General features: G+C 46.7%; 53 protein-coding genes (1 of these 53 running past the window's edge). 42 read left to right on the forward strand and 11 right to left on the reverse strand.

Translation table 11 applies throughout. The features are described 5' to 3' along the window. Position 1 precedes the first annotated feature (1 nt). Positions 2–316 carry a hypothetical protein gene (locus tag D9Y29_RS13260; protein ID WP_127128880.1) on the reverse strand — a complete coding sequence of 105 codons (315 nt, stop codon included), beginning with the start codon at positions 314–316 and terminating at the stop codon, positions 2–4. Positions 317–552: 236 nt separating this feature from the next. Between D9Y29_RS13260 and D9Y29_RS13265 the strand changes: the two genes are divergently transcribed. The 9 genes from D9Y29_RS13265 (at position 553) to D9Y29_RS13305 (ending at position 15,721) form a co-directional block, all read left to right on the forward strand. Continuing rightward, positions 553–1,113, forward strand: a complete 561-nt coding sequence (locus tag D9Y29_RS13265; RefSeq protein WP_127128882.1) for an RNA polymerase sigma factor — start codon at positions 553–555, stop codon at positions 1,111–1,113. Positions 1,114–1,220: 107 nt separating this feature from the next. Then, positions 1,221–2,438, forward strand: a complete 1,218-nt coding sequence (locus D9Y29_RS13270) for a FecR family protein (RefSeq protein ID WP_127128884.1) — start codon at positions 1,221–1,223, stop codon at positions 2,436–2,438. A gap of 155 nt (positions 2,439–2,593) precedes the next feature. Then, the gene (locus D9Y29_RS13275; RefSeq protein WP_241237922.1) at positions 2,594–6,088 is read left to right on the forward strand and encodes a TonB-dependent receptor; all 3,495 of its coding nucleotides are present in this window, start codon (positions 2,594–2,596) and stop codon (positions 6,086–6,088) included. A gap of 23 nt (positions 6,089–6,111) precedes the next feature. Beyond that, complete coding sequence (locus D9Y29_RS13280) at positions 6,112–7,854, forward strand: RagB/SusD family nutrient uptake outer membrane protein (RefSeq protein ID WP_127128888.1); 1,743 nt, start codon at positions 6,112–6,114, stop codon at positions 7,852–7,854. A 32-nt stretch (positions 7,855–7,886) separates the two neighbouring features. Further along, on the forward strand, positions 7,887–9,908 hold the full coding sequence (locus D9Y29_RS13285) for a phosphodiester glycosidase family protein (RefSeq protein ID WP_127128890.1): 2,022 nt from the start codon (positions 7,887–7,889) through the stop codon (positions 9,906–9,908). A 17-nt stretch (positions 9,909–9,925) separates the two neighbouring features. Further along, positions 9,926–10,786, forward strand: coding sequence for an exodeoxyribonuclease III (locus tag D9Y29_RS13290; protein ID WP_241237923.1), 861 nt, complete (start codon positions 9,926–9,928; stop codon positions 10,784–10,786). 2 nt (positions 10,787–10,788) lie between these two features. Continuing rightward, positions 10,789–12,006: a YdcF family protein gene (locus D9Y29_RS13295; RefSeq protein WP_127128894.1), complete on the forward strand. Its 1,218-nt coding sequence runs from the start codon at positions 10,789–10,791 to the stop codon at positions 12,004–12,006. Positions 12,007–12,009: 3 nt separating this feature from the next. Then, entirely contained in the window at positions 12,010–13,089 is a 1,080-nt protein-coding gene (locus D9Y29_RS13300) for an SGNH/GDSL hydrolase family protein (RefSeq protein ID WP_127128897.1), read from the forward strand. A gap of 262 nt (positions 13,090–13,351) precedes the next feature. Beyond that, positions 13,352–15,721: a family 10 glycosylhydrolase gene (locus D9Y29_RS13305; protein ID WP_127128899.1), complete on the forward strand. Its 2,370-nt coding sequence runs from the start codon at positions 13,352–13,354 to the stop codon at positions 15,719–15,721. A 395-nt stretch (positions 15,722–16,116) separates the two neighbouring features. Here the strand turns inward: D9Y29_RS13305 and D9Y29_RS13310 are convergent, their stop codons facing one another. The 4 genes from D9Y29_RS13310 to D9Y29_RS13325 are packed head-to-tail and all read right to left on the reverse strand — an operon-like array spanning position 16,117 to position 19,759. Beyond that, a complete protein-coding gene (locus tag D9Y29_RS13310) occupies positions 16,117–16,869 on the reverse strand; it encodes a LytR/AlgR family response regulator transcription factor (protein WP_127128901.1) in 753 nt (250 codons plus the stop codon). Next, positions 16,850–17,971, reverse strand: a complete 1,122-nt coding sequence (locus D9Y29_RS13315) for a sensor histidine kinase (RefSeq protein WP_127128903.1) — start codon at positions 17,969–17,971, stop codon at positions 16,850–16,852. The genes D9Y29_RS13310 and D9Y29_RS13315 overlap by 20 nt, the downstream gene beginning before the upstream one ends. Continuing rightward, complete coding sequence (locus D9Y29_RS13320) at positions 17,971–18,963, reverse strand: NAD-dependent epimerase/dehydratase family protein (RefSeq protein WP_127128905.1); 993 nt, start codon at positions 18,961–18,963, stop codon at positions 17,971–17,973. The genes D9Y29_RS13315 and D9Y29_RS13320 overlap by 1 nt, the downstream gene beginning before the upstream one ends. 4 nt (positions 18,964–18,967) lie before the next feature. Beyond that, positions 18,968–19,759, reverse strand: coding sequence for an SDR family NAD(P)-dependent oxidoreductase (locus tag D9Y29_RS13325; protein WP_127128907.1), 792 nt, complete (start codon positions 19,757–19,759; stop codon positions 18,968–18,970). A 198-nt stretch (positions 19,760–19,957) separates the two neighbouring features. On the opposite strand from D9Y29_RS13325, the gene lpdA reads away from it, so the two are divergent. Beyond that, entirely contained in the window at positions 19,958–21,361 is a 1,404-nt protein-coding gene (gene lpdA / locus D9Y29_RS13330) for a dihydrolipoyl dehydrogenase (RefSeq protein ID WP_127128909.1), read from the forward strand. Positions 21,362–21,427: 66 nt separating this feature from the next. Here lpdA and D9Y29_RS13335 read toward each other — a convergent pair whose 3' ends face one another. Both D9Y29_RS13335 and D9Y29_RS13340 read right to left on the reverse strand, forming a co-directional pair. Beyond that, the gene (locus tag D9Y29_RS13335) at positions 21,428–22,003 is read right to left on the reverse strand and encodes a hypothetical protein (RefSeq protein WP_127128911.1); all 576 of its coding nucleotides are present in this window, start codon (positions 22,001–22,003) and stop codon (positions 21,428–21,430) included. Between the two features lie 77 nt (positions 22,004–22,080). Beyond that, complete coding sequence (locus tag D9Y29_RS13340; RefSeq protein ID WP_127128913.1) at positions 22,081–23,673, reverse strand: class I SAM-dependent methyltransferase; 1,593 nt, start codon at positions 23,671–23,673, stop codon at positions 22,081–22,083. Between the two features lie 48 nt (positions 23,674–23,721). On the opposite strand from D9Y29_RS13340, the gene D9Y29_RS13345 reads away from it, so the two are divergent. The 13 genes from D9Y29_RS13345 to D9Y29_RS13400 all read left to right on the forward strand — a co-directional run bounded on the left by D9Y29_RS13345 (position 23,722) and on the right by D9Y29_RS13400 (position 36,439). Then, positions 23,722–24,414, forward strand: a complete 693-nt coding sequence (locus tag D9Y29_RS13345) for an NUDIX hydrolase (protein WP_127128915.1) — start codon at positions 23,722–23,724, stop codon at positions 24,412–24,414. Positions 24,415–24,627: 213 nt separating this feature from the next. Next, entirely contained in the window at positions 24,628–25,515 is an 888-nt protein-coding gene (locus tag D9Y29_RS13350; protein WP_127128917.1) for an NUDIX domain-containing protein, read from the forward strand. 17 nt (positions 25,516–25,532) lie between these two features. Next, complete coding sequence (locus D9Y29_RS13355) at positions 25,533–26,954, forward strand: nicotinate phosphoribosyltransferase (protein ID WP_127128919.1); 1,422 nt, start codon at positions 25,533–25,535, stop codon at positions 26,952–26,954. 27 nt (positions 26,955–26,981) lie between these two features. Further along, positions 26,982–27,530 (forward strand): RNA 2'-phosphotransferase, encoded by a 549-nt coding sequence (locus D9Y29_RS13360; protein WP_127128921.1) that lies wholly within the window; start codon positions 26,982–26,984, stop codon positions 27,528–27,530. 119 nt (positions 27,531–27,649) lie between these two features. Then, positions 27,650–28,747, forward strand: coding sequence for a serine hydrolase domain-containing protein (locus tag D9Y29_RS13365; protein WP_127128923.1), 1,098 nt, complete (start codon positions 27,650–27,652; stop codon positions 28,745–28,747). 54 nt (positions 28,748–28,801) lie between these two features. Continuing rightward, complete coding sequence (locus D9Y29_RS13370) at positions 28,802–29,155, forward strand: S-adenosylmethionine decarboxylase family protein (protein ID WP_127128925.1); 354 nt, start codon at positions 28,802–28,804, stop codon at positions 29,153–29,155. Next, positions 29,155–31,050, forward strand: a complete 1,896-nt coding sequence (locus D9Y29_RS13375; protein WP_127128927.1) for a DUF4178 domain-containing protein — start codon at positions 29,155–29,157, stop codon at positions 31,048–31,050. Before D9Y29_RS13370 ends, D9Y29_RS13375 begins: the two co-directional genes overlap by 1 nt. Beyond that, a complete protein-coding gene (locus D9Y29_RS26545; protein WP_164735400.1) occupies positions 31,047–31,223 on the forward strand; it encodes a hypothetical protein in 177 nt (58 codons plus the stop codon). Before D9Y29_RS13375 ends, D9Y29_RS26545 begins: the two co-directional genes overlap by 4 nt. An 18-nt stretch (positions 31,224–31,241) precedes the next feature. Beyond that, positions 31,242–31,445, forward strand: a complete 204-nt coding sequence (locus D9Y29_RS13380) for a DUF350 domain-containing protein (RefSeq protein ID WP_127128929.1) — start codon at positions 31,242–31,244, stop codon at positions 31,443–31,445. Positions 31,446–31,453: 8 nt separating this feature from the next. Further along, the gene (locus D9Y29_RS13385) at positions 31,454–32,977 is read left to right on the forward strand and encodes a polyamine aminopropyltransferase (RefSeq protein WP_127128931.1); all 1,524 of its coding nucleotides are present in this window, start codon (positions 31,454–31,456) and stop codon (positions 32,975–32,977) included. After that, positions 32,977–34,578 carry an FAD-dependent oxidoreductase gene (locus D9Y29_RS13390; RefSeq protein ID WP_127128933.1) on the forward strand — a complete coding sequence of 534 codons (1,602 nt, stop codon included), beginning with the start codon at positions 32,977–32,979 and terminating at the stop codon, positions 34,576–34,578. Before D9Y29_RS13385 ends, D9Y29_RS13390 begins: the two co-directional genes overlap by 1 nt. Positions 34,579–34,587: 9 nt before the next feature. Further along, on the forward strand, positions 34,588–35,670 hold the full coding sequence (locus tag D9Y29_RS13395; RefSeq protein ID WP_127128935.1) for a hypothetical protein: 1,083 nt from the start codon (positions 34,588–34,590) through the stop codon (positions 35,668–35,670). 334 nt (positions 35,671–36,004) lie between these two features. After that, a complete protein-coding gene (locus D9Y29_RS13400; RefSeq protein ID WP_127128937.1) occupies positions 36,005–36,439 on the forward strand; it encodes a VOC family protein in 435 nt (144 codons plus the stop codon). Positions 36,440–36,638: 199 nt separating this feature from the next. On the opposite strand, the gene D9Y29_RS13405 is transcribed toward D9Y29_RS13400, so the two are convergent. Next, entirely contained in the window at positions 36,639–37,625 is a 987-nt protein-coding gene (locus tag D9Y29_RS13405; protein WP_127128939.1) for a GlxA family transcriptional regulator, read from the reverse strand. A 178-nt stretch (positions 37,626–37,803) separates the two neighbouring features. On the opposite strand from D9Y29_RS13405, the gene D9Y29_RS13410 reads away from it, so the two are divergent. Then, positions 37,804–38,229: an SRPBCC family protein gene (locus D9Y29_RS13410; protein ID WP_127128941.1), complete on the forward strand. Its 426-nt coding sequence runs from the start codon at positions 37,804–37,806 to the stop codon at positions 38,227–38,229. Positions 38,230–38,311: 82 nt separating this feature from the next. Here the strand turns inward: D9Y29_RS13410 and D9Y29_RS13415 are convergent, their stop codons facing one another. Beyond that, positions 38,312–40,381 (reverse strand): family 10 glycosylhydrolase, encoded by a 2,070-nt coding sequence (locus D9Y29_RS13415; RefSeq protein WP_127128943.1) that lies wholly within the window; start codon positions 40,379–40,381, stop codon positions 38,312–38,314. Between the two features lie 329 nt (positions 40,382–40,710). On the opposite strand from D9Y29_RS13415, the gene D9Y29_RS13420 reads away from it, so the two are divergent. The 8 genes from D9Y29_RS13420 (at position 40,711) to D9Y29_RS13455 (ending at position 46,757) form a co-directional block, all read left to right on the forward strand. After that, on the forward strand, positions 40,711–41,379 hold the full coding sequence (locus D9Y29_RS13420; protein ID WP_241237924.1) for a FadR/GntR family transcriptional regulator: 669 nt from the start codon (positions 40,711–40,713) through the stop codon (positions 41,377–41,379). A 48-nt stretch (positions 41,380–41,427) separates the two neighbouring features. Further along, entirely contained in the window at positions 41,428–42,669 is a 1,242-nt protein-coding gene (locus D9Y29_RS13425; protein ID WP_127128945.1) for an MFS transporter, read from the forward strand. A gap of 29 nt (positions 42,670–42,698) precedes the next feature. Beyond that, entirely contained in the window at positions 42,699–43,310 is a 612-nt protein-coding gene (locus tag D9Y29_RS13430) for a Crp/Fnr family transcriptional regulator (protein WP_127128947.1), read from the forward strand. An 85-nt stretch (positions 43,311–43,395) separates the two neighbouring features. Further along, the gene (locus tag D9Y29_RS13435) at positions 43,396–44,268 is read left to right on the forward strand and encodes a pirin family protein (RefSeq protein ID WP_127128949.1); all 873 of its coding nucleotides are present in this window, start codon (positions 43,396–43,398) and stop codon (positions 44,266–44,268) included. A 26-nt stretch (positions 44,269–44,294) separates the two neighbouring features. Further along, on the forward strand, positions 44,295–45,155 hold the full coding sequence (locus D9Y29_RS13440) for a pirin family protein (protein ID WP_127128951.1): 861 nt from the start codon (positions 44,295–44,297) through the stop codon (positions 45,153–45,155). Positions 45,156–45,173: 18 nt separating this feature from the next. Beyond that, entirely contained in the window at positions 45,174–45,482 is a 309-nt protein-coding gene (locus D9Y29_RS13445) for a GNAT family N-acetyltransferase (RefSeq protein ID WP_127128953.1), read from the forward strand. Positions 45,483–45,521: 39 nt separating this feature from the next. Beyond that, positions 45,522–46,091, forward strand: coding sequence for a YceI family protein (locus tag D9Y29_RS13450; protein WP_127128955.1), 570 nt, complete (start codon positions 45,522–45,524; stop codon positions 46,089–46,091). A 9-nt stretch (positions 46,092–46,100) separates the two neighbouring features. Next, a complete protein-coding gene (locus D9Y29_RS13455) occupies positions 46,101–46,757 on the forward strand; it encodes a (4Fe-4S)-binding protein (RefSeq protein ID WP_127128957.1) in 657 nt (218 codons plus the stop codon). A gap of 322 nt (positions 46,758–47,079) precedes the next feature. Here the strand turns inward: D9Y29_RS13455 and D9Y29_RS26900 are convergent, their stop codons facing one another. Then, the gene (locus tag D9Y29_RS26900) at positions 47,080–47,211 is read right to left on the reverse strand and encodes a hypothetical protein (protein WP_277601124.1); all 132 of its coding nucleotides are present in this window, start codon (positions 47,209–47,211) and stop codon (positions 47,080–47,082) included. Between the two features lie 399 nt (positions 47,212–47,610). Here D9Y29_RS26900 and D9Y29_RS13460 point away from each other — a divergent pair, with 399 nt between their 5' ends. Continuing rightward, positions 47,611–48,513: a DNA-3-methyladenine glycosylase family protein gene (locus D9Y29_RS13460; RefSeq protein ID WP_206513777.1), complete on the forward strand. Its 903-nt coding sequence runs from the start codon at positions 47,611–47,613 to the stop codon at positions 48,511–48,513. Here the strand turns inward: D9Y29_RS13460 and D9Y29_RS13465 are convergent. Then, positions 48,468–48,746, reverse strand: a complete 279-nt coding sequence (locus tag D9Y29_RS13465; protein WP_127128961.1) for an Ada metal-binding domain-containing protein — start codon at positions 48,744–48,746, stop codon at positions 48,468–48,470. The genes D9Y29_RS13460 and D9Y29_RS13465 overlap by 46 nt on opposite strands. 318 nt (positions 48,747–49,064) lie before the next feature. Between D9Y29_RS13465 and D9Y29_RS13470 the strand changes: the two genes are divergently transcribed. The 9 genes from D9Y29_RS13470 to sufC all read left to right on the forward strand — a co-directional run. After that, complete coding sequence (locus D9Y29_RS13470) at positions 49,065–49,757, forward strand: coiled-coil domain-containing 22 family protein (RefSeq protein WP_127128963.1); 693 nt, start codon at positions 49,065–49,067, stop codon at positions 49,755–49,757. A 25-nt stretch (positions 49,758–49,782) separates the two neighbouring features. Further along, entirely contained in the window at positions 49,783–50,889 is a 1,107-nt protein-coding gene (locus D9Y29_RS13475; protein WP_127128965.1) for a hypothetical protein, read from the forward strand. Positions 50,890–50,913: 24 nt separating this feature from the next. Further along, the gene (locus tag D9Y29_RS13480) at positions 50,914–52,710 is read left to right on the forward strand and encodes an OmpA family protein (protein ID WP_127128967.1); all 1,797 of its coding nucleotides are present in this window, start codon (positions 50,914–50,916) and stop codon (positions 52,708–52,710) included. A gap of 78 nt (positions 52,711–52,788) precedes the next feature. Continuing rightward, complete coding sequence (locus D9Y29_RS13485) at positions 52,789–53,565, forward strand: ABC transporter permease (protein WP_127128969.1); 777 nt, start codon at positions 52,789–52,791, stop codon at positions 53,563–53,565. A 9-nt stretch (positions 53,566–53,574) separates the two neighbouring features. Continuing rightward, the gene (locus tag D9Y29_RS13490; protein ID WP_127128971.1) at positions 53,575–54,426 is read left to right on the forward strand and encodes an ATP-binding cassette domain-containing protein; all 852 of its coding nucleotides are present in this window, start codon (positions 53,575–53,577) and stop codon (positions 54,424–54,426) included. Between the two features lie 177 nt (positions 54,427–54,603). Then, on the forward strand, positions 54,604–55,035 hold the full coding sequence (locus D9Y29_RS13495; RefSeq protein ID WP_127128973.1) for a GNAT family N-acetyltransferase: 432 nt from the start codon (positions 54,604–54,606) through the stop codon (positions 55,033–55,035). Positions 55,036–55,426: 391 nt separating this feature from the next. Beyond that, entirely contained in the window at positions 55,427–55,753 is a 327-nt protein-coding gene (locus D9Y29_RS13500) for a HesB/IscA family protein (protein WP_127128975.1), read from the forward strand. Positions 55,754–55,790: 37 nt separating this feature from the next. Then, a complete protein-coding gene (gene sufB / locus D9Y29_RS13505) occupies positions 55,791–57,236 on the forward strand; it encodes a Fe-S cluster assembly protein SufB (protein ID WP_127128977.1) in 1,446 nt (481 codons plus the stop codon). Between the two features lie 52 nt (positions 57,237–57,288). Continuing rightward, positions 57,289–57,671, forward strand: the 5' portion of a protein-coding gene (sufC, locus tag D9Y29_RS13510; protein ID WP_127128979.1) for a Fe-S cluster assembly ATPase SufC. 385 nt of this gene lie beyond the right edge of the window; only the first 383 of its 768 coding nucleotides appear in the window; the start codon lies at positions 57,289–57,291; the stop codon falls past the right edge of the window.

The raw sequence follows: 57,671 nt of genomic DNA on the forward strand, positions 1-57,671 counted from the left end.
CTTAACTTAATGACATTGCTCGCCGGGAGGCGAGCAAGTGGGTTCCCCGAAATTCTAAGATGGTAGTTTTTGGGTCAGCCCCTTGTGCTTTTGGAGAGAAACACCCGACCACCCTCTGCGAGCGAAAACTCCCGACCGTTACCTTGACTTGATATCTCAAAGGAAAATGGAATCCTGTTAAGTTATTATCCCCTAAAAACGTGATTTCTTTACCAATTGATCTCCACTGACTGGTATCATTCACAAAATAATTGAGGCCATTACTCATATTATGCAGCCACTGTCCATCTTCCTCTTTAACGAATGCTTGGCTCATACATAATCATTTACTGGATTAGCATAAAATGATGCCTTAAGCGGAAAAGAGCCAATTCGTCATACTTTGTTGATTAATCCCATGCAGCATTTTATTTGAATTATTTATCTTTAATACCGCCGATGCAATGGTGCTGTTCCTTCCGTGGCTATATTAATTAATGATCAACATTGCTGCCGGCCTCCGCAATTCAATCATCAAATAACTAATTTCGGCACCTTCAATCAACTCTATCAGTGTTAAAGCCTCTGGAAAATACAGGCCTGCTCAAATCAATAGCGCAAAACGATGAACGCGCCTTCAGGGCTGTTTTTGATGATTACCATCAACAGCTGGCTGTCTTTGTGTTTTCCATTACACGATCCAGAGAGCTCACGGAAGAGATCATCCAGGATGTGTTCCTCAAGATCTGGGAAGAAAGAAATTCACTTCCTGAACTGAAAAGTTTCACCGCTTATCTTTTTATCGTTACCCGGAACCACACACTGAATGCTATCCGGAAGATCAGCCAGGTAAGAAAGAAACAGGAGGCAGTCAACCGCCATCTCATCCAGACTGAAGAAGAAGGGGGCTCCTCCGATAATTATTACGCTCTGCTAGACCATGCTGTTGATCAACTCCCCCTGCAACAAAAGAGAGTTTACCTGCTCAGGCAGCAAGGGCTTAAGAATACAGATATCGCCTGCCAGATGAATATCACAGTTCATTCCGTTAAAAAGTACCAGCAGTGGGCATTACAGGCTATTACCAGGCTGATCAAAACAGGCGCCTTCCTCCTTATTTCAATATTTTTTTGATTTTTCCTTTTTTCCATATCTCCCTTTTTACACTTTTTGTGTCTTTACTCATAGAAGACCGGGAGTGCTGTATGCTTCACAAGTAACAGTTAACCTGTATATCTAATATGGCCATAGCAAGAATAGACATACTCATAGAGCGTTTCAGTAACGGATCGATCGGCGAAGAAGAACATGCCGAGCTCCTGCATCTTCTTTCAATGGATGAACATGCCGCTATTGCCAGGAAATTCTTCAAAGAAGTAATGGACCAGCAGCCGGCTAACGCTGCTTTCTTCAACGAAAGTGAAAGCAACCTGCTCTTTGAATCTGTTCAACAAAAAATGCAGGAACAGGATCATAAACCGGTCCTGCGCAGGCTTCCCTGGTTGAAATGGACTGCCGCCGCTGCTGCTGCCTGCCTCCTGGCCATTGCAGGCTACCAGTATTTTAATAAAACAGGAAAAGCAGACACAGCAGATAAACTGGCTTCCCAGGAAACTGCCAAACCGGATTTCCTGCCCGGTAAAAAGAACAAGGCTGTTCTGATCCTTGCAGACAATTCACAGATCGTGCTGGACTCCACCAATGCCGGCATACTCGGAAAACAAGGCTCTTCCATGATCAGGAAAGCTGAGAACGGAGAGATCATCTACGAAACGGGAATGGACCCTAACCAATCATCCGGCCCCGTTTACAATATCCTCGAAATACCCGTTGGTGGTGAATACTCACTGGTGCTGTCTGACGGAAGCAAGGTTTGGTTAAATGCCGCATCCAGGCTGAAATTCCCTGTAAAGTTCACAGGCGATTCACGTGAAGTGGAAGTAAGTGGTGAAGCATATTTTGAGATCGCCAGGAACAAATCCAAACCTTTCCGCGTCCGCTTCAATAATTCTACTGTAGAAGTTCTAGGTACGCATTTCAATGTAAGCGCTTATGAAAACGATCATGTGCAGGCGGTAACATTGCTTGAAGGATCAGTGAAAGTACTCAACCCATTAAGTGAGGTATTGATCAAACCAGGTGAACAGGCAAGACTTTCAACCTCCAGTACCATCAGTGTAAAGCAAGTGGACGCTGAAGAAGCAGTAGCCTGGAAGAACGGTTATTTCTCTTTTGCTGATGAAGACATCAAAAGTATCATGAAAAAACTGGCCCGCTGGTATGGGTTCTCGGCAGAATATCACGGGAATGTGGACAGTGAACGATTCGGTGGTATGATCTCGAGGTTCAAAAATATTTCCGAAGTGCTCAGCATGTTCGAAAGAACAGGAACTATACAATTCAAACTTATACAAGGTGATGCTTCCGGAAAAGGAAGAAAGATCATCATAACAAAATAAGCCTTATTCAACTCCAGGTATCTTAATAAAGTTTACAGAACAGATATTAGCATTCCAATTTAAAACCCCAAAAACTAACGAGGTATATGAGGTTTTATACAGACTCTCTATGTATAAACAATTCCGCAGGTCAAAAGAAAAAGCACTGCAATACAGTGTTGAAAATTTCAGCTGTATTTGCTTTTCTATTTTTTAACCTCACCGGAAATGCCCAGCGTGTAACGCTCAACGAACGCAATAAGCCCATCACAGCAGTGTTCCGAGAAATCAGGAAACAAACAGGTCTCGATTTTATTTACAATGTGAAAGACCTGAGGAAAACAAGCAATGTCACCATCGTAGTGAACAATGAAGAGCTCAGCGTTGCATTGAAACAATTGTTTGCAGGTTCCGGTCTTGGTTTCGAGATCAGGGATAAGAGCATTGCCATTAAAGAAGCTGAAAAGAAACCCATTATACAGGAGAAAGTACAAGCGCCTGTGCAAACCGTCATACGAGGGCGCGTACTGGATAATAAAGCTGTGCCGCTTATCGGCGCAACAGTAAGGGCCAAAGCAGCCAATCGTTCTGTTGTGACGAATGATGAAGGCGAATTTGTACTGCCTAATATCGATCCAAAAGATGTGATCGTGATATCCTACACAGGCTATACTACCAGGGAATTTCCGGCAAGCTATAAATTTTCGGATCCTATCGTACTCATAGAGCGCATGCAGAACATGAGCGAAGTAGTAGTAGTGGGTTATGGTACACAGAAGAAAGTAAATCTTACAGGAGCAGTAAGCCAGGTTAGTGGCGATGATCTCAAACAACGCGCTACACCAAATATCATCACTTCATTGCAGGGCATGCTGCCCGGATTGAATATCCAGTCGAACAATGGAAACCCGGTAGATATTCCGGAGATCAACGTGCGAGGATTCAACTCCATCAACGGCGGATCACCATTGGTGCTGGTAGATGGGTTCCAGGGAAATATCAATCGTATCAATCCAGCTGATGTAGAAAGTATTACCGTATTGAAAGATGCAGCTTCTTCTGCCATCTATGGCGCACGCGGCGCTTTCGGTGTAATACTCATCACTACTAAAAAGGGGAAACAGGGAAAAATAGAAATCGATTATTCCAACAATTTTGGCTTTACCAGACCGGCAACCCGCACAGATTATATTTCTGATCCCTATACCTATGGTAAAACAGCAGATGCCGCTCTCTACGGATACAATGGCACCAGCTACACAGGTTATACCGATGAAGATTACGAAAGGATCAAACAGGTAATGAATGGCACCCTGGAACCATTCAAAGAAAAACAAGCCAACAACACCTACAAATTCTTCTACAATACCAACTGGTATGATTTCCTGTTCAGGAAAACTCAGTTCTCACAAAACCACAATATCTCTGTTTCAGGTGGCACGGAAAAACTACAAGGTTATGTTTCGGGCAGGATCTACAATACACAAAGCATACAGAACATAGATGATGCCGAACTGAAACTGGTGAATCTGAGAGGAAGTGTGAAAGCAAAACCGGCAGAGTGGTTAGAGCTGTCGTACAATTCCATGATCAGCACCAGTAAAGACCAGGAGTTTGGTGGCGGCAGGGCAGGTTTTGGCGGATTGTGGACCAATACAACCTGGTACTATCTCTTCCCCTTCCATCCCATTACAATCGATGGTATGCCATTCGATTTTTCGGGAAGCGGCGCTCAGGGGCCGCTGTTGGAGCGCTCCAATTTTTACAAACGTCATACTGAGCAATATGTGAATATGCTGAGTGCAAAGATCACTCCGCTGAAAGACCTACAGGTGAATATCGATTACAGCAGCACTGTCAATCATGCCGCCAGTTCCACCAGGTTAAACCAATACACCTACCTGACAGGCGACAGGATCATTCCAACTGTTGGCGGTGTGAACAGGCTCACCGAAGCAAGGAGCAGAAGTTATCTCAAAGCACTCAACGTTTACGGAACTTATAATTACAGCCTGGCAAGAAAACATAATTTCAAATTGATGCTTGGATATAACCAGGAGGAATTCAATGATGATGTGGTGAATGCTGCACAGAACGGACTCCTGGCCACCAATCTCTCCAACCTGAACCTCGGAACGGAAATGTTCCTCGCAGATGGTCAGGCAGAGGTATGGGCCATCCAGGGATATTTCGGCCGATTCAATTATGATTTCAAGAACAAATACCTGCTGGAAGTAAATGCGCGTTACGATGGTTCTTCCAAGTTCCCTGAAAATAGCCGCTGGGGCTTTTTCCCATCGGTGTCGGGCGGTTGGTATGTAAGCAAAGAGAAATTCTATCAGCCTTTGAAAGATGTGATGAGTTCACTCAAACTAAGAGTTTCTTACGGGCAACTGGGAAACCAAAGCATCGCCAACAATACTTTCTCTCAACTACTCGAGCCTAAACAGACAAGCTGGTTGATCAATGGCGCAAGAGCCAACTATGTTGGAGCGCCACTGCCATTGCCTAAGGTAGTGAGCTGGGAAAACTCACGCACCATCGATTTCGGTGCAGACCTCGGTTTCCTGAATGATCGGCTGACCGTTTCCTTCGACTGGTATGAAAAGATTGTTGAGAAGATGTACCTGCCCGGAGAGCCACTCCCTGCTGTATTTGGCGCTGCCGAGCCCAAAGAGAATATCGCCACTCTCCGCAACCGCGGCTTTGAACTGAGCCTCACTTACCACAATACTTTCAATGTAGCAGGCAGCGATCTGAGATTCCGCGCTACTGCCAGCGTTTACAATTTTGAAGGCGTGATCACGAAATATCCCAATCCCAACGGACTCATGAACACGTACTGGGAAGGACAAAAACTCGGCACCATCTACGGATACAGGATCGGCGGCCAGTTCCAGAGCGATGAAGAAGCTCAAAAATACCAGAGCAGCTTCACCAATCCTTCCACAAGTCTCGGACAGGTCTACAACTATGAATTGAACATCGTTCAGAATACGCAGTGGAAAGGGCTTCGCGCAGGCGATATCAAATACCTGGATCTGAATGGCGATGGCGCCATCAACAAAGGAAAGAATACGCTTGCTGATCACGGCGACCTCGATGCTATCGGTAATGCCATGCCACAATTCCCCTTCGGTTTCAATATCAGCGCCGAATGGAAAAACTTTGATCTGTTCATTGCAGGCGCCGGTATTGCCCGCCAGGATTGGTACGCAACAGGAAATATCTACTGGGGATCTTATGAAAGGCCCTATCTCTCTTTCATTCGGAAAGATTTGATCAGCAATGCCTGGAGCCCTGAAACTCCCGGCAATACCTACCCGCAGATCAACAGGGGATATGCTTCGCTCGGAAATTTACGTTCACTCGGTGAAGTGAATGATTACTATCTCATCAATGTTGGCTATCTGCGGATCAAGAACCTTTCTGTAGGTTATACGCTTCCGGAAAGACTGACCAGGAAAGCGCAGATCCAAAAACTGAGGGTTTATTTCAGCGGAGAGAACCTGTTCACCTGGCGTTTTGGTAACCTCACCAAATACATCGATCCTGAAATGGCCGGAGCGGGTATCAACTATTCTGCTCCCGGGACTGCTGTAGCGCGCTCCCGAGCTGAAGATTATCCAATCGGTAAGATCTTTTCCGCCGGCATCAATATCACTCTGTAACCATCGATTCAAACGCATCTGAAATGAAGAAGCTCAATTATATATTTATCATTTATCTGGCGATCCTGTCTGTATCCTGCAACAAGAATATGCTGGACACAAATTCAAAGGATCAGATAGATGCCAACAACTTTTTCAATAACGCTACTGACCTCCAGGTATACACCAATGGCTTTTATGAGATCTTTCCTAATTACCTGATCTGGACTGATGATGCCAGCTCGGATAATATGATCCCCCTTAACGTGGCCGATCGTGTGAAAGGAGCCAGGATCGTTCCGGCTTCCAATTCCGGTACCGGCTGGACCTGGGGGCCGCTTCGCTCCATCAATTACTTCCTGGAGAACTACCAGAAATGCCCGGATGAAGCAGCCAAACTCAAATACGGCGGCATCGCTAAATTCTTCAGAGCATATTTCTATTTTGATAAAGTGAAAATGTATGGCGATGTGCCCTGGTATGGAAAAGTACTCGAAGCCAATGACCCGGACCTGTACAAGGCCAGGGATTCACGCAAATTGGTGATGGACTCCGTACTGGATGATATCAACTTTGCAGTAGCGAATATTCCCAAAGAGATCCAGCTTACCAGCATTACAAAGTATACAGCGCTCATGCTGAAAGCACGTATCTGTCTCTTTGAAGGAACCTTCAGGAAATATCATGGCCTTGGTGATCATGAGAAATTCCTGAATGAAGCAGCTTCCGCTGCGGAAGAGATGATCACACTCGGCGCTTATAAACTCTATACTGCAGGGGGTGTGAACAGTTGCTATCGGGATCTCTTTGCACGCAATGATCAGGATGTTACAGAAACCATCCTGGTGAGGGATTATAATCCAACCTTTGGTCGCCATGGTCTCAGCTATCTCATGACGGCGCCCACTGCTGGCGTATACGGCATCTGCAAGGATGCGATCGATAGTTACCTGATGAAAGATGGTTCACGCTTCACTGATCAGCCAGGTTACAAGACCATGGGCTTCTACGAAGAAATGCAGGACCGCGATCCCCGTCTTACACAAACCACACCAGGCCCCAACTGGATGGCTTATAAAGAAACGACACCGGAACCGGTGAACATCAATATCTCTACCACGGGATACCGTCTGGTCAAGGCGCTGGCTACTAAAGATCAATGGGCCTCCAACAACTCTTTCAATGATATCATCTTCTTCAGGTATGCGGAAGCGTTACTGGTCTTCGCTGAAGCGAAGGCAGAATTGGGAACACTTACGCAGGCTGATCTGGACAAGTCTATCAATAAACTCCGCGAACGTGTAGGCATGCCTTTTCTCGATCTCGTTGCTGCCAACGGCGATCCCGATCCTTACCTCGAAGCCATGTATCCTAATGTAGATAAAGGTTCCAACAAAGGCGTGATCCTCGAGATCAGGAGGGAAAGAAGGATCGAATTGTTCAATGAAGGTTTCCGCTGGGATGATCTTATGCGCTGGAAAGAAGGAAAGAAACTGGAAAAGCCGATGATCGGCATGTACTTCCCAAGCCTTGGCCCATTCGATTTCAATAACGATGGAAAAACAGATGTATACCTGCACAACGGCAATGCAGGAGGCGCGCCTCCCGGCACCAGCAGCATCGTGAATGTAAATCAGAAGCGCCTGACGGACGGTACTTCTGGTAACTTCAATCCTATGTACAGCACACCCTGCAAATTCGACGAAGCAAAAGATTATTACTATCCGATACCCCTCCAGGAAATCACACTCAATCCGAAATTGGTTCAGAACCCGTATTGGAAATAACTCACCATATTCCTCATCCTCAATGAATCAAAATGAAAAAGATTGTTTCCCTGGGTATGCTTTTGATAATAGCATGCTCCACTGCATGGGCCCAGTACACGCTCGATTCTACCCGCCGGATGTCGCCGGGAGTTGTATACAGGCATTATAAAACCACCAGCCCTGCGCAGAAGCTCTATGTAATGGAGATCGATCTGGATGAACCTACTGTTAGATTGCAAGCCGTGAAAGCAAGCGATACCATCAACGGAGAACCGCAAACAGTGCCGGCCATGTATGCTGATCACGAAAGCATCAGGTATCATGAAGTAACAGCCGGCATCAACTCCGATTTTTTCACCAGCGGCGGACCTAAGTACAATCCGCGCCATATGATGATCGGCGATGGGGAGATACTCTGGGATACCATGCTGAACAGAACTGTCTTCGGCATCACGGAAGCCAATATTCCTTTCCTGGCAAAATTGAATGAGAGCTACACACTCACAGCAGGCGGCTCTAACATCACCATCAACAGTATCAACAGGCCCGCAACAGGAGATCAGCTGGTATTGTACAATCGTTTCAAGGGGCCTTCCACCAAAACATCAGCCACGGGCAGAACAGAGATCAGGATAGTTCCCGTGGGAGGCGTCAATGCCTGGAAAGCCAATGCCACTGTGCCTTGTACGGTGCTGGCCAAATCAAGTGCAGGCAATATGACCTATACTGCAGGACAGGCAGTACTTTCCGGAACCGGCGCTGCCAAAACTTTTCTCGATAATATCACGGTTGGTCAAACAGTAGACCTTAACCTGCAGGTGCTCACAGCCCCTTCCGGCATCACCAATATCAAACAACTCACCGGCGGCTGGACGCGGCTCGTTCTCGACGGCGCCAACTGTGTTACCACCAGCGTGGCTGACGAAGGTGGACCCGTGCCCGATGACCTGGCGCCAAGAACTGCTATCGGTTACAACCAGACGAAAGACAAGATTTATATGGTAGTGAACGATGGAAGGAATGCGGGAGTAAGCGAAGGCATGACACTTACACAATTTGCCGACTTCCTGCTCTACATTGGCTGCTACCAGGCCCTGAATCTCGATGGCGGCGGCTCATCCACCATCATGGGAAATGATATAGTACGAAATGATCCCTCCGATGCTACCGGCCCCAGGAAAACAGGCAGCGCATTACTGGCCTATCTCACCACCCTCACATTGGATATGTTTGATAATACCCTGGGCCATTTCAATCGTGAACCAACGTACAGTTCAACTACTGTAGGTGTATCCACCACTTCTGTTGTTACCAATGCACTCACCGCGCATAGCGGAACGCATTCCCTCATTGTAAAACTTTACGATAACACTTCTTCTTCCGCCGCCTGGAAAGTCAGGCTCTTGTCCGGTACAGGTTCTCCTTCCAATAACCGCAGCTTCCTGAATACCGGCACCATCAGCTTCTATCTTAAAACAACTACGGCCAATACAAATGCCAAAGTGCGGTTGTGGATAGATGATAGTGATGGAACGGAACTCAGCCCCACACTGGATATCATCAACGATAACCAATGGCATAAATACGTTTGGAGCCTGAGCAGTTACGGCGGTACCTCCACTGATGGCGGAAACGGCGTTATCAACAGCACAGCCGCCACCCTGGACGCTATTGAATTCTCACAACCCAATACCAGCACTACCTGGTTCATCTTTGTGGATGATCTCATGATGGACCCACTATCTACCGAAGGCACACAAGTGAATGGCATTGCAAAACCAATTGAACCATTGGTGACATTAACAGCCCAGGTGAATGAAGAGAAAAAAGAGAAATCAGGACTGTCTGTTTATCCCAATCCTGCCAAAGGCCGTTTCGAGATCAGGTTCAAAAAAAATGATGTACAAAATTTTGAATTGCTGGTGGTGGACAATACCGGAAGGACCGTTCACAGGAAAGCCTATACCGGGGGATCACAATCTATCAACCTGTCTGCATTATCTCCCGGTATCTATTATTGTTATGTAACATCTGATATTATCACTGAAACATTCAAGATCCTTATCAATTGACAATAACCATGATCTGTATGCGCTCAGTAATCCTTGCCCTGGTCCTGTTGATCCGTTTGCCTGCTCTTTTTGCCCAGCAGCCATCCCTTCGGGTGATCACTTATAATATTTTAGAAGGGATGAAGCTGGATACGGCTGCAGGCAAACCTGGGTTTGTTGCCTGGGTGAAGAAGATGGATCCCGATGTATTGGCGTTGCAGGAAGTAACTAATTTTACACAGGCATCACTGGAAAAACTGGCAGAGCAGTATGGCCATCGCTATGCTGCACTGTTGATCGAAGGTGAGAAGTATCCCGTTGCCATCACTTCCAAATATCCGATCCTGCATGTGCAGAAGGTCAGTGATAATATGGACCGGGGCTTTATCACGGCCAGCATACAGGGTTACAATATTATTTCTGTTCACCTCACGCCATTCGATTATCGCAAACGGGCTCAGGAGATTGATCTGTTGCTGGCGCATATCAAAGCACAGCATGAGCAACGCAAATGGATAGTAATGGGAGATTTCAATACTTTGTCGCCGGTTGATTCCGCACATTACAGTGATGGGAAGATGATCGCCAACTACCAGGCTTATGAAAAAAAGTATGCTCCCATCCTGAAACTGGTGGATGGAAAGATCGATTATTCCGTAATTGAAAAAGTGCACAATGCAGGATTTACGGATGTGCTGCACAAAATGCATCCCGGATTTGTGAAAACAGTGCATCCCAAAAGATTTGAACCCAAAACAGGAAGCGATGCGTCTTCGCGGATCGATTTTATATTTGTCAGTAAGGATCTGGTGAAGAAAATGGCTGCGGCCCGGGTGGTGGTAGATGATTTCACGGATAATTACTCAGATCATTATCCGGTTTTGTTTGAATTGAAATAGCAATGAAATACCAATTTATCAGGATTTGTTTTTGCTGGCTGCTGCTGGCAACGGTAAGTGTTCAGGTTTCTGCACAATCGAAAAAGGAAAGGCTTTTACAGAAGAAGAATTTTTATCTCCTTTACCTCTTGGAGCAGGAAGGCATGCGTCCGGTTGGTCAGGCCTTTGAGACTTTGCGTAGCAGATTGCAACAGGATGCGCAGCAGGCTCTGATCAATTGTACGGATGCCGCCTGTTTCGGCAGGTCACTTTCGATCACTGATCCCGAAATAGAATCTGTTGGAAATGAACTGGTGCAATTGACGCTCACTGATGCCGCCTGGAAAAAGCTGGCAGGACAGTTGCGCATTTCAGGAGCCTACAATCTTTTTGCAGCAGATGCAGATACGGGACTGGTGCGCAAAGCGTGGCGAACAGATGCGCAGGGTGTGAACTATGTGCTGGGCACGTATGTGGAAGGCAAAGCACCATTGTATCCAAAGATCGATAGTATCGGTTTCGATAAAAATGATCAGGAATTCAGGAATAAAATTGCAGCCAAACTGCAAAAGCAGTTATCTAAAAGGAGATCATCTTTCTATTCTCTTCCACTTCAACTGTCATTGGATGCACTGCAATTGAATGGCCGCGATGAAGCCATCCGCTACGAACCATTGACCGCAAAGGAAAATGCTGCGGCTTACAAGAAGGCTGCAAAGATCAACTGGCAATCCTATAAATACAGCGTGATCCTGGTGCCGGGCCTCGGTCCTGAACAACCCGGCGTAAAGCTGGACCCCAACGGCGCAAAGCGCTGCGACAGTGCCGCTGTCCGCTATCATGCAGGACTGGCGCCATTCCTGGTGGTTTCAGGAGGACATGTGCATCCCAACAAGACGCCCTATTGCGAAGCCATCGAAATGAAAAAATACATGGTGGAAGTGTTGGAGATCCCCGCTTCCGCTATCATCATCGAACCACATGCAAGGCATACCACTACCAATCTACGGAATGCGGGCAGACTGGTTTATCTGTTTAAAATGCCGTCGGACAAACCTGTGCTGATCGTTTCTGATGCCTCACAGACAAAATATATAAATGGAAACATGAAATTGAGGGTACAGAAAGAACTTGGCTATCTTCCTTTTCGATCCATAAAACAATTAAGTTCCACGGAAACAGAGTATCTTCCATCAGTCAACTCTTTACAGATTAATCCGCTCGATCCGCTCGACCCATAGTTTATGAAAAGATTACTTCTTGTCAGCCTGATTGTAGTAACTGCTTTCGCATCCTTTGCTCAGGACAGCATCCGCTTTACCAGCGCCGCATCTTTGATGATGATCGGCAAGGCTAAACCAACTGATTCCATCTACCAGAGAATCGATTCCGTTGAAACGAAGAATATGCCGAAAGCTGTACAGGCACTTGCAAAGAACAGCGCAGGTATTTCCATTCTTTTCGAGACCAATTCCACTATTATCCGTGTAAAATGGAAACTGGAAAGCGAAAAATATTACAGCAATATGCCTCCGATCAGTCATAGCGGACTTGACCTCTATTGTCTGAAAAATGGAAAATGGCAATACGTAATGGCAGGAAAACCTGCGAAAGGAACAGCTGATCAGGACCAGGTGATCATTCAGAATATGGATAGTTCCATGAAGCAGTTCATGCTTTACCTGCCATTATATAATACGGTGAATGATCTGCAGGTCGGCGTACAGGAAAATGCAGTGATCAGAAAACCTGAACAGCCTGGCATCAATACTGAAAAAAGAGTGGTGATGTATGGTTCCAGTATTTTACAGGGTGCATCTGCCAGCAGACCCGGTATGGCTTATCCTGCCATCCTGCAAAGGAAGACAGGCTATGATGTGATCAATCTCGGTTTCAGCGGAAATGCAAAAATGGAAATTGAGCTGGCGCAGTATTTAGCCACTGTTCCAGCTGATCTGTACATCCTGGATTGCATTCCCAATCCATCTCCTGAACAGATCAAAGAAAGGTCTTACAATTTCATCAAATACCTGCGCCAGCAGAAACCAACAGTGCCCATCATCCTGATCGAAACAGTCTTCAGGGAAAATGGTAACTGGGACCAGAAATTAGGGAACAAAGTGAATGGTCAACTGGAAGAGATCAGGAAAACATATGAGCGATTGAAGAAAGAAGGCATCGATAATTTCTATTACCTCACAACAGATAAGCTGATCGGTAATGATCACGAAGCTACTATCGATGGCGTGCATCTGACGGACCTCGGGTTTACACGTATGGCCGATGCTGTGCTACCGCTGATCCGTAAAGCAATGAAGAAGTGACTACTTACGGCAGGTAAGGGGCAATCAGGATATGTAATTTGCCAATCTGGGAGAGAAGGATTTTCACAGTTGCGGGTTTGAATAAAAAATGCCATGTGCATCGGCGTTACATATCGCAGAAGAAGATTGCAATTGTCCGCACCCACGCTGTCACCTGGTAGTATTTTTAAATGCGTATTTCTGCCGGTTTTTTTCTTTTCCACACCCGTCAAACCCGCGCGTATTTGCAGTATTTTAGGCATAAACCTGCAAATCGACGCTTATGAGAAAAACTCTACTAAGTCTTTTATTGCTTAGCGTGAACATCTTTGCCAGCGCGCAGTCGCCCAAACGGGAAATGCGCGGTGCCTGGATCGCTACCTATTCTAACATTGACTGGCCAAACCGCACTCAGACGCCTGCACAGCAGCGGGCTGCATTCCTCACCATTCTTGAGCATCACAAAGCAACGGGTATGAACACACTATATATCCAGGTGCGTAGTCAGTGTGATGCGATGTATCCAAGCGCTATCGAACCCTGGTCTGCCGATCTTACCGGTACACAGGGAAATGCGCCTTCCACTCCCTGGGACCCCATGCAGTTCATGATCGAGGAATGCCATAAACGTGGCATAGAATTCCACGCATGGATCAATCCATACCGCGCAGTGGGCAACAGTAATAACCTGCCTGGCTTTGCCGCCAGTCATGTTGCCAAACAACATCCTGAATGGTTGCTCAGCCAGGGTAACCTCCGTGTGCTTGACCCGGGCCTGCAAGCGGTCCGTGAATACATCCTCAGTGTGATCGCGGATATTGTAAACCGTTATGATGTGGATGGCATTCATTTCGACGATTATTTTTATCCGCCTGCAGCTCCCGCCGGAACAACGCCCTACAATGATGATGCTTCTTTTGCACTCGATCCGAGAGGTTTCACGGTGCGCGGCGACTGGCGTCGCGATAATGTGAACCTGCTGATCCAAAAAGTTTATGACACCATCAAAACGCTCAAGCCCTGGGTGAAGTTTGGTGTATCTCCTTCGGGCATCTATCGTAACAGTACCAACCCTGCAATCGGAACGCCTACCAGTGGCCTTGAGCATTACACCACTTTGTTCGCCGATACCAAAAAATGGTTACAGGAAGGCTGGGTGGATTATATCGCACCGCAGGTATACTGGTATATCGGACAACCGGGCGCTAACTATGCGGCTATCGTTCCCTGGTGGAATAACCAGGCGAATGGCAGACATATCTATATCGGCATGGCGGGATATAAAGTGAATGATCCGGCTCAGGGAGTTAACTGGGCCAACCCCGGTATGATCCCTAATGAAATGCGTTTAAACAGGCAACATGCAAATGTAGCCGGTCAGGCCATCTATAATACAAACAGCCTGAGAAGCGCTACCAAACTGGGTTTCAGGGATTCGTTACGCCTGGATTTTTACCGGCTTCCCGCATTGCTTCCCAAAATGCCCTGGAGGGACGATATTGCTCCGGAATCCCCTTCCTCTTTACAGGTGTTGAAGTTCCGGACGGATTCGGTTGTGCTTCGCTGGAAGCAAACCATGGCGGCTGATGAGCTGGATAAAGCGAAAAGATTTGTGGTCTACCGTTCCACAATAGCCGAAGTGGACACCACTGATCCTGCCAATATCATCGCTATCACCAATACTGATTCTCCAGGTTATACCGATACCACCGGAGAAGTGGCGACTACTTATTATTATGCCGTTACTTCACTGGACCGTTTTCATAATGAAAGTGCGGTATCCAACAAAGCATCGAACCTGCCTCCGGCGATCACTTGTCCGGATACACAAACGTTGTACACTGATGCCAATTGCAATATTGTAGTTCCGGATTACACGGCACTTGCATTGGTGAATGGTCAGGCCGTAACGCCAGACATCACTGTTATTCAAACACCGGCAGCTGGCACTGTTGTAAATGGTGTAAACAACCTGATAGTTTCATTACAGGCAAAAGATGAAGCGAATAATGGAACTAGCTGCCAGTTCGGTCTGTTGGTGAAGGATAGTATCGCGCCTGTGATCAGCAATGCGATGGCAAGCGAAACCCAGCTCTGGCCTGCAACAACGCAGATGAGAAATGTAGCGATAGATTATGATGTTGCGGATAATTGCTCAGGCGTTACTACTTCATTGTCTGTAACCAGCAGTGAACCGGTAACGGGTGGCGCTTACGGAAATACCGCTCCTGACTGGGTAATAGTGAACGATCATATGGTTCAGTTACGTGCAGAACGCGGTATCTTCAGTAGCGGACGCGTGTATACGATTAGCATTACTGCTACTGATAGCACCGGAAATTCCAGTCAGCGTCAATTGCAGGTGAAAGTACCGAGACTGCCGGATCATCAGTTCCCTGAGGCTCTCCTGGTAGTGAAGGCCGTTCCGAACCCCACACCGAACCAGTTCCATGTAATCACCGTGAGTACATCGTCTCAACCGATCAGTTACAAGGTGACAGATGTAACAGGCAAAGTGATCGAAACCAGGTCTAACCTGCCTGCCAACGGAATGTTCTACATCGGCTCCAACTATGCGCCGGGTATGTACTTCCTGCAGGTGAAACAGGGTCAGCACAGCGAAGTGCTGAAACTGGTGAAGATCTCCAGATAAGTAAACAATGACCAGCCCAATAAGGCCATCCGGTTACCGGGTGGCCTTATTGCTGAGATCATGTCTTAAGTATTTCAGTGTAGTAATCCCTCTATAACCAATTCGTAGTTCGTCTATGAAGAATAATGATCATATAAAATATATTTGAGTAATCTATGCATTACGCAAATCATGCAATTGAGCAACCGATGATAAACTCAGGTCAGGGCTTTGATTATTCCATGTGTAATAACACCCAATTCCGTACCCTTTTCCAGCGGAACAGTTGTATCGAATCCCAACTTTTGGTACAAGCGGGTTTACAGGATTTGTAGGAATTGCCAAATCTGGCAGCATTACAGATCCTGTAACCAACCGTTGGATTCTCAATAATGAAAAACGTACTCAAATAGTTATCAGACCTTCCCTTCCAACCAGTTCTTAAAATCGGCTACACGCTCCCTGCTGATGATCACATCATCGGGTGCAGGCGGATTCAACTGAACCAACAGCCTGCTGTTATAGTAAGCTGTCATCTTTTTTATGGCATCGATATGAATAATGAATTGCCGGTTCACACGAAAGAAAGAATTTTTGTCGAGGAGATTCTCCACCTGGTCCAGTGAATAATCGAGCGGATATTCCTGTTTATTGAAAGTAGTGGCTACGGTGAGTCCGCGCGCAGAGTGCAGCCAGGCAATATCTTTCGCTTTGATGTAGATCAGTTGATTGTTGAGCCTGCTGATAAAACGGGTGGTATCTCTTTTGAAGAATGCTTCTGCCAGTTTGTTAATGTCTACCTGTTGACTCACCGGCCTGAACTGCCTGAACTTCTTCAATGCATTGTCTAATGCAGTTAACTCAATTGGCTTAACGAGGTAATCAACACTGTTAACCTTGAATGCCTGCAAAGCAAAATTATCGTAGGCAGTTGTGAAGATGATCGGCGTATTCACATTCGGACCTGTGAAAAGCTCAAAACAGTTGCCGTCAGACAATTGAATGTCCATCAGCATGAGATCGATATCATGCGGGCCGGCAAACCATTTTCGGCCATCGGCAACAGACTCCACCACTGTATCCACGATGATGGTGGGATCGCATTTGCCAAGCAACTGGATCAATCGTTCCGCATTATGATGTTCGTCCTCAAATATGATCACTTTCATGATTGAAAATTATGGGAATTTTCACTACAAATTTCTCTTCGCCTGCATCTACTTCAATGGACCGGCCACAGACCAGTTCATATCTTTTCTGAATATTCTCCAGCCCGATACCATGTGAATATTCAGGCGTTATTTTCTTGCGGATGGTATTGCTCACATACAGGAAGCCGTCTTCACTTCTGATAGTCACTTCCAGCGGCTCACTGGCCGAGAAGCGGTTGTGCTTGATGGCATTCTCCACCAGCATCTGCAGTGTGGCCGGTGGCACCTGCCCATTGATCCTTGAATGATCATCGATCTGTTCCTGGAAAATGATACTGCCCTGCCGGCGGATGCCGATCAGGAACAAATAAGACTGAAGGAAGTTGAGCTCCGTTTGTACAGGCACCAGGTTGTCCAGTTTTTTATCGAGAATATATCGAAAGGTGTTGGCGAGTTGAGTGATGTAATCAGCGGCCAGGTCGGGGTCTTTGTAAACGAGATTTGTGAGTACACTTAGTGAGTTGAAAAAGAAATGCGGATCGATCTGATTTTTCAATGCATCGTATTTGGCCTGGATATTTTCGCGCATCAGTCTTTCTGCCTTGACCTGGTATTCTTTCCAGCTCTTGTAATAAAAGATAAAACCATTGAAGGTGATGATGATCAGGTAGAACATGAAGATCCCTACGATCATATTATAACTCAACGAAGTGAAACTGAACCAGGCTTCATACCGGTTGAACAATAGAACATCTGCGCCGGCATAAACAAATCCAAATCCCAGTGAGATCAGTCCTCCGTAAGCAAGCAGCACTGCGGATAGTATAAGGATCCGTTTTCCTGCAGGATAGCCGTGCATCATGCGTTCCAGGCGACTTGCCAGCCAGGAGGCGCCTCCCCAGGCTAACAATCCATACAGCACATACGCAAGACTGAACATATTGGACCGAACAGAAAAAATTCCGATATCCTCAATAAAAGAAAGATCGAAGGATTTGAAAATATTGCTGAAGAGGTACAGGATCAGGATCCTTCCTCCATAGCGAAGCGCTTTACTGTTGAACATTTTTTCACTCCCTGCAAATTCCCCCGAATCATCCTTCAATACTTTCTTTCTCATCAGCAATAATTGTTTTTTCTGAACCAGTCGAGTGTATGACTAACGGCTACCATCATGGGTGTTACCGGTAACATCAATTCCCGCTGCGCTTTCCTGGACGAATAATAGTTGTTCAGGCAAAGCATATAGGCATTGGCATAGTTCAGTTTTCCATTTTTACCTGTCAGTCTTTGCCGGATGCTTCCGATGATACCCGCGGCTTTCAAAGCGAAAACAGGAATTCTGAACATCCATTTCGGCTCATCGGCCAGCTTGTTCACTATCCTGAAGAATTCGCCGTAGCTGAGATTATGTCCTGCCAGCAAATAACATTCACCGGTTCTGCCCAGATCGATAGCATTGATGATGCCTTTGCACACGTCTTCGATATATACGAAATTCTTACCGCCCGGTGGATAGAACAGGACCTTCTTATTCAATCCGTACAATAAAAGTTTACCGGAACTGGGCTTCCTGTCTTCCGGCCCTATCATAAAGGTAGGATTCACAATTACAGCAGGGAGCTGCTTTTTCTGCACCTGTTCCAGCACATATTGCTGCGCCAGGTATTTGCTGTTGATGTACCCCGATCCTGCATGGAAAAGTGTAAAACCGTTCAGCTCGGTACCCGGGTCTTTTTTTGTTCCGGGCCCCATGGTATTGGCTGTGCTTACGTAGATGAGCCTGGAAATATTTTTTTCAAGAGAGGCTTCGCAGATATACTGTGTGCCGGTAAAATTGATGCGTTCATAGGTTTCAAACCCGATGCCCCATTGATCGGTGATGGCCGCAGAATGGATCACGATATCGCAACCGGTCACTGCATCCAGTACATCTTTTTTGTTATCGATATTGCCATACCAGATCTCGCAGGGAATATCGGTGATGCCGGTAAGATTGGCATTCATTCTTACCAAAACTCTCACATCAAATTGCATGCGGCAGAGCTGCCTGGCCAGGTTGGCGCCGAGAAATCCATTCGCCCCGGTAATCAGTACTTTTTTTCTTTTCATACAATCAGGTGGCAGACCACTGCATTTCTTTTTTTACTTCTTTGGATACCAGTCTTAACCTGAATCCCAGTGGCAGGAACCACATCAGGAACTGGTTGAGTTTGTTCATCATACCGGGAATGATCACGGGATATCGCAATAAGGTTTTTTTCAGTGCTATGCGAGCGATGTCTGAAGTTGACAGTAATCCCATCTTCCCCTTCATGCCCTGGTGAATGATCCGCCTGCTGGTATTGCTGTTGGTCATGATCGGACCGGGATAGAGCACGCTGACGGAGAGTCCGGTTCCTGCAAACTCCTCCCGCAATCCTAATGAAAAAGAGGAAATGAATGCTTTGGATGCAGGGTACACCGTCTTATAGGCGATTGGTGTGAAAGCCGCCATACTGCTGACGTTCAGGATATAACTGCCGGGCTGTTTCAGAAGGTGTGGGATCAGTAGTCGCGTCAACAGCGAAGTGCTTCGCACGTTGAGTTGAATGATATCATCGATCCTTTCCAACGGCGTGTCTGTGAGGGCGGATGTTCCGCCGATACCGGCATTGCTGATGAGGAAATCGATATCGAATTGATCTGTTATGGTATTGGTATATAACAGCAATGCATCAGCGTCCCTCAAATCAAATTCATAGCACTGCACTTTAATGCCATATTCAGTTCTCAGTTCTGTGGCCAGGCTCTCCAGGTTGCTGCCAGGCAGGGAAAATAGCACAAGATTCATTTTCCTTCTCGCGCATTCCACGGCAAATGCCCTGCCTAATCCCGAGCCCGCTCCTGTGATCAATGTGTAGGTCATGGTACGTGTTTATCGACATCCCAAAATTGCCGGATGAACAAGAGCCTGCCTTCAATTTTCTCATGAGTTGTTGAATAATTCCCATCAACTGTCAGGGTTTCGCTGGCTTAACTTTTACTTAACGGGTGGAAGTTTTTACCGGGTGGCAATAATTCAGTACCTTTTTGAACATTTTTTATCCAATAATCATCATTTCTTATGGCAACAGATTTCGACCTTGTGGTAATCGGATCAGGCCCCGGCGGCTACACAGCTGCTATCAGGGCCTCACAGCTTGGATTTAAGACAGCGATCGTTGAAAAATATCCCGTTCTCGGAGGTACCTGTACCAATGTGGGGTGTATCCCCTCAAAAGCGATGCTGGATAGCTCGGAAAATTTTGACATCATCAACCATAAAGTGAGTAAGCAGGGAATAGAAGTGAGTGGAGCGAAAGTTAATTTTCCCCAACTCACAGAAAGGAACAGGAATGTAGTGAAACAAAATAACGACGGCCTGAACTTCCTGATGAAAAAGAATAAGATACAGGTGCTGACAGGTGTGGCCAGTTTTGTTGACAATACCAAAATCAATATAACCAACGGTTCTGAGCAACCGAAAACGGTTAGCAGCAAATACTTCATCATTGCCACCGGTTCCAAACCATCTTCCATCCCCGGCGTGAATATCGACAAGCAACGCATCATCACTTCCACAGAAGCGCTCTACCTGAAAGAGCAGCCGAAGGAAATGGTGATCATCGGCGGTGGAGTAATCGGTGTGGAGCTGGCTTCAGCCTATCATCGTATCGGAACAAAGATCACTATCATCGAGTATGCAGACAGCCTGATCCCAACAATGGATAAAGAGCTTGGCAAAGAATTGCAGAAGCTTCTTACAAAAGGCGGCATCAACGTGCTGGTGAATTCTCCCGTGAAATCGGCAGAGAACACAGGCTCGGGTGTGAAAGTTAAATTCGCTGACGCGAACAAGAACGAACAGGAGATCACTGCCGACTATTGCCTGGTGGCAGTTGGCCGCCGTGCTTACACAACAGGACTGGGACTGGAAAACACGAAAGTGCAGGTAGAGAAAGGCATGGTGGTAGTGAATGATCAGTTGCAGACAGCAGTTGAAAATATCTATGCCATTGGCGATGTGGTCCGCGGACCCATGCTGGCGCACAAAGCAGAGGACGAAGGCGTGGCAGTTGTAGATGGCATCGCCGGAAAACCACATAAGATCAATTATCTCCGCATTCCCGGTGTAGTGTACACCTGGCCTGAAGTTGCCGGCGTTGGTTATACCGAAGAACAACTGAAAGCAGAAGGGATCGAGTACCGCAAAGGAAAATTCCCCTTCATGGCAAGCGGCAGGGCACGCGCATCCGACGATATCGACGGATTTGTAAAAGTACTTAGCGATCCAAAATACGGCGAAGTATTAGGTGTGCATATCATTGGCGCGAGAGCGGCTGATCTGATTGCACAGGCAGTACTGGCCATGGAGTTCGAGCTTACCGATAATGAGCTCTGTAAGATTTCTTACGCCCACCCAACATTCTCTGAGGCGTTGAAAGATGCATACCTGATCTCTTCAGGCCGCGGAGCGATCAATATTTAATTTCAGTTTTTCAAAATAGAAAACGAGAAGCCCTTTACCGGGCTTCTCGTTTTTTGCTGTCCGTACTTATTCTATTTCTGCCCGGAATTTTTCATATGCTGCCCGGAGTTTTTCGTAAGGCATTATGTCAAGGCTGTCGAAAAACAGGTGTTTCTCTTTGAGTTGATAATAATGTGCTTTCCGCTTGTTGATTGTATCCTTTCTTACATAGATACTATGTTGCATATTCACATATGCATAATTTTTGTAGGAGTCGATCTTTACCTGTGTTAGCTTTTTGTCTGCAATGATCTTGTGTTCGATCTTTACGCCAACAGGCATAGTACAGGTAACACAGGTGTAGCTGCTTTTGATGGAATAATATTTACCCTGCTGCAATAATTCGCTTTTTACACTTTTCCAGGATTGAGTAACTGTATTATAGACAAGGGTATCTGAGTGAAGCTCGCGGGGGAATTTTTCCAGGTGAATAAAGTCTGCATAGGCGCTGTCATTGCTGATCTTCAGGAAAATAAGATCCCAGCCGTTACCGCCTCGATACAGTCCGGCAGGCAGCCTGGAGTTCCCGGGAGATTTTGTGGCTTTGAAATAACAGCCTGCCAGCAATGGGATACAACAGAAAAAAGGGATTAGTTTTTTCATGGTATATACTTAACATTAATGTCCTGGTAGACCAGATGCCCGTTTCCCGGAAAATACATAAAGAGAAAAGGATGCCTTTATGGCTTGACCCCGATCAGGAACATAGTGGTCACCGGCCAGGGCTCGGGCGCCAGTTGATTGTTCTTTATGGTGAAAATGGCAGCCTTGCCAGCCCATCTGTTTTCCACGATCCACTCATTGGTGAATGCTACTGAAGACGGATGTATTTTGAAACCGGTGTTTTGCATTTCAATTTTCCATTCATCGAAATCCCAAAAGCAGAAGGTCTCGTGCATTTCACTCTGCCAGTTATCCGTGTAGTCCTTGCGGCTAAGGAATTCTGCAACGTCTCCGAGAGAAAGCCGGATATATCTTTTCTGTTCAAAAAATGTTTCAGCGTATGAAAGCCTATAACCTTCCTGTTTCCTGAAATCCTTTGCGAAGCGAAGGAAACGGGCGTAGGTAGACAATTGCTGCAGGTATTCAGATAAAGATGATTTGCTTTCAAGGATACGAAGCGGGTCAGCATTGCTGCCATCTTCATCATTCAGCCAGAGATATACTTCCTGGTGTTTGTTGTAAGGCGCCACCACATCTCGGTTGATCCAAACACCGCCATGCACCAGTTCTTCAAAGCGGTTGCGGATGAATTGAAGCAGGTCCTGACGGCTGCCATAGGATTCTATTTCATGTGTAAGACTGCTCGTGTGAATGGTGTTCATGGAACTGCGATCGAAGGCGAGACCTGTCACCGCATTTTTCTTGGAAAAGAAGACAAATGGATTATTGAATTCCCCGTTGATCTTCCGCTGCTGGCAGAGTTCATACAGATAACGTGAAACTTCAATACCATAGAAGTCAGATTCCCTGAATCGTTCATCCTTACAAGCTAGTTTGATCCAGCTCCCTACTGCACATCCGATATCGCCAATGCGCCCTGGTTGAATGAAATTCGACGTGTCCTGGTACTTCATTTCTGCGATATCATCCATCTGGCGAACATACACGTTGTAGTCGCGGGTTTCAGTGAGGTCGCCATCATTGCTGATCATGGCATCGCGGAAAAGCAGTTGTACTTTTTCTGCGATCCTGTATTTCTGCCACACGTTGAATGATGCAGGGTGCATGTATTCCTGTACGAAAGAGTCCTGCTGCCAGTTCTCGCTCGTGGAAATTTTCTCAACCACATCCCAGGGCATAGCCGTATGATGGCGCCAGTTTTCGATATTATCCAACTCTGCGGGCAGGATAGTGAAACCAAGATGATGGTACATATTCAGCACATTGGTGGAGCAAACCACTATGGTGTTCTCCGGATTGCAATCGATCTGCCCTTCGCTTTCATGTTTGATGCGTTTGATGGTATAGTCTGCAAAGTTGGGAAGATTGCCAACATCATCGATGCCGTAGATATAGGTGGGGATGGCCAGTTCGTTGCCAAATGCTTCGATGGAAATGGCCCTGAGATAGAATGGCAGCGGGTTCCGCCGTGTATTGGAATGATTGGACGATGTAACAGCAAACAGCACCGCGTCTATTTTTTCATTTTTCTTCACCGGTTTACCAAACACATCGGTAAAGCTGTGCAGGCCTTTGCTGATGATTTGTTGCAGGTATTGGAACTGAAACTTTGTCAACAATTGATGGCGTCCGGGAATGAGCAGGTACATGGGAACAATTTGCAATAAAGATAGTGGATTCGGTATATTGCAGCCGATATGAACAGTTCCGGTTCAGATATAAAAGTGGCGGTGGATGCCATCGTTTTCGGTTACTCCAAACAGGAAGGAGTGTCTATACTGTTGATCCAGCGTAAATATCCTCCGTTCAAAAATGCCTGGGCGATCCCGGGCGGATTTTTGTTGCCGGATGAAACACTGGAGGAAGCCGTGGGAAGGGAACTGCGCGAAGAAACCGGCATTGAAGTGAATTACCTTGAACAGTTGTATACTTTCGGAGCGCCTGATCGTGATCCGCGGCAGCGTATCATTTCCATCGCTTACATGGCATTGGTGAAAAGCAGCCAGTTCCAGCAACTCAAAGCCAGCACCGACGCAGAGAATGCCCAATGGTTCAATTTCAGGGAACTGCCACCACTGGCCTTCGATCATAAAGAGATTCTCGACACCGCCATTGAAAGGATCCGCACCAAGATCCGCTACCAGCCAATCGGTTTTGAACTGCTCGACAAAAAATTCCCTTTTGCAGATCTTGAAAAATTGTACATCGCACTTTTGGGAAGGGATATCGACAGAAGGAATTTCTCCAGGAAAATGCTGGCTCTCGGCATTTTGGATGAAACCAATGAATATGCCCAACCCGAAGGAAAGGGACGCCCCAGCAAAATGTACCAGTTCAATAAGAAGCGTTACCAGCAATTGGAAAGAGAAGGGATCCATTTTGAGATCTGAAATTTAGCAGAGTGCCGCCAGTCGCTCGCCTCTGGCGAGTGACCTCTATTTAGTCGCCTCCGGCGACGCGGTGTTCGCCGGAGGCGAACAAACAAAAGTCACTCGCCAGAGGCGAGCGACTGCCACACTCTGAGTTTATTTTGCGTTCATTTAACGCAAAATAAATTTGCTCGAATCAAAATCCTTTCTAAATTTGCGTATAAATAACGCAAAATGAAAACGACAGGCGTAATCGTAGCAAGGTTCCAGACTCCCTACCTCCATGAAGGACACAAATACCTGATCGATGAGATCAGATCCAAACACAACAAAGTGGTGGTGGTGCTCGGTGTTTCACCTGTAAAAGGAAGCCGCCGCAACCCCTTCGATTTTTATACACGCGAAAAATTACTCAAGCAATATGCTCCGGAGCTGGTAGTGCTCCCATTAAGTGATCATCCTTCAGACAACGCATGGAGCCAGCAACTGGATAAACTCCTGGCTTCCACTTTTCCTATGGAAATGTTTATGCTCTATGGAAGTCGCGGGAGCTTTATCCCATACTACTCCGGCAGTTTATCGGTTCAGGCATTGCCTGAACTTGGTGACCATTCCGCTACTCATATCAGAGATGAGAACGCTGATAAAGTACTCGATTCCGCAGATTTTCGGTTAGGCATCAACTATGCTTATCATACTACTTATCCTAAGGTATATGCCACAGTTGACGTAGCCGTGATCAATGAAACAACAAAAGAAGTATTACTGGGAAAGAAACCCAATGCCGCTGAATGGCGCTTCCCCGGCGGTTTCTCAGATCCTGAAGATGAAAGTTTCGAAGTTGCGGCCCGCCGGGAGTTATCGGAGGAATGTGGCGATATCGAAGTACAGGGCATGCAATACATTGGTTCCGCCCGCATCAACGACTGGCGCTATAAAAATGAAACAGACAAAATTATCAGTCTCTTTTTCAAAACAAAATTTATATTCGGCACCCCAAAAGCATCTGATGATCTCGCAGCTCTTTCCTGGTTCCCGCTCAGCGAATTGCAAATAATGAAGGTACAAAACAAGATCACACCCGAACACCATGTACTGATTGATCTCCTGCTGAATAAATAAACCTTTAAACTGATGTTATGAAAACGAATGAAAACATATTGTTGCTCGCAGACGCTTACAAGTATTCTCACCATAAATTGTATTATCCCGGTACATCCACCATTTACTCTTATATGGAAAGCCGGGGCGGGCAATTCAACGAAACTGTTTTTTACGGTTTGCAGTATTTTCTCAAACATTATCTCGAAGGAGCTGTGATCACCAAAGAAAAGATCGATGAAGCTGCAGCATTTCTGCCCCAGGTATTCGGAAGGAATGATGTATTCGATCGCAGCAAATTCGATTATATCCTCAACAAATACGGAGGACGCCTGCCTGTCCGGATCAAAGCGGTTCCCGAAGGGTCGGTAATTCCTGTGAACAATGTGATGATGACTATCGAGAACACAGATCCAGCATGTTTCTGGCTCAGCAATTTCCTGGAAACCCTGCTCATGCAGGTTTGGTATCCCAGCACAGTAGCTACGCTGAGCAGGGAGATCAGGAAGATCGTGGACTCCTATTATAAGGATACTGCTGCTTCTTCTGCGCAGGCCGGTATTGATTTTGTGCTCAACGATTTCGGGTTCCGCGGTGTAAGCTCTGTGGAGAGTGCAGGGCTTGGCGGATCGGCTCACCTGTTGAATTTCCGCGGCAGCGATACTATCATTGGAAGCGTACTCGCAAAGAATTATTATGAAGCACAACAGGTATACGGCGTATCCGTTCCCGCAACCGAACACTCCGTTTGTACATTACTGAGAGAAGAGGGAGAGCTGGAAGTGTTCAGGCATGTGCTAAAATCTTTTCCTACCGGAATTGTAGCCTGTGTTTCTGATTCCTTCGATATATTCAGGGCTTGCAGCGAGTATTGGGGAGAAGAATTGAAAGACATGATATTGAGCCGCGACGGTGTACTGGTGATCCGTCCTGATTCCGGTGACCCTGTTTTCACACTGCTGAAAGTGTTCGCTATCCTGATGAATAAATTCGGATACACCATCAACGATAAAGGCTACAAAGTATTGCCTCCCCAGGTGCGCGTATTGCAGGGTGATGGCGTGAATATCGATATGATCCGTTTCATCTACGGCGCACTCAAAGTTAATGGCATCAGTGCCGAGAACCTGGTGCTAGGAATGGGAGGAGCCCTTCTGCAAAAAGTGGACAGGGATACACAGAAATTCGCTTTTAAATGCAGCTATGCAGAAGTCAACGGAAAACCTGTAGATGTTCAGAAAAGCCCTGTGGAACTGGATTCCCATGGACAACTGGTACAGTCATTCAAAAAATCAAAAGCAGGAAAACTGGAACTGATTCTGAAAGATGATCAATACCAGACGGTAAGGCAGGGATCAGAACCTGCATTTGAAGACAAACTGCTCACTGTTTTTGAGAACGGTGAATTGATCAACACTAACAACTTTGAAGCTGTCCGTTCAAGGGCAGCGCTGAAATAAGTTGTTGAAAAAAATGAAAAGAAAAAAGTGGAAAAGAACCTGAAACAGATCAGCAAATTCATGAGCCTGGTGCTCCGGCATAAACCGGAAACAATTGATCTGCACCTTGACGAGCAGGGGTGGGCCGCAGTAGATGAGCTGATCGAAAAAATGAATGCAACAGGCGCGGCAGTGGATAAGGAAATGATCCGCCAGATTGTGGACACCAACGATAAAAAACGATTCGCTTTCAATGAGGACCAATCCAGGATTCGCGCCAGCCAGGGACATAGCATCGATGTGGACCTCAGTTTGGAACCAGTGACGCCCCCGGATATTTTGTATCATGGTACAGCTGCCAGGTTCGTCGAATCCATTCTCCAGGACGGGTTGTTGAAGCAAAACCGCCAGCATGTGCACCTTACCGCATTGAAAGAAACCGCCATTGCTGTTGGCGGTAGACATGGGAAGCCCGTAGTACTTGAAGTGAACGCGGGGGAAATGGCGAAAGCCGGGTTCGAATTTTATCTTTCGGCCAACAATGTCTGGCTGGTCGAAATCGTACTCCCTGAGTACATTTCAATTCCGGGGCAATAATCAAATAAAAGATTTTTAAACTGGCAGTAATAAACCACTGCCGGTTTTTTTGGTCTATGTTCCTGCAATATTTTTTTCTCAAATAAGTTTTTGAGATATCTGACTCATAAATACTTACTATGGCTTTTCGCTTATTTTCCTTTTTGCTGGCAATAGGTATTGGAGTGGTGGCTTATTCCCAGGAGCCTATCTCCAATCCTGAAAAACTGAACAGCTGGATCGATGAACATGCGCAGTCAATGGGTGGCCGCGCTATCCTGGTGATCTATAAAGATGGCAAACTCATTTACAATTATTCCGCTAATGAAATGACGCGCCGGCAAAAAATGGCCGGCAAATGGATCTCCCGGAAAACAGGAACAACCGCCAACACCAGTGATTATACTCTGCAATCAAAAACCATGATCGCAAGTTGCAGCAAATGGCTGAGCGCCGCGTTGGTGATGACGTTCATAGATGAGGGCAAACTATCGCTCAATGATTCAGTCGGGAAATTCCTGCCTGTACTCAGCAATAATGGAAAGGGACAGATAACCATTCAGCATTGTCTTTCTCATCTCACCGGCATCAAAGAGCCGCCATTACAGGAAAGTCTCAAAGCCATGAAAAAATTCAAAACCATGGATGAGTCAATTGAATGGCTCGCAAAGATGCCAATGGAAGGAAAGCCCGGAACTGTTTTTCACTATAGTAATGCAGGGCTGCAGATTGCAGGCGCAGTATTGGAAAAAATATCAGGTAAAAATTTTGAAACCCTGTTTGCTGAAAGGATCGCGAAGCCTTTGCGCATGAACAATACGGATTTTGGCGAAGGGCCTGTAGCATTACCGGCCGGCGGCGCCAGTTCCACACCGCAGGACTACCTTAATTTCCTTTCCATGATCCTTAACAAAGGATCGTTTGAAGGACAAAGAATTCTTTCCGAAAAAAGCATCCGCGAAATGCAGGTCAATCGCATACAGAACGGCGTTCGCGTTGCATATGCACCGGCAGAAGCAGGTAGTTTTGGTTATGGATCCGGTGAATGGGTAATGGAGGAAGATACTATGAAGGGATTCTCCAAAACCGTTACCAGTCCGGGCTTATTCGGCAGTTTTCCATGGGTTGACAACCAGAAGAAGTATTGCGCATTTCTCATGACTTTCTATCTGAAGAATGAGGGCAGGAATCAGCGATACAAGGAACTCAAGGCGCTGGTGGATACCAGTATCCGTTAGTTCCTGCTTTTCAGTTCGGAAAAAATTGTATTTTGCCTGGAGACATAACTGAGTATGAGCTATCAACCGGGCAAACATCTGATTGCCACCTTATCAACAGATGAACCAATACTGATCAATAACTATGCTTCCTTCCGCATCCTGGTGGACGCTTTGATCCAACAATACCAGTTGCAGAAACTGGGTGAAGTATATCATGATTTTTCGCCTGCAGGCTTCACAGCCGTGATCTGCCTCAGCGAAAGTCATCTTTCCATTCATACCTGGCCCGAATACGGCCTCATCAATCTCGATATTTACCTCAGCAATTTCAAAAGGAATAATGAAGATGCAGTGATGGGAATCTATCAGACACTGGAGAAACACTTTGCCGCAAAAGTCCTTCAACAACAAATCATCACAAGGTAATGAGTTCAATCCTCATCTGTCCGGCCTGCGACAAACCGGTAACCCTCTCAACGTACGACCATGCATACACGGTTTGTGTTTGCAGGAATGTGCTGCGCTACAATGGTAAGATCCAGCTCGCCAACCTGATGGCCATTACCCAGTTCCCTGAGATCATTCAGCCCGGCACAACAGGAAAATGGAAAAATGAAAAATTCACGGTAAGCGGAAGGGTCCAGATACAGTTCCAGGAATCGTTCATGAATTTCTGGGACCTGCGAACTGATAAGAGTGATGGCTACCTGCTCATGGAAGGCTACGGCCTTTATGCCATTCTTAGCAAGGGACCTGATAACTTCGGCCGCGATCATAGAAATAAGTACAAATCACTGGAAGTTGGCAAGCACCTGAAATGGGAGAAAAACGATTACCTGCTGGAAGAAAACATTCAAATAATGAACGTCAACTTCGAGGGGGAGATAAAGTTATCTCCTATTGTTGTCAAAGGTTCAGTATTCAACTTCTCTTCTCCGGCCGGGATCAACCATATGGTGATAGAATGGACCCGGGATAAACCGGAAACTTATATTCTCACTGCTACCGGATTTGATGAACTGGAACTCGATAATCTCAGGGACCCAAAGCCATCCACCAAACAATTCTTTTGCCAGGTCTGCAATACAGAACTCCCTGTTACACTTTTCCCATATGTGAACAGCGTTGTATGTAAATCATGTTATGTGCAGCATAGCTGGAAACAGGCACATGGATTTGTAAAAAGAAAAGGGATCGAATACAGATTGAGCCCTACGATCCCTCTGGGCGCTAAGGGAGAGATCAAAGGCATTCCATACAGCGTAACCGGTTATGCGGAAAAAGAGGAAACAAATTCACCGGGTACTTTCTGGCGTGAATTCACGCTGCACAATCCCCAATACGGCTTTGCTTATCTCAGTGAATACAATGGACATTGGATCTATCTAAAACAGGAGCTGGATGCGCCTGTACTCCTGGATGCGCGCTCTGAAAGTTTTGAACTGAAGAACGAAAGTTTTGTCAAATACAATTCCTATTGGGCAAAAGTCAGAGCTGCCGAAGGAGAATTTCCCTACGATATTTTCAACGATGGCTCCAATTATATCAAAGAATACATCTCTCCTCCCGAAATGTGGGGCCGGGAACTGGAAGGAGGAAAATCCATCTCCTGGTTTTACGGGCAGCATATAAATCATCAGGAAGTGCAAAGCGCATTTGCATTGAAAGAGATGCCCGCCAAATCTGGAATTGGCGCGGTGCAGCCTACAGGATATATGAGCCAGTACAAATTGCTCTTCACCTGGTTATTGGGCGTTGGCCTTTTACTGCTGATTCATGGTATCATCATGCTTGGCAGGCAGGACCGGGTACTGTTGAGAACGGACCATTTTTATATGGATACTGCCACCCGGCAGAACATTATCTCGCCAAAGTTCGAACTGGATAAAAACCTTAGCAATATCGAAATCGATATCAATGCTCCTGTTGCCAATAGCTGGTTTGAGCTGGAAGCAACACTGGTAAATACTGTAACCGGCTCAGAATACTCGCAGGAAAAAGGAGTGGAATATTATTCGGGTTACTCTGATGGCGAAAGCTGGAAAGAAGGAAGCACCAATGCACAGATCTGGTTCAATGCTGTGCCCAAAGGCTCTTACTTGTTGCAATTGCGTGGTATCCGGCCCTCCACACCAGATGCCGTGAACTATTTTTCAGTAGAAGTAAGATACGATGTGCCCAGCCACAGGAGTTTCTGGTGGATCACATTTTTCTGGAGCCTGTTTGTATTGATTGTAGCCATCATTCAGAAAAATATAGAAGCACGCAGATGGGATCCCGCAACCTTTGTTGCCAACAACGGAAAATCATTACGGAAATGAACCTTAATTTTTTCAATAATAGTTCACCCCTGTTTCAGTTCAGGTGGTTCATCATAGCGATACTGATCGCTGTCGGCACCCTGATCTATTTTGATGTGACCGGCAGAAGGATATTTGCGCCTTCCTCCGGATCACAACAATGGAGCAGCAGTGGACCTGGTTATCATAAATAACTCAAAAAACAATTAAATATGACACAGGCACTGATCAATTCAGTTGTGTATTCTTTCGTAGGCATCGGCATATTGGTGGTGGCTTTTATCCTGGCGGAGATCGTTACTCCCAAACATAACCTGCGAAAAGAAATCCTTGAAAACAAAAACGTGGCCCTGGCGGTACTGGCTGGCTTTTTCATGCTGGCTGTGGCCATTATAGTGGCTTCGGCTATTCATTAATGTGACTTATGCGAACAAAAGAATCCGGGGCTCAATGGCTCTTGCTGCTGGCTGTATTTGTGATTGCAACCTGCGGGCTCATTTATGAACTGGTGGCCGGAACACTTGCCAGCTACCTGCTGGGGGACAGTGTTACGCAATTCAGCACCATCATTGGGGTGTATCTTTTTTCGATGGGCATCGGCTCTTTTCTCAGCCGCTATTTCAATGAAGAACTTCTCAGGTGGTTCATCAGGATCGAATTACTGGTTGGACTGGTAGGCGGATTCAGCGCCGCAATCCTTTTCATCGCTTTCCCGATGGCTGCTGGCTTCCGGATCATCCTTTATGGACTGGTGACCATCACTGGTATATTTGTTGGACTTGAGATCCCGCTTCTCATGCGCATTCTGCAACACCGCGTGGAATTCAAGGACCTGGTGAGCCGCGTTTTCACTTTCGATTACATTGGCGCATTACTGGCCTCTCTGGTATTTCCCTTATTGTTGGTGCCACATCTCGGTTTGATAAGGACTGCACTCTTCTTTGGCATCCTCAATATTGCCGTAGGCTGGTACCTTGCGCACAGGTTCAGTGCGGAGCTTAGAAAACCTGCTGCCCTCAAATCAGCTGCTATACTGGCTTTGCTCCTGGAAGTGGTAGCCTTCGTGATGGCAGATAAGATCATGGCCTACAGTGAAACGATCACGTACAACGACAATGTGGTATACGCCACTTCCTCATCTTACCAACGCATTGTTCTCACCCGAAATAAAAGAGAGCTCCGCCTCTTTCTCAATGGCAACCTGCAATTCAGTTCTGCTGATGAATACAGGTATCACGAAGCGCTGGTACACCCGGCCATGACCTCCGTAAAAGATCCCCAAAAAGTACTGGTACTGGGTGGGGGCGATGGACTGGCAGTAAGAGAGATATTGAAATACCCTTCCGTTAAATCCATTACCCTTGTTGACCTGGATAAGGAAATGACAAAGCTTTTCAGGGAACAACCCATGCTCACTAACCTGAATGCTCATGCGCTTACCAATTCTAAAGTGAAAGTTCATAATGCCGATGCTTTTATATGGCTTCGGGATAACAAGGAAAAATTCGATGCTATCATTATCGACTTCCCTGACCCTTCTAATTTTTCCATTGGAAAATTATACAGCACCAGTTTTTATAAACTGGTTCAACAGGCCATCAGTGAACATGGCGCAATCGTGATCCAAAGCACTTCTCCGTTTGTTGCGCCTAAAAGCTTCTGGTGTATCGATCAAACACTCAAATCAGTTGGCTTTCACACTAAGCCTTATCATAATTATGTACCCAGCTTCGGAGAATGGGGATATGTTCTTGCCACGCCACAACCTGTGCTGGCAGCAGCTTCTGCATTTCCGGACGGGCTCCGTTTCCTGAACGCCAATACGGTGGAACAGTTGTTCATTTTTCCACAAGACATGCTGGTACAGCAACCACTGGAAGTGAACAAGCTGAACAACCAGGCCCTGGTTCATTATTTTGAAGAGGAATGGAGTAAATACACAGATTAATGGACAGAAGAAAATTCATTCAGCATTCAATTACTATCGGCAGCATCAGCACACTGGCCGCTCACTGTGGTTCCACTTCTGCCATCAAAGGCGGCATCACCGGAGCCAATGCAAAAACCGGTCATCTGCTGCGAGATAAAACCTTTACATCCCCGGCCACGGCGGAAAGCATGCCTGTGGTGATCATCGGTGCGGGCATCAGCGGGCTGAGCGCTGCCTGGCATCTGCAAAAAAAAGGATTCAGCAATTTTGTTCTGCTGGACCTGGAAGATCATGCAGGCGGTAATGCAGCTCACGGAAGCAATGCTGTGTCGAATTTCCCGCTGGGCGCACATTATGTGCCCATTCCCAATATCAATCTCACTGAATATATTGCATTCCTGCAGGAAGCCGGCGTTGTGGAAGGTTTCGATTCAACAGGATTGCCCATTTACAACGAATACCACCTTTGCCGAGAACCTGAAGAAAGACTTTATCTCAACGGAAGATGGCAGGAAGGATTGATCCCGAGCTTCGGGTTGACTGAGACTGATCTCAAAGACATCAAATCCTTCCTGAACTATATGGATCATTTCCGTAATCAGGTAGATGAAGAAGGTAGAGAAGCATTCGCCATTCCCGTCAACCGGAGCAGTACGGATTCCCAATTCACGCGGCTCGACAAGATCACTATGAAGGATTTTCTTAAAGAGCTCGATCTCAATAGTGCTTATCTGCACTGGTATGTGAACTACTGCACCAGAGATGATTTCGGAACTGCCTATGATGAATGCAGTGCCTGGGCAGGTGTTCATTATTTTGCCGGAAGAAAAGGGAAAGCAAAGAATGCGGATCATAGCGATGTACTCACCTGGCCTGAAGGAAATGGATTCCTGGTTGATCAGTTCATGAAAAAACTGGAAGGAAAGATCCTCACAGGTTCAATGGTTACAACAGTAAAAGAAGAAAAGGAAAATATCCGGATTGAATATCTCGATGTAAAAAAGAACCAGCTCAAAGCATTCGATGCGAAGCAATGCATTATCGCCATACCACAATTTATTGCTGCAAGGTTATTGAACGATAAAACAAGACTTGCTATGGTGAGTGCCAACCTGCAATATGCGCCCTGGATGGTGGCCAACCTGGTGGTTGGTTCGCTTACAGAAAGAACAGGCATGGACCATAGCTGGGACAATGTACTTTATGAAAGTCGCGGGCTCGGCTATGTAGATGCCACCCACCAGTTGTTGCAACAGGTGCATACTGAACGTAACCTCACTTACTACTGGCCGGTTACACATCTTCCTGCAAAAGAAGCGAGGCAGTGGCTACAGCAGCAAACACATGAGCAATGGGTAGACATGATCTGCGATGACCTGCAGGTGGTGCATCCGGAAATCAGAACAGCTACCAAAGAAGTGAACATAACGCTCTGGGGACATGCCATGGCACAACCCATACCCGGCTTGATCTTCGGGGAGCTGAGGAAAGAATTATCCGCCTCTGTTAATCAGCGCATTCATTTCGCGCATACTGATCTGGCGGGCATCAGCATATTTGAAGAAGGTTTTTACCAGGGGCTGGAAGCAGCAGAAAAAGTTTGGCAGCAATTATCTTAAAACATCATTATGCAACAACAACCGTGGATTGGGAAGCCAATGATCGATATTGTTTTCATTTTGTTGCCGCCTTTTGTAAGCCTGGCAATCATAGCCTTATTCCCACAGTTATTCCATCACCCTTTAAGTATGAGCGATGCCAGCTGGGTGATACTGGTACTGCTTATCGATGTGGCGCATGTATACAGCACGCTATACAGGACCTATTTTGATCCCAAAGCCATGCAGCAACAGCGTGGCCTGATGCTGGCAATTCCCTTCATCGGTTTTATTGGAGGAGTACTGGCCTATTCTGTTAGTCCTGTTTTTTTCTGGCGACTATTGGCGTATACTGCGGTGTTCCACTTCGTGCGGCAGCAATACGGTTTCATGCGTGTGTACAGCCGAAAGGAAAAAATGAATAGAGCGATGCAATGGATCGATAAGGTCACAATCTACTATGCCACCATTTATCCTTTATTGTTTTGGCACCTGAAAGGACCGAGGAATTTCAACTGGTTTGTTGAGAATGATTTTCTGTACTACCAATGGCCAGGGCTGCTGAACATCTTTACAGTATTATATTTTTTAGTGATCCTTATTTTTGTTGTGAAGGAATTGGTGAGCTGGGTGAAATGCAGGTACATCAATATTCCCAAGCTGGCTGTGATAGCCGGAACTTTGCTGAGCTGGTACTTCGGGATCGTTTATTACAATGGGGATCTCGCTTTCACTTTGATGAATGTAGTGGGCCATGGTATTCCTTATATGGCGCTGGTGTGGATCTACGGACAAAAGAGTTATACTGCTCCGGGAAAAGGCACCCGATTTCTAAAAGCCGTGTTCAGTAAATACGGGGTTCTTTTGTTTCTCGGTATTATTTTTCTGTTAGCATTCCTGGAAGAAGGCGTTTGGGACATAGCGGTTTGGAAAGAGCATGGTTCAATCTTCGGCACAGCGGGAATAGAACTACCCGCTTTCAACCAGGTTGTTCTGAGTTTCCTGGTCCCCTTACTGGCGCTTCCGCAGATCACGCATTATATTTTGGATGGATTCATCTGGAAGATCAGGCATGATGAATTCAAATGGAATAGTGAAATAAAAACTCCATAAATCACAGCCTGTACATTTTCCCATTAATCATTTCTCAATAATTGACCTTGAGCCTTAACCTGACTGAAGAACAGATCCTGAACCTGGTGCCTGATGTGGGTTCCGTGAAATCGGGAACGGAACTTGCCAGACCCTCCATATAGGTGTGCAAGGGCGCCAATATGCGGCAGAGCTGGTGGACGCAGGTATACATGTGGTAGTTTTGCTGGCTCTCAATGATGATGGCGCTGCGGGAAGGGATTGCCGTCTTTTACCCGCTTTTTGTCGGATTCGTACAAGTTGCGAGTGGGAAAGAGGAAGTAATTTTATGCTATCAAATTAAAAACACAGAATCATGGTACAACAAATCTTCGTGAACTTACCGGTGAAAGACCTGAACAAGACAAAGGAATTCTTTGCAAATCTTGGCTTCACCTTCAATGAACAATTCACCAATGAAGCTGCTGCCTGCATGGTTCTTGGCGAGAATATCTATGCGATGTTACTGGTAGAGCCGTTCTTCCAGAGTTTCCTCAATAAAGAAGTGGGTGATCCTGCAAAATCCGCTCAGGGCATCTACGCACTGGCAGTGGGAAGTAGAGCAGAAGTGGATCAGCTTGCTGAAAAAGCGCTTGCCACCGGCGGAACTTTTACCAAAGAACCGCAGGACCATGGTTGGATGTATGGCCGCAGCTTTGCCGATATCAACGGACATCAGTGGGAAGTACTTTACATGGATGAGTCTGCGATCCCGGAAGATGTTGCCAATACAGAAAGTCAGAATAATTAGCGGATTGCCGCCAATCGCTCGCCTCCCGGCGAGTGATTTTTGTTTAGTCGCCTCCGGCGACGTGGTGTTCGCCGGAGGCGAACAAATACAAGTCACTCGCCGGGAGGCGAGCGACTGCCAACACGCTGATAAATCATAGCATAAAACAAAGCGGATGTCTCCATATTGAAGACATCCGCTTTTATGTTGCGAAGTTGAATCAATTCTCGGACAGTGTAAGCCGGTTGTATTTCTGCCTGTATTGAACAGGTGACAAACCTGTGATACGTTTGAAGGTGGACCTGAATGCTTTTGAATCTGTATAGCCTACTTTGTACATCACTTCATTCACGTTATCCCGCGAAGATTCGAGGTTTTGCTTGGCGGCTTCCACACGAACGCGTTGAATGTATTCCACTACTGTATTGCTGGTGGCTTTCTTGAAACGGCGTTCCAGGTTGCGGCGGCTCAATGCCAGCATGGTTGCCAGCTGGTCCACGGAAATTTTCTCCTGTACATTCTTCTCGATGAAATCCTGCGCACGGTGAATGGTATCGTCTTCATGTGTTTTTTGTCCTTTGAACATCATGAAGGGTGATTGACTGTTCCGGTCGATATCGATCTGGAAAGTTTTAGAGCAAACCACAGCAATTTCCCTGCCTGCATATTTCTCGATCAGGTAAAGCAACAGGTTGAGATAAGAGAATGCGCCTCCACTGGAGTAGATGCCATTCTCATCTGTCAGGATCCGGTCTTCCACCAACTCCACTTCAGGAAAGGCTTTGCGGAAAGCGTCTGCCGCAATCCAGTGCGTGGATACTTTTCTGCCATTCACCAGACCTGTTGATGCCAGCAGGAAAGCGCCGATACATAAACTGGCAACTTCTGCTCCCTGGCTGTGCTGACGGATGATCCAGGGAATGAAATCCTGGTTCTTCTCTACGGCTTTCGCCACATCGCCTTCCAGTGCGGGAATGATAATGAGGTCCGTTTTGGAAATATCCTTCATGAGTTGATCCGCTTTGATGGTGTACAGGCCATCATACACAGGAATATCTTTTGTGAGCCCCACCAGCTCAACTTTGAACATAGGAGGTTTGCCAAGCTGCCCCATCACCATGGTATTCACTTCTGAAAACACCTGCCGGGGGCCTTCAATGCTGCCCAGCAGCGCACCCTGTGGTACAAGGATTGATATATGTTTCATGTCTTAAAATTAATGGAAAATCCTGTCGCTAAATGCCCCGCCTGGTGCAAAGAATGCTGAAGTCAGATTTTAGGGCGACGAGACCGGAACCCATACCCGTAAAATTAAATTTTGTGTAACCGAACGGTTTCCTATAATTTCGAAGTTCAACTTCATTCCTAACTATTAAATATGCGTTATGGCCAGTCAACCAGTTATAGTTGAAAGAATATACCAGGCGCCGGCAAGCCGTGTATGGAAAGCGCTCACCAATGAAGACGATATGCGTAAATGGTATTTCGATGTTTCAGGTTTCAAGCCCGAACCAGGTTATGAATTTGAATTCACCGGAGGCACTGAAACTGAGCAGTGGCGCCATCTCTGTAAAGTGCTGGAAGTTGTGCCGGGCAAACTGCTGAAGCATTCCTGGCGCTATGACGGCTATCCCGGCAACAGTTTCGTTACCTGGGAATTATTTGATGAAGGTGATACTACACGGGTGAGGCTCACACATGAAGGATTGGAAACTTTCCCTTCAGAAGTGGCAGCATTCAATATCAACAATTTCAAAGAAGGTTGGAACGATATCCTTGAGAATATGCTGCGCAAGTATGTTCAGAAATAGATAAATAGATAATATTAAAATCAAAGAGACCATTTTCAATGTTGAAACGGCCTCTTTTTTTGTTTTATCGAATTTCATTTTTCTATTTCAGGTAAGCCAGTACTTTGGCCTTGAGCGATCCGTCCTGCAGGTATTGATACAGGTTCTTTCCAGGGCAATCGGTTTTGGTGGAATAGTCTTTGTGCGATGCGATGGTGTCCGGAGAGATATTGTATTTTTTGGCAGCGTAGGCAATCATCTTCGCCAGCGCTTCCAGTTGTTTGGCAGGAAGCGGTTGTTCATTCAGGTTACCCAGGCAGGTGATCAGCAAATGACCGGTTGGATCGTACTCGGTGGCAGTTTCACCAACAGTGTTCACATCCCTTCCCTCATAAATGGTGCCATCGGGAGCAATCAGGAAATGATAGGGAATATCAGCCCAGTTGCGGTCTGGTCCCATACCCCAGGTCTGTACATTCTTGATATGCTTTGCCGCGTCTTTTGTTGAATCGAATAATGTGCCTTCGTGGTGAATGGTGATTCGGACAGGCGTATGAGTTTTGAAGGGCCTGGGAGCCGCAGCATTCCAGCCGGAACGAGGCGTGATTTTCAATGCCATCAGTTTCACACTGGCCGGAATATTGGTGATGGGCAACAAGCTCATTTTACTTTCATTACCCATACGTGTAACCGAAGTAACGGCGATATTGGTAAGCATGGGCTTGCTTTTTTCATCCAGCATCAATGGGATACGAACGGAGCTGGCACCCTGGTTCAGGATCAGGTAATCCAGCTTTCGGGCGCCGTACTGGAAATACACTACAGAGCGGAAGGTATTGCCGGCACCGGCAGGTGTCCAGTTGATCTGAAGCGAGTCGCCAATGAAACTATGTGTTACTACAGGCGCTGCCGGAATTTTATCATCCAGCCAGGGACTTGCCGGCGCCAGTGCATTTTTCCTGTAAACACCATCGAGGATTCCCTGCGCCAGTGCGGGATTGCGGATCAGCGACGAAATATTCCAATGTATTGTGCCGGGGGCTACTTCCTCCATACCACGGGTGATCATGATCTGGTTCTGGATCTCACGCGTATTGGCTGCGCTGGTATCGCGGCCTACACTCATGCCTGGCCAGAGATGGCGCTGCTGCTGGTTTTCACGCGCCCACCATCCGAGTAATACGGGAAAACTTAAACCAGGACGGGTGATGGTCCAGTAAAGTTGCGGAGAGAAATAATCCACCCAGCCTTTTGTCCACCAGAGCCTGGCATCTGCATACAATTGTTTATATTGATCGAAGCCTTCTGCTGATGCAGGATAACCCGGACGATACATACCAAAAGGGCTCAATCCGAATTTTACATTCTTTTTTGTGGCTTTGATCTCTTTGTACAGGTTTTCAATGAAACTGTTCACGGCCTCTCTTCGCCAGTCGCCCCGCGATAATTTTCCTCCGCCATTCACATAAGCCTGCCAGCTATCGTTATCGGGGAAGTCTTCAAATTTGTTGTAGTCTGGATAAGGATAGAAATAGTCGTCGAAATGAATGCCATCGATATCATATCTTTTCACGAGATCCATCACCACGGCCGTGCTGTGATCTTTGGTTCCTTGTTTTGCGGGATCGAACCACCAGTAATTACCGTCTTTCAATTTTACTACCAGTTCCGGTTTTCTTTTTACGATGGAACTGTCTGTAACAGGTCCGCCCACTGTATGATGCGCGCGATAAGGATTCAACCATACATGCAGTTCCATACCGCGTTTATGAGATTCATCGATCCAGAATTGAAGGGGGTCATAATATGGGCTGGGCGCTTTTCCCTGTTCCCCTGTAAGATAATAACTCCAGGGTTCAAGTTTACTTTGATAGAGTGCATCTGCCTGCGGCCGCGCCTGGAAAATCACTGCGTTGAAATTATGCGCCTGCAGGAAATCCAGGAGTTTGATGGCTTCTGCTTTTTGTTCGGCAGTACTGAGGCCGCGTTTGGAAGGCCAGTCGATATTTGCAACGGTGGCCACCCAGGCGGCGCGGAACTCGCGTTGCGCAGGTTGGTAGGGTGTGCGTGATTCACTGACATTGTTGTTTGAAGTAGATTTCTTTGTGCCGCTGCATGCTTGCAGGAATATGATCAAAGCAATGATGGCAATGACTGTTAACCTGTTGAACATAGGGAGAAATATGGCGGTGAAAAAATGATTAAGCTTTAAAAATAAAGAAAGAAGAATGAAGAAATGAGAAGGATGGCAGCTTTAGTATATTTTAATATGATTTCTCCGCGAGCCTGCAAGCGGCCATGTTTTTTGCAGTGATATTTTTATTGGCCTGTTGCACAAACCCGCAGCGGGTGCCCAATCGCTCGCCTCCGGCGAGTGATTTCTATTTGTTCGCCTCCCGGCGAACACCGCGTCGCCGGAGGCGAGCGACTGGCCGCACCCTGCTCAAAAAGTATCTGTTTGCTAATTCAGGACCATTCGCTACCTTTGAGTCGTCAGATGATATGATGAGCACAAATCAACCTTTAAAACGACAGTCCCTCGCCGATGAAGTGGCGGGTCGCATGGAGCAGCAGATCACGCGCGGCGCCTACAAGCCCGGCGATCAGTTGCCTACCGAGCCCGAGCTCATGCAACATTTCGGTGTTGGCAGGTCCAGCATCCGCGAGGCGGTGAAGATCCTTGTCAACAGGGGCATGGTGAAAGTACAACAGGGAGTAGGGATGTTCATCATTACCACTGAGCCAAAAGAATCGCTTTCCAACAAACTGATGGGAGCGCATTACCAGGACCTCAATGAAGTGCGACTCCTGCTGGAAGTGAAGATCGCCGAGAAAGCAGCTATTCACCGCAACGCCAAAGATCTTTCGAAGATGAAAGTCTACCTGAAGGATCGCGCACGCTTCGCCAAAGCAAATAATAAGGAAGAGACCATCCAGGCCGATATCAATTTCCACACCGCCATTGCTGAAGCCTCCGGTAATCCCATCCTGATCGATCTTTATAAAACGATTGCCACACATATGAAACAATCATTCATGGACAGGTACAAGGATACCTCCTCTTTCCTGTCGTCCCAGGACCTCCATGAAGGATTGCTCGAAAGCATTACTGATAAAGACCCTGCACGTGCCCTGATCATGGCAACAAAGATCAGCACCCACAGCAAGTAAAATTTTTTATTGATAGTCGTCAGATGATCTGATTTTTAAAAGGCAATTATGCAAACCACTACGCTCACCCAGGAAGAAAAGCAAACGGCACAGAAAGTAGCGGAAGGAACAGTGTTCTCCGTTTTGATCGCACTTAGTATTACGCACCTGCTCAATGATACATTACAATCCCTGATCCCCGCGATGTACCCGCTTTTGAGGGATTCATTGCACCTGGATTTTTCACAGATCGGTTTGATCACACTTACTTTTCAGATGTCTGCTTCCCTGTTGCAGCCGGTGGTAGGATTTGTTACAGATAAGAAACCGCAACCTTTTTCGCTGGCCATCGGTATGAGTTTTACATTACTCGGACTTATTTCTCTTTCGATGGCCCATTCTTTTGGAATGGTGCTGGTGTCGGTAGCATTGGTGGGGATCGGCTCTGCCATTTTTCATCCGGAAGCTTCCAGGCTGGCGTATATGGCAGCCGGTGGCCGTCACGGTATGGCACAATCGCTTTTCCAGGTAGGAGGTAATGCCGGCAGTTCGCTCGGACCTTTGCTGGCTGCGGCCATCATTGTGCCACTGGGACAGTTCCATGTGATCTGGTTTTCACTTGCAGCCCTGCTGGCCATATTCATCATGCTGCGGATCAGCACCTGGTACAAGCAGAACACGCATCGGATCAAACCAAAGAAGAGCCGGGCTAACGGGATGCCGCATGTACAGTTGTCGAAAGGAAAAGTGGTCTTTTCCGTAGTGATCCTGCTGGTGCTGATCTTCTCGAAGTATTTTTACATGACCAGTCTCACCAGCTATTACACATTCTACCTGATCGATAAATTCCATATCTCAGTGCAGAGTGCTCAGATCCATCTTTTCATATTCCTGTTTTCCATTGCTGCCGGTACTTTCATCGGCGGGCCATTGGGCGACCGAATCGGGAGAAAGTATGTGATCTGGATCTCCATCCTGGGCTGTGCGCCTTTCACTTTGCTGATGCCGCACGCCAACCTGTTCTGGACCTCCATTCTAAGTGTGTTCATCGGGGTTATCCTCAGCTCTGCTTTCTCCGCCATCCTCGTGTATGCACAGGAGCTGATGCCGGGTAAAGTGGGAATGATCGCTGGTCTTTTCTTCGGTTTCGCCTTCGGAATGGCCGGCGTTGGATCTGCGCTGCTGGGAAAACTGGCGGACGCCACCAGTATCAGCTATGTGTATGATGTATGTGCCTGGTTACCGTTGATCGGTATCCTCACCGCCTTTCTTCCGAATATCGAAGGCAGCAGGAAACGGGCAAAAGCATAAGCGATAAAGGGATTTCTTACCTTTAGCTCATGTACGAGATCCTGTTGAAGAATATTACCCGGAGGATTACGCTTACCAACGAAGAAATCGAGATCTTCACCGGTTTGCTGACCACAAAAAAATTAAAACGCAGGCAATTCCTTGTTCAGGAAGGTGAGTTCAACAAATACTCCGCCTTTGTAACAAGTGGTTGCCTGCGATCTTATACGGTAGACAAGAATGGATTTGAGCATATACTGCAATTTGCTCCGCAGGATTGGTGGATCACGGATATAGCCAGCTTCCTGCACAATCTTCCTGGTACGCTGTTCATCGATGCCATCTGGGAAAGTGATGTGATCCTCATCCAGCGCTCGGGCATCGAAAAGCTTTATCAAACAATCCCGCAATTTGAACGTTACTTCAGGATACTGGCGGAGAATGCGCTGGTTACCTACCAGCGCAGGCTTATGGACAATCTCAGCCTCTCTGCCCGCGAGCGTTACGACCATTTTTGCGGCAGTTATCCTTCGCTCATAGAAACCCTTCCCCAGAAACAAGTGGCTGCCTATATTGGTGTTACCCCTGAATTCCTGAGCAAGATGCTGAATTCGGGAACAGGCCGTAAAGGAAGTTCCGGTAAAGAGCTTAATGCAGATTAAGTTTTTTTCTTAACCTGCATTATTGGATCGCCGCTTCATGCAGGAGTATTTTTGCTTCATCATTACAAACAGTAAGGAGGCAAATATGAAAAAAGCAATTGAGAATATTTTTGCAAAGCCAGAAGCTGCCGGAATGGTAGGCGATGGATTCAGGGTATATAATTATTTCCCCGGCGCAGGGAATTTCCTGCCGCAAAAGATCAGTCCATTCCTGATGCTCGACTTCAATGCTGAAGTGGACTTCAGTCCTTCAGATAATGTTCGTGGCGTGGGCGTTCACCCACATAAAGGTTTTGAAACGGTTACCATCGCTTATAAAGGAGCGGTAGCCCATGCAGACAGCGCCGGCAATTCCGGTGTGATCTATCCCGGCGATGTGCAATGGATGACAGCCGGCGGCGGCATCCTCCACAAAGAACATCACGAAGAAGAGTACTCCAAAAAAGGCGGACCATTCGAAATGGTGCAGCTTTGGGTGAACCTTCCCAAAAAGTTCAAACAAACACCTGCCAAATACCAGGCCATCACCGATGCTGATACAGGAAAGGCAATACTGGCGGACGATAGCGGCTATGTGCGCGTGATCGCAGGCGACTTCAATGGAGTGAAAGGTCCGGCCTTTACTTTCACACCTATCAACATGTTTGATATCCGCCTTAATAAAAGTGGTAACTTAACAACCTCGATCCCCGCCTCTCACAATTCAGCGATCCTGGTGGTAAATGGAAATGTGGAAGTAAACGGATTGCAAGCCCCCGAACACAGCTTTGTCCTTTTCCGTAATGAAGGAGAAGAGATTTCTCTCAAAGCCCTTGAGAATAGTGTACTGCTATTGCTCAGCGGTGAACCCATCAAAGAACCAGTAGCCAGTTATGGTCCTTTTGTGATGAATACTCAGGAAGAATTGCTGGAAGCCATACAGGAATTCAGCACAGGAAAATTCGGAACACTCGAATAATTTTTTATAACGATAGAAAACAGGTTATGATAAAATCCATCGACCATATTCTTTTAGGAAGGGAAAAACAGATCACCAAAGAAGAGACCGTAATTCAACCACTTCCTCATAAAGATTTCAGGTTTGCGAATCCATTCATCGTGATCCATCATATGCGTCCGGAACAGATCGCTCCCGGTTCCACCGCGAGGATCCATCCGCATCCGCACAGAGGATTTGCACCTGTCACCTTCATGTTGCAGGGCGAAGGATTCCATAAAGACAATGCAGGGCACGACGGCATCATCAGTGCAGGCGGTTCCCAATGGATGTTTGCCGGCAAAGGATTATTGCACAGCGAAGGCCCAACAGACAGGATCTTGAAGAACGGAGGAACGCAGGAACTGGTGCAGATCTGGGTGAATGTTCCCAAAGCAAATAAATGGGACGAGCCCTGGTACCAGCAGGCTACCAAAGAAGAGATGCCGGATGTATTGAAGCAGGAAGGAACAGCCTTGAAACTGGTGAGTGGTAATTACGATGGTCAGAAGGGGCCGTTGAATAAGAGCTTCACGCCTGTGATCAGCGTGATGGGAACCATTAAAAAAGGAACAAGCGTCCGCTTCCCGGCTAATCCCGGTTACTGGACACTGTTATACATCGCCAATGGCGCCTTAACATTCAACCATAAGGAGAATGTGGCCGAACATCACCTGGTGATCTTCGAAAAAGAGAATGATGAATTTGTGGTTCATGCCGATGAAGACAGCACCATCATCTTCCTTTCTGCTGAACCCATCGATGAACCTGTAGCAGCCAAGGACAATTTTGTGATGAATACAGCCGAAGAAGTAGACCAGGCAATGGCCGATTATCAGAACGGCGTTTTCGGTACCTTGAGTTATTAAATCCATTAATCTATAATCATGCAAGAGCAATACAAAGCCCTTCCACTGGTAAACAACAAAGAGCAGCAACGTTTTGAACTGGAAGTAGACGGCTACACCGCCTTTATCGAATACAAGGAATCCGGTAAGCAGGTGATCCTGATCCATACCGAAGTGCCGGAAGAGCTCGAGGGCAAGGGAGTTGGCACAGCCATCGTAGAGAAGACCCTGGAGTATATCGAAAATAGTCAGCAGAGGCTGGTGCCGCTTTGTCCGTTTGTGATCTCCTATTTGAAAAGGCACCCCGATTGGAACCGCCTCTTGTCCGATTCAGTGAAAAAAGATTAGTCGATAACTACTTTTTCTTCATCACTAAAATGAACAGTCATGAAAAAACATTTCCTGTTTTGGACCTTACTGTTGAGTGTATTCACAGGTTTCGCCCAGGTTTGGAAGAGCGATCCTGCGCACTCCAAACTATCTTTCTCCACCGTTCACATGGGCATTTCAGATGTTTCCGGCAGGTTCAACAAGTTTGAAGCCACCATCAATGCAACAAAAAAAGATTTCAGCGATGCGTCGGTTGAACTGAAAGTGGATGTTAGTTCCATCAATACTGATGTGGAGCAGCGCGATAATCACCTGAAGAGCCCAGATTTTTTTGATGTGGCGAAATTTCCTGAGATGAGCTTTAAGAGCACTGGTATAACAAGGATTGAAGGAAACAAGTACCAACTGACCGGCGATCTTACCTTACATGGGGTAACCAGGCCCGTTAGCATGGTGATGGAGTATCGGGGAACGGTTCAGAACCCGCAATCCAAAAAAGATATAGCAGGATTCCAGGTAACAGGTACGATCCAGCGCTCTGACTTTGGTATCGGTAACAAATTCCCTTCCGCAATGATCAGTGAAGCTGTTCAGATCAGGGCAGACGGAGAATTCTCCCAACCTTAATAACCAATTATGCAGTATAAACTCGAAAAACCAATTCATGGCTCCATTGGTACAGACAAATACCAGGTGACCATCGAATGGAGAAATGGAACCTTTATCGCAGATGAACCTGTAAGTTCCGGAGGGAAGGATACAGGGCCTGATCCCTATACCCTCCTGCTTTCATCCCTTGCTACCTGCACGCTGGTAACCCTTCGCATGTATATTGATCGAAAAGGATGGAGTGTACAGGGCATTACGGTGAATGCAAATATGTTCCAGGCAAAGAAAGATGATGTGGTCACGAATGTATTCGACAGGGATATCCAGTTCACCGGCGAATTAACGCCTGAGCAGAAAGACAGGCTCCTGGAAATTGCGGCTGCCTGCCCCGTGTCGAAGATCCTGGAAGGTAATGTGAAGGTGCGTAATTTCGTTTTCAGGGATGAAGACACAGTGAAGAAATTGCAATACACGAACGGAGATGTTACGGTAGTATGGAAGCCGGAGCTCTGCAAACATTCAGGTCGCTGCGTTACACAACTGCCGCTGGTGTTCAACCTGCAGCAGAGGCCCTGGGTGAATATGAGCGGGGCAGATTCTGAAAGGATTCTCGAACAGGTGAAGCGATGCCCAACCGGTGCGCTGACGGCTTTCCATAATAACAATGAAGAGGCGAAAGCCTGATCCGTACTTTATTACATAAAAGTTGAGCGGGCTACATCCGGGTAGCCCGCTCTTTTATGATCGACCTGCTTAGTAGAGAACCATGATGCAAAATCTGGTAATGATGGTCTAAAGTTTAGGGTGACGGTAAGTTAATAGCTCTGCCGGGTTGGTGAAAGGGTGTTTTCACCCTTTTTCATTTGATCGGGGAGCAGTCGCTCGCCTCTGGCGAGTGACTTTTATTTAGTCGCCTCCGGCGACGCGGTGTTCGCCGGAGGCGAACAATTAGGAGTCACTCGCCAGAGGCGAGCGACTGCGCTCCCCGAATTGCAGAGAAACTCCCTTACTGCAAAGCAAACGTCATTACCGTTGTTGGCGTGTTCACGCTGTACACTTTCGCATACAACACACCTGCATCTATATAATAATCGAATGCCACCTGGTTGTTCTTAAAGAAATTGAAAATCTTGGTCATGTTTGGTTGTGAAAAAACAGCGTTGTTGATGTCCGGTAGAACGGCATCAAAAATATTCAGTCGATCAGCAGTATTTGCCCCCCATGGCTAGCGTATAGTGATCATTAGAATGGCAGTCTTCAACAATAATTATCCAAATTGAAATGGGGGCTATGTATCTGTATTATGGAGCTTTTGTTCCGGGCCGGATTTATAATCAGGGTCTTGTTAAATATACAAATTGTTACCAGCATGTTTATCCTGATGCCAAAATTTGAATATAAATGGACAATGTGAGTTATCCGGTTGCCAACCTGCAAAATCGTTTGAGCTAGCGGATTGTACGCAATCGATTGAGGAACCGCAAGAAACCGGATATACAACCATTGTTCCTTACGTACATTTGTTCTTATGAATGCAATGATGCAGATAGTAAAACCCGCAATTTTCAGTTTCCGGGAATGTTTATGGTTTCTGGACAGAGGATATGATGATTGCCTTTTCCGCATCAGCGACGGAACTGTTACCAAACTTATTCAACTTGGTACAGCGCCTGTTCTCTTCCGCATTCATGAGGCCGGCGATCACCTTCAGGTAGAAATATTGAAGGGTAACCTTTCTGAAGACCAGGTCCCATTGCTTCGCGACTATATCATGGAGTGGTTCGATATGCACCAGGACCTTAGCCCTTTCTATGCTTTGCTGCAAAAAGACAAGATGCTTCAATACATGCAGAAGGATTTTGAGGGGCTCCGTTTGATCAGTATCGCTGATCTGTTTGAAGCTCTTTGCTGGAGCATCATCGGGCAGCAGATCAATCTAACCTTCGCTTACAAACTGAAAAGAAGATTGGTGGAAGCATATGGAACTGCGGTTGAACATGAAGGACATGTTTATCATCTTTTCCCTTCTCCACAGGTCCTGGCCTCGCTTTCTATTGAAGATCTCCGCCCGATGCAATACTCACAAAGCAAGGCCAAATACCTGATCGGCATAGCCCAGGCTTTTGCCGGTAATCAGCTGAGTAAGGAAATGCTGATGGCCTTACCTGATTTTCCATCAAAACAGCAGGCGCTTACCGCACACAAGGGCATTGGGATCTGGACGGCCAATTATGCTTTGATGAAAACACTGCGTCATGCTGAAGCCATTCCTTATGGAGATGTTGGTTTGCTCAAGGCGCTGGAAACACATAATATTATTAAGGAGCGAACCGAATCGGAAAAGATCAATCGATTCTTCAAAAAATACAAAGGATGGGAAACTTACCTTGTGTTCTATCTCTGGCGAAGTTTGGCCGCGCCTGCCTTCCATAACAAATAAGCTTCACGCATACAATGTCCGCAGGGGCGGAATCCCTCTTCTGTTGCCGCTTTTTCTGAAACGAAGAAAACCCTGTTTTCGATTTTCATCTTTTTACCGCTGCTGCATTGCAGTGTGCCGTAGATCTTCAGTTTCTTATTTCCCGCCATCGTTACCAATCCTTTACTGATCAGAATTTTCAACTGCCTGCTGCGCGTATAATCCGTTTTACCTAATAGTTGATGAGAGATCATAATACAAAGCTCTGTAATTATATATTATGGAACCACCCGTTACTTGCTGATCCTGACCCTGATCTGTATATAGGAATATTACCGTTGAAATATTTTAACACAAACCTGTAACATTTGAAATACATTCTCTACTGATGATTGTATAGAATATGAAATGTATGACACGCTCAGACGGATTTGCTCCACGCAACTACTGCAAACGACTATAGCATCTTTTAAGATTCCCGCTATTTAATGTTCCCATGTAAAATCAGCTTTGATTGGTATTGGCATCCGTATGCCCTCCACTGATCCTATTCACTCTAAATACCTAAGAACATGCTCAAAAACTGGAAGAGTCTGTTTGTAAAAACAGACGGGGATTCTTCTGTCCGGGAAGATCCACCGGGCTACTCATTCCCTGTAACGGATAATAACGTTATGGAACAGCCGAAAAAGACCGTACCTGATCCCCCTTTGGGGTCAGCTCCTGCAGATGTTGTGCAGGAAGTGATCGAAACATATGAAGCGGGCCTGGATGCCATCAACATGCCGGGGTACGACTTCTATGAGTTCTATCGCGCGGTAAGTGCAGGTGGTGCAGGCACGCCACAAACCTACCAGATGGCATACCAGATGGCGAAAGCATTTGATAAGAGCGTATCTGCCAGAAAACTATTGCAGGATGCAGAATTCTACATCAGCAAGATCAATGAAGTGCACGGCCAGTATGTATCGCAGGGACAGCAAAAATTAAATGCGCTTCGCGATCAGCGGCAGGCTGAACAGCGATCGCTTCAACAGGAAGCCGATTCCGCTGCTCAGCGCATCCAACAGTTGAAAGCTGAATTGCTGCAATTGGAAACATTGGTCCGCGAGAAACAACAGGCGCTGGCCTCCATCGATAACAATTCAAAGCCACAGGAAAATTCCATCCGCGAAAAACTACAGGCCAATGACCTGGCAAAAAAAGCAAGCATCGAAAAACTGACTGCCATCAAAAACGGCATTCAACAATACATCAAAGAATAACTATCAAACCAACCAAACCATGGCAATGGAATCAAACAAAGTGATGGAACTGCCCATTCTCAAACACTTTGATCAAAACCAGATCTCGCTCAATCCCAAAAACTGGCGCAAGGGCGAAAAGGGCATCGCCACCATCGTGGGCCTTGTATTGCTGGCAACAGCAGCCTGGGGATTGTACGTGTACATACTTCCTATCGTGTTCACCTGGGTAGGACAAGTACTCGGCGCAATGGCAGCCGCAGTACTGGTGATCGGTTTTTTTATTATGCTGCCGGTGATCGTGAAAGCGCTGAAGCGTATTTCGCGAAGCATGCACAAGGCATTGATCAAACACGACCCTTTCAGTGAACTGGAAGATCAAAAAATGAAGATGGTCCAGAACCGTGTTCATTTCAAGGAAGCAAAGGCAAAGATCAAGGCCATCAAATCCAATATGGAAGGCGAAAGCATCAAAGCGGAAAAAGAGGCGAAAGAATACCAGGAAAGAGTACTGCTGCTGCAAACAAGGGCCGAAGGCGCCAAATCCAAAATGCATGAACTGGAACAAAAGGCCGGCGCTGAACAGGCCCGCGAATCGGATGCTTATGTGGAACTGCAAACCGGCCTGATGAAAACACTCAGCGAAGCGCAACGCGTAAGCCATATGCTCAACCAGAGCACAGGACTCGTAAGAAAATATGGAAGCCGTGCGCATGTGATCGGAAAGCTCGACAGAAAGCTGAACATGGTGGACACTGCCATGGAGATAAAGATCATGGACTTTGAAGTGAGCATCGATATGCTGAAGAAAGAATATGCTTTCGCCAATGCAGCACGCGAAGCCACCGAACAAGCCAAGTCAGCCATGGGCTTCACCAAAGGATGGGAACTGGAATATGCGCTGGATGTTGTCACCAATACCATCGCGCTGGACCTGGCCGTAACAAAGGAAAACCTGATAGACCTGGATTCGCTCACCAGTCAGTATGCGTACGACAGCGATGAACTGTACACCAAACTCGACAAGCTGGCGGATCAGATCAAAACAGACAACTACCAGGTACCTGAATCAAAAAAATACAGCAACCCGAATTACAAGCTCGATGCAGACGATAAACTGGAGAGCAAAGGATTCGGGGACATATTCAACTAACTAAACCACTAAAAATTATCAATCATGAAATGGTCTAATCTCACATTTTTCTCGAAAGCCCTTATCGTTCTCGTTATTGCAGGTGCCGTGGGCAGCGCCGTGTATTTTCTCTCTCCCGGTCTGCGCGTGGATGAATCCAAAAAACTGGACAAGCTCGCGCTGAACGACCAGGATGTAAACAACGTCACTACTTCTGAAGAGCTCCCGCTGCCGCAACTGGACCAGGCAGGAGATGTTGCTAACAAGCCATTGGTGCGCATCGGCGGTTATGCCTGGAATGCACAGTCGGGTATCATCGTGGCAAACGGTGGCGCCAAAACCAGTAAGGGGTCACTCATGGAGAAGAATGGCGTAAAGCTGGAGCTTGTGCGTCAGGACTGGCTCTCCGAGCTGCGCAACCTTCACATGAAATTTGTGGACGAGTTCGATAAAGGCAATAACAATCCTTCCGAAGGCGTGGCCGGTATCATGATCATGGGCGATGGCGTTCCTTTCTATATCAGTTCCGTCCAACAGGCAATCGATGATAAATATGGAAAAGGAAAATACCAGTTGCAGGCCATTGCGGCTATTGGTCTCAGTTATGGTGAAGACAAACTGATCGGGCCACCCAGCTGGAAAATGAACCCGCAATCCATGAAAGGTGCACTGGTGTCTGCCGTGATCGGTGATGGCGACTGGGTTACTACCGTCAACTACGCATTTGCCAATGGCCTCAAAGTAAACCCCGATCCCAGTACCTATGATGCAGAAGCTGTGAACTTTCTCGCCTCCGCCAATGATGACTATATCGAATCCGCGAAAGAACTGATCAAAAGCCAGCAGGAAGGCTGGACCATCCCGCTCAAAGAAGTGAAGGATGGAAAGCTCACCGGAAAAACCATCAACAAAAAAGTGGATGGCTGCGCCACCTGGACGCCCGGTGATAAAATGGTATTTGACAAGCTTACAGGGTTCACTGACGTGGTATCTACCAAAGAATTCAATAACCAGATGGCTACTACTGTGATCGTGTTGCGCCAGTGGGCAGAGAACAATAAAGAAACGATCGGTAAGATCCTTCGCTCCGCCTATACTGCCACCAACCAGATGAAACAATACGATAGCTGGAGAAAGAAAGCATCGGAAGCCGTGGCCAAAACCTTTGGCATCGAATCGCCGGATTACTGGTATGCAATGTTCAAAGGACAGAAAGGCGAAAAGAACGGCATCAGCTACAATATGGGTGGTTCCCGTGTATTCAACCTGGCCGATGCCAACCAGTATTATGGCATTTCGGATGGTACTAACCGTTATAAAGCAGTGTATGACCAGGTAAGCCGATACCTGAAAGAACTGAACCCTGCAGGCTTCAATCAGAACGTGAAGCGTGTGGTGCCATATGAAGAAGCGGTGAACATTTCATTCCTGAAGGAAATAAAGGATATCGATGCAGGTGCATCCTATACCACTGACTATTCCCGGAAAGCCACCAGTGTAGTTGCATCAGCCGAGTGGAGGATCAACTTCGATGTAGGCAGGGCAAGCATCCGTCCGGAAGGAGAAGATGTGCTGGAGCAGATCTACAACCTCCTGGTCCAGGCAGAGGATTCCAAACTGGAACTGATCGGTCACACAGATAATACCGGTACAAAGGAGGGCAACTATTCATTGTCTGCCGCCCGCGCCGAATCTGTGAAGAATTACCTGGTAAAGAAAGGCATTCCTGCTAACCGCTTCCAGAAAGTGGATGGTAAAGGTCAGGACGAACCAGTTGAAGACAACAGCACTGCGTCCGGTAAAGCTAAAAACAGGCGGGTAGTGATCACATTGCTCAAGTAATAACTCAGGGTGTGGGCAGTCGCTCGCCTCCGGCGAGTGACTGCCCACACCCTGTTCAAAACAACTCAACCAATCATTATGAAAATAGCAAACTGGTTCAAACCGTTTGAAAAGATAAATCCTCAACAGCAGTTAGTCATCGGCGTTAGCTGGATTGCCCTGGTCACCGGCTGGTGGTTCATCGGTTCATCCGGGACCAAACATCTCTTTCCCACACCGGCGCAGGTATGGGATGGATTCAAATCATTGTATAGTGAGGGATTGATCGTGCATATCGGTAGTTCACTGGCGCTTTGCCTGAAAGCAACTTTCATATCTGTTATAATTTCCCTGCTGCTGGTGTACTTTTCTCCGCTGCCTGCATTAAGGCCGCTGGCTGTTACATTGAGCAGGTTCCGTTACCTGCCACTGACGGGCATCACTTTTTACATGGCGATCCTGGTCAGCAATGCGAGAACGATGCAGGTGAGCGTGCTCTTCATTTTTATGAGCCTTTATTTCATCACTTCCCTGCTGGCTGTTGTGAAAGATATTCCACCCGAAGAGATCGATCATGCACGGAGCCTGAAATGCAGCAGGTGGGAAGTATTGTTGGAAGTGGTGATCAAGGGACGATTCGATTATGTGATCGATGTACTGCGTCAGAATCTCGCCATTACCTGGATGATGCTGGTAACAGTGGAATCAATTTTGGTTGCTGCAGGTGGGCTGGGCGTACTCATCAAGAACAGCGATAAGTTCATGAACCATGGCCGCATCGTTGCCTTACAAATGGTGATCCTGTTGGTAGGCCTGCTGCTGGACTGGGTACTGCGCAAGACCCGTAAATCTGTTTTCAAATATTCCACTTTTTAATGATCAGCCATGACCTCATTTACATACGAACAAAAGCAAACGATACTCCAGGTAGAGAACCTGAGCGTTGCCTACAATGGAAAACTTATTATCCAGGACATCAATTTCACGGAGCGCGACACGGTGCGGCCAGACAGGCAGCAGGGACAGATCATTGCTTTTCTCGGCAGGTCTGGCCGCGGCAAGTCCACCCTCTTCCGCGCACTCACCGGGTTGGAATCCCCCACAACCGGGCAGGTGCTGATCCCCGACCTTTCCAAAGAGGTGACTAACGGGAACCAGCCTGCGAAAAAAGTATCTGAAGGGGATGTGGGCTTCGTGGACCAGAAATATACCCTGTTCCGTCATAAGACCGTCTTTCAGTCTTTGCTCTTTGCCATGCGGCGATCTACTTTATCGCTTGCCGAAAAAAAGGAAAAAGTATTGCAGTATCTCAGCGACTGGGGGCTTACCCAGGTGAAAGACCAGTACCCTGTATTCCTCTCCGGTGGCCAGCGGCAGCGGACTGCCATCCTGGAGCAACTGCTCAGTTCTGGTTACTATATGGTGCTGGACGAACCTTTTTCCGGACTGGATGTAGGGAATATTGAGAGTGTGAAACGCGCGTTCCAGTGGGTAAATGCCAGTCATGAGCTGCATACCATCATATTCAGCACGCATGATATTGAACTGGCGGTGGAGCTGGCAGATAGTATTTACGTGCTTGGATACCCGAAAGATGAAAAAGGAAATTTAGGAACAGCCGGCACATTGCTGAAACATTTCGATTTGAAATCGATGGGCCTGGCCTGGCAGGAGGATTTCGGGAACCATCACCTGGATTGCGTGAAGCTGATCAGGGAAACGATGCTGGCATCATAACATGGTGTTGCCAGGGGCTGACTAAAAAGGCAGAGAGCTGGCAGTCGCTCGCCTCTGGCGAGTGACTTCTATTTGTTCGCCTCCGGCGAACCCCGCGTCGCCGGAGGCGACAAAACATAAGTCACTCGCCAGAGGCGAGCGACTGGCCACACTCTGCAAATTCCGTAACTTCAATACATGCAAATCCGGCAGGCAGCAGCCAACGATATGGAAGCCATCTACGCTTTCATCTGCGATCTCGAAGAAACCACCTTCGATTTTGAAATTTTCAATCAACTCTATTGTCGGAATATTGCCGGGGAGAATAATATTTACCTCGTAGCTGAAGACGAATCCACAAACAAGGTGATTGGGTTCATTTCCTGTCATGGCCAGATCTTACTTCATCACCTTGGGATGGTTTACGAGATCCAGGAAATGTTCGTTGACCTGGAATTCCGGAGCCTCGGCATCGGTCATTTACTGATCGGGGCGCTTGAGGAGCGTTTACGGGATCGGGAATGCCGGTCCCTGGAAGTCAGTTCAAATGCCAAACGGACCGCAGCACATGAGTTTTATATCCGTAATGGGTTCATAAAATCGCATGTAAAACTCACAAAAGAATGGTAGGTCAAATGTATCGTTCAAGATACTAACTGTCGAAAAATCAAACTGATTGTCAGCTGCTTACAATTCCTTCTATTCATTTTTCTACTCTTTTTTATCTTTTGATACCAGGCGTTCCCGCCATAAGTTTCAGGTATAACGCCCGGTTTCCTGCCTGAACTGCCAGATTCCTTTAATTTCCGCTCCAAAGCCCAGATTTCTGGCGTACTTTTGTGGGCTAAAATCCGCCAGGTTGCTCCGGCAGTTTCGAGATCGGAAAAATTTTAGGCGGAATGTTTGCTTGATATTGGAAATCAGGAAGATACCGCATTATGGACAATTCCTCCCAAGGGAACCAAACCCTCCCGGCATTGTTATATATGCACACCATTCCAAAACAGACAATCAAAATAACATGATCACGATATCAGAAAACGCGAAAAAATATATCCATCAGCTGATGGAAAAAGAAGGACAGTCCACAGACAGTTTTGTGCGTGTGGGCGTGAAAGGAGGCGGCTGTTCCGGCCTGGCATACGAAATGAAGTTCGATCAGGAGATGCGTGAGAACGACCAGGTATTTGAAGACAAAGGAGTGAAATTGGTAGTGGAAATGAAAAGCCTGCTCTACCTGTATGGCACTGAACTGGATTACTCCGGAGGTCTCAATGGAAAAGGTCTTTTCTTCAATAATCCCAACGCATCAAGGACCTGCGCCTGTGGCGAAAGCTTTGCTGTTTAATTACAGCACCCGAAAAATTTAGACCCGAACAAAAATTATGAGCACAGATTTAGATATTTTAAAAGATGTATCCACGGAAGAGTACAAATATGGCTTTACCACGGACATCGAAATGGAAATTGCACCCGCAGGGTTGAATGAGGATACCGTGCGCTTCATTTCGCAGAAGAAAAACGAACCGGAATGGATGCTGGAACATCGACTCAAAGCACTCCGTCATTTTCTGAAACTGGAGATGCCCACCTGGCAGAACTTTGAACTGCCTCCGATAGACTTCCAGGCAATATCTTATTACGCTGCCCCCAAGAAAAAAGCAACACTGAACAGCCTCGATGAAGTGGATCCCGAACTGCTGGCCACTTTCGAGAAACTGGGCATTCCCCTCTCCGAACAGAAATTATTGAGCGGCGTGGCCGTGGATGCTGTGTTCGACAGCGTTTCCGTTGCCACTACCTTCAAAGATAAACTGAAAGAAATGGGAGTTATCTTCTGTTCTTTCAGCGAAGCCGTCCAGGAACATCCTGAACTGGTTCAGAAATACCTCGGCAGTGTGGTGCCCTACACAGATAATATCTTCTCTGCACTCAATGCAGCAGTAGTATCCGACGGTTCATTCGTGTACATCCCCAAAGGTGTACGCTGCCCCATGGAACTGAGCACTTACTTCCGGATCAATGCGCAGAACACCGGACAGTTCGAAAGGACCCTCATCATTGCCGACGAAGGCAGCTACGTAAGCTACCTCGAAGGTTGTACCGCTCCCATGCGCGACGAAAATCAATTGCACGCAGCAGTGGTGGAACTCATCGCCCTGGAAAATGCAGAGATCAAATACTCTACCGTTCAAAACTGGTATCCCGGTGATAAAGATGGTAAAGGTGGTATCTACAACTTCGTTACCAAACGCGGTATCTGCAAAGGAGATAACTCAAAGATCAGCTGGACGCAGGTGGAGACTGGTTCTTCCATCACCTGGAAATATCCCAGCGTGATCCTCAAAGGTGATAACTCAACAGGTGAATTTTACTCTGTTGCTCTCACCAAGAACAAACAGATCGCGGATACCGGTACCAAAATGTATCATATCGGAAAGAACACCCGCAGCCGTATCATCTCCAAAGGGATCTCTGCCGGACAAGGACAGAACAGTTACCGCGGACTGGTGCAGGTGGGCAATGGCGCAGACAACGCACGCAACTTCACACAGTGTGATTCTCTGCTGATTGGTGACGAATGCGGAGCGCATACTTTCCCTTACATCGAGTCAAAGAACAATACGGCCATGATCGAGCACGAAGCCACTACCTCCAAGATCGGGGAAGACCAGATCTTCTACCTGAACCAGAGAGGTATCGATACTGAAAAAGCTGTGGCCCTTATCGTGAATGGTTATGCGAAAGAAGTGCTCAACCAGTTGCCGATGGAGTTTGCTGTGGAAGCACAGAAACTGCTGGCGATCTCGCTCGAAGGCAGCGTAGGATAACACACAACATTAAAAACACACCCGAGACACAATAAAACTCAATAAAGCAATCATGTTAAGTATAAAAAATCTGAAGGCTTCTGTAGATGGCAAGGAGATTTTGAAAGGACTGGACCTGGAAGTAAAAGCAGGCGAAGTGCACGCTATCATGGGACCTAACGGTTCCGGAAAAAGTACCCTGGCTTCAGTACTGGCTGGAAAAGATAACTATGAAGTTACCGGTGGTCAGGTAACTTTCGAAGGTAAAGACCTCCTGGACCTTTCACCTGAAGACCGCGCAAGGTCAGGACTCTTCCTCGCTTTCCAGTACCCCGTAGAAATTCCCGGTGTTTCCAACATCAACTTCCTGAAAACCGCCATGAACGAAATGCGGGCTTACAATAATCTTCCTCCCATCGAAGCAAAGGAATTCCTGCGCATGATGAAGGAAAAACA

The organism is Pseudoflavitalea rhizosphaerae, from assembly GCF_003991355.1.
Classification (GTDB): Bacteria; Bacteroidota; Bacteroidia; order Chitinophagales; family Chitinophagaceae; genus Pseudobacter; species Pseudobacter rhizosphaerae.

Bases quoted from the DNA above. Each gene is read 5' to 3' on its own strand.
- D9Y29_RS13435 (WP_127128949.1), top strand. From the start codon at position 43,396: ATGAAAAAAGCAATTGAGAATATTTTTGCAAAGCCAGAAGCTGCCGGA.
- D9Y29_RS13340 (WP_127128913.1), bottom strand. From the start codon at position 23,673: ATGTACCTGCTCATTCCCGGACGCCATCAATTGTTGACAAAGTTTCAG.
- D9Y29_RS13475 (WP_127128965.1), top strand. From the start codon at position 49,783: ATGGAATCAAACAAAGTGATGGAACTGCCCATTCTCAAACACTTTGAT.
- D9Y29_RS13445 (WP_127128953.1), top strand. From the start codon at position 45,174: ATGCAAGAGCAATACAAAGCCCTTCCACTGGTAAACAACAAAGAGCAG.
- D9Y29_RS13465 (WP_127128961.1), bottom strand. From the start codon at position 48,746: ATGATCTCTCATCAACTATTAGGTAAAACGGATTATACGCGCAGCAGG.
- D9Y29_RS13385 (WP_127128931.1), top strand. From the start codon at position 31,454: ATGCGAACAAAAGAATCCGGGGCTCAATGGCTCTTGCTGCTGGCTGTA.
- D9Y29_RS13460 (WP_206513777.1), top strand. From the start codon at position 47,611: ATGATGCAGATAGTAAAACCCGCAATTTTCAGTTTCCGGGAATGTTTA.
- D9Y29_RS13440 (WP_127128951.1), top strand. From the start codon at position 44,295: ATGATAAAATCCATCGACCATATTCTTTTAGGAAGGGAAAAACAGATC.
- D9Y29_RS13355 (WP_127128919.1), top strand. From the start codon at position 25,533: ATGAAAACGAATGAAAACATATTGTTGCTCGCAGACGCTTACAAGTAT.
- D9Y29_RS13420 (WP_241237924.1), top strand. From the start codon at position 40,711: ATGATGAGCACAAATCAACCTTTAAAACGACAGTCCCTCGCCGATGAA.
- D9Y29_RS13325 (WP_127128907.1), bottom strand. From the start codon at position 19,759: ATGACCTACACATTGATCACAGGAGCGGGCTCGGGATTAGGCAGGGCA.
- D9Y29_RS13480 (WP_127128967.1), top strand. From the start codon at position 50,914: ATGAAATGGTCTAATCTCACATTTTTCTCGAAAGCCCTTATCGTTCTC.
- D9Y29_RS13395 (WP_127128935.1), top strand. From the start codon at position 34,588: ATGCAACAACAACCGTGGATTGGGAAGCCAATGATCGATATTGTTTTC.
- D9Y29_RS13280 (WP_127128888.1), top strand. From the start codon at position 6,112: ATGAAGAAGCTCAATTATATATTTATCATTTATCTGGCGATCCTGTCT.
- D9Y29_RS13455 (WP_127128957.1), top strand. From the start codon at position 46,101: ATGCAGTATAAACTCGAAAAACCAATTCATGGCTCCATTGGTACAGAC.
- D9Y29_RS13350 (WP_127128917.1), top strand. From the start codon at position 24,628: ATGAAAACGACAGGCGTAATCGTAGCAAGGTTCCAGACTCCCTACCTC.
- D9Y29_RS13380 (WP_127128929.1), top strand. From the start codon at position 31,242: ATGACACAGGCACTGATCAATTCAGTTGTGTATTCTTTCGTAGGCATC.
- D9Y29_RS13345 (WP_127128915.1), top strand. From the start codon at position 23,722: ATGAACAGTTCCGGTTCAGATATAAAAGTGGCGGTGGATGCCATCGTT.
- D9Y29_RS26545 (WP_164735400.1), top strand. From the start codon at position 31,047: ATGAACCTTAATTTTTTCAATAATAGTTCACCCCTGTTTCAGTTCAGG.
- D9Y29_RS13315 (WP_127128903.1), bottom strand. From the start codon at position 17,971: ATGAGAAAGAAAGTATTGAAGGATGATTCGGGGGAATTTGCAGGGAGT.
- D9Y29_RS13415 (WP_127128943.1), bottom strand. From the start codon at position 40,381: ATGTTCAACAGGTTAACAGTCATTGCCATCATTGCTTTGATCATATTC.
- D9Y29_RS13405 (WP_127128939.1), bottom strand. From the start codon at position 37,625: ATGAAACATATATCAATCCTTGTACCACAGGGTGCGCTGCTGGGCAGC.
- D9Y29_RS13285 (WP_127128890.1), top strand. From the start codon at position 7,887: ATGAAAAAGATTGTTTCCCTGGGTATGCTTTTGATAATAGCATGCTCC.
- D9Y29_RS13390 (WP_127128933.1), top strand. From the start codon at position 32,977: ATGGACAGAAGAAAATTCATTCAGCATTCAATTACTATCGGCAGCATC.
- D9Y29_RS13300 (WP_127128897.1), top strand. From the start codon at position 12,010: ATGAAAAGATTACTTCTTGTCAGCCTGATTGTAGTAACTGCTTTCGCA.
- D9Y29_RS13335 (WP_127128911.1), bottom strand. From the start codon at position 22,003: ATGAAAAAACTAATCCCTTTTTTCTGTTGTATCCCATTGCTGGCAGGC.
- D9Y29_RS13365 (WP_127128923.1), top strand. From the start codon at position 27,650: ATGGCTTTTCGCTTATTTTCCTTTTTGCTGGCAATAGGTATTGGAGTG.
- D9Y29_RS13490 (WP_127128971.1), top strand. From the start codon at position 53,575: ATGACCTCATTTACATACGAACAAAAGCAAACGATACTCCAGGTAGAG.
- lpdA (WP_127128909.1), top strand. From the start codon at position 19,958: ATGGCAACAGATTTCGACCTTGTGGTAATCGGATCAGGCCCCGGCGGC.
- D9Y29_RS13495 (WP_127128973.1), top strand. From the start codon at position 54,604: ATGCAAATCCGGCAGGCAGCAGCCAACGATATGGAAGCCATCTACGCT.
- D9Y29_RS13470 (WP_127128963.1), top strand. From the start codon at position 49,065: ATGCTCAAAAACTGGAAGAGTCTGTTTGTAAAAACAGACGGGGATTCT.
- D9Y29_RS13425 (WP_127128945.1), top strand. From the start codon at position 41,428: ATGCAAACCACTACGCTCACCCAGGAAGAAAAGCAAACGGCACAGAAA.
- D9Y29_RS13485 (WP_127128969.1), top strand. From the start codon at position 52,789: ATGAAAATAGCAAACTGGTTCAAACCGTTTGAAAAGATAAATCCTCAA.
- D9Y29_RS13400 (WP_127128937.1), top strand. From the start codon at position 36,005: ATGGTACAACAAATCTTCGTGAACTTACCGGTGAAAGACCTGAACAAG.
- D9Y29_RS26900 (WP_277601124.1), bottom strand. From the start codon at position 47,211: ATGACCAAGATTTTCAATTTCTTTAAGAACAACCAGGTGGCATTCGAT.
- sufB (WP_127128977.1), top strand. From the start codon at position 55,791: ATGAGCACAGATTTAGATATTTTAAAAGATGTATCCACGGAAGAGTAC.
- D9Y29_RS13430 (WP_127128947.1), top strand. From the start codon at position 42,699: ATGTACGAGATCCTGTTGAAGAATATTACCCGGAGGATTACGCTTACC.
- D9Y29_RS13310 (WP_127128901.1), bottom strand. From the start codon at position 16,869: ATGAAAGTGATCATATTTGAGGACGAACATCATAATGCGGAACGATTG.
- D9Y29_RS13320 (WP_127128905.1), bottom strand. From the start codon at position 18,963: ATGAAAAGAAAAAAAGTACTGATTACCGGGGCGAATGGATTTCTCGGC.
- D9Y29_RS13290 (WP_241237923.1), top strand. From the start codon at position 9,926: ATGCGCTCAGTAATCCTTGCCCTGGTCCTGTTGATCCGTTTGCCTGCT.
- D9Y29_RS13500 (WP_127128975.1), top strand. From the start codon at position 55,427: ATGATCACGATATCAGAAAACGCGAAAAAATATATCCATCAGCTGATG.
- D9Y29_RS13375 (WP_127128927.1), top strand. From the start codon at position 29,155: ATGAGTTCAATCCTCATCTGTCCGGCCTGCGACAAACCGGTAACCCTC.
- D9Y29_RS13305 (WP_127128899.1), top strand. From the start codon at position 13,352: ATGAGAAAAACTCTACTAAGTCTTTTATTGCTTAGCGTGAACATCTTT.
- D9Y29_RS13370 (WP_127128925.1), top strand. From the start codon at position 28,802: ATGAGCTATCAACCGGGCAAACATCTGATTGCCACCTTATCAACAGAT.
- D9Y29_RS13295 (WP_127128894.1), top strand. From the start codon at position 10,789: ATGAAATACCAATTTATCAGGATTTGTTTTTGCTGGCTGCTGCTGGCA.
- D9Y29_RS13260 (WP_127128880.1), bottom strand. From the start codon at position 316: ATGAGCCAAGCATTCGTTAAAGAGGAAGATGGACAGTGGCTGCATAAT.
- D9Y29_RS13410 (WP_127128941.1), top strand. From the start codon at position 37,804: ATGGCCAGTCAACCAGTTATAGTTGAAAGAATATACCAGGCGCCGGCA.
- D9Y29_RS13270 (WP_127128884.1), top strand. From the start codon at position 1,221: ATGGCCATAGCAAGAATAGACATACTCATAGAGCGTTTCAGTAACGGA.
- D9Y29_RS13450 (WP_127128955.1), top strand. From the start codon at position 45,522: ATGAAAAAACATTTCCTGTTTTGGACCTTACTGTTGAGTGTATTCACA.